Source organism: Nocardia sp. NPDC050799, from assembly GCF_040654015.1.
GTDB lineage: Bacteria > Actinomycetota > Actinomycetes > Mycobacteriales > Mycobacteriaceae > Nocardia.
Genome location: NZ_JBFAHF010000036.1, coordinates 1 through 55,588 on the forward strand (window position 1 = coordinate 1; position 55,588 = coordinate 55,588).

Here is a 55,588-nt window from a genome sequence, read left to right on the forward strand (position 1 = left end):
GGTCGGGGCCCTGTGACCCCGATTCTTCCCTCCTCCGCTCAGTCGCTGCGCTCCTTCGCTCCGTCGGTCCAGAATCGGGGGCGGGCCCCGACCACGGATATCGACCATCCGGAATAGACGGAAGGTGCATGCTGTCGTGCGCCTTGACCAGCTTGGGGAGGCTCACATCACTGCAAGTGCTCAATGGTCACCGTTCTCTGGACTGTCTGCTGCACGCGCTCAGTCGCTGCGCTCCGTCGCTCCGTCGCTCCAGAACCGGGGGCGGGCCCCGACCACGGATATCGACCATCCGGCGGGGCCGGAAGGACGGGTGGAGAGCATGTGCCTCGGCAAACCTGGCTGGGCTCATGTCACTGCAAGTGCTCGATGGTCGCCGATCGATGGCCGGCCGGCCGCACGTCGAGCCGTGCGACGATGAATATATGTCGCCGGACAGCCCGCCACGCCTACCCGATGTTCTGGCCGATCCGTCGTGGCGGCCCAGTCCGCGCGCGAAGGCACTGTGGACCGTGCAGATCGTGCTGTCGTGGCTCGGTGTATTCGCCGTATTGCTCGGGTGGGTCGTCTTCGACCCCGATCGCCGGACGTGGCAGGCGGCGGTGGCGGTGGTCGCGGTACTGACGGCCACGCTCACCGCGATCGTGGTGCCCCGATGGCGGTATCGGGTCCACCGCTGGGAGGTTACCGACGACGCCGTCTACTCCCGATCGGGCTGGCTGACCCAGGAGAGCCGGGTCGCGCCGATCTCCCGGGTGCAGACCGTGGACACCGAACGCGGCCCGTTGGAACGCATCCTCGATCTGTCGACGGTCACGGTGACCACGGCCTCGTCCGCGGGTGCGGTGCACATCAGCCTGCTGGACCGCGCGGTGGCCGAGCAGACGGTGACCCGGTTGACCGAGATCGCGGCGCGTCATCGCGGGGACGCCACATGACGGGACCGCGTCCGGCGGGCGGGCCCGGCCCGGCCGCCGAGCCGGAGGCCCTCGTTCCCGGCGACGACGAGCCGTGGCTACGCCTGGATCGCCGGATGCTGCTGGTCCATCCGATCCAGGAGATCGTGAAGTTCCTCCCCGCCGTGATCGGCGCGGTCGTCCTGGGCGTCAGTTCCGGTAATCCGCTCTACAGTCTGCTGGGCCTGGTATTCGTGGTCCCGTACGCGCTCACCCTGTGGTTCACCACCACCTACCGGGTCGGACCGACCCATGTCGAACTGCGTACCGGTTTGATCCGGCGGAAACGACTGGCGGTGCCGCGGGCGCGAATCCGGTCGGTGGATATCGAGGCCGACCCGCTGCACCGGATCCTCGGCCTGGCCGTGGTGGTGATCGGCACCGGCCAGGAAGCCGAGGCCGGCGACCGATTCGAACTGGACGCACTCGCCACCGGACACGTCCGGCCGCTGCGCGCCGAACTGCTGGCCCATACCCGTACCCTGCCTACCGCTGCCGGCGATCCCGCTCCGGCCGGGCTCCCCTCCGGCCCGGGCACCGGGCCGGAGGTCCTCGCGGCCGAGCGGGGTGCAGAGATCGGCCACTGGCAGCCGGGCTGGGTCCGGTACGCGCCGCTGTCGCTGACCGGTTTCGCGATCGCCGCCTCGGCCCTCGGCCTGGCCGCCCAGTTCGGATTCGGTGCCGCCGAGCTCAGCATCGGCCACGACACCGTCGACACCGTGCGCGGTTTCGGGGTCCTGTCGCTGCTACTGGTCGGCCTCGCGACGCTGCTCGCCCTGGTGGTCGTCGTCAGCGTGGCGGCGTGCGCGCACTACCTCGCTACGTACTACGGACTCCGCGTCACCGATCACGGCAACACCTTGCAGATCCGCCGCGGACTGTTCACACTGCGCCGGATCACCCTCGATACCGCACGATTACGCGGCGCCACCCTCCGCGAACCGCTCTTGCTGCGTCTCGCCGGAGCCGCGCAACTGGAAGCCGTGATGACCGGGGAGAACCCGCGCCAGAAGATCCTGCCGCAATCCCCCCGCGCGGCGGTAGAACGAACCCTGGCCCGGCTGCTGAGTCCACACCGGAACGCGAACCCCTCCGCGACAGCGCCACGACCGGCCGCTCTCGCCGATATCCCGTTGACCCGGCACGGTCCGGCCGCCCGGCGCCGCCGATACGTCCGCGCCTGCTGGCCTGTTCCGCTCACCGCGGGGGTCCTGCTCCTCGTGACCGCGGCGGACTGGCAGGTCCCGGTGTGGTGGTGGCTGCTGCCGGCCGGTTTGGCGCCGGTCTGCGCACTGCTCGCCGAGGACCGCTACCGCGGCCTAGGGCACGCGGTCGTCCCCGCCACGGCCGGCTCCCCCACCTGGCTGGTCGTCCGTTCCGGCTCCCTCGACCGCGAACGCACCTGCCTCGAAGCACCCGGCATCATCGGCTGGAATGTGCGGCAGACCTTCTGGCAACGCCGAGCCGGCCTGGCCACGGTCGGCGCCGCCACGGCAGCGGGTAAGAAGCTGTATCTCGTCCAGGACATCCCGCAGGATCGCGCCTGGGCGGTATTGGATCGCGTCGCCGCCGGCGTCGCGGGACGAGGCCCGGCCACGGACGCCCACCATCCGGAATAGGCGGACGGTGGGCAGGGAACCGTAGTACGCCGATGTCAGGTCTGGCAGTGGCAGGTGGCGGACTCCCGCAGATCGGGTTCGTCGGCTACCACGCGCAGGCCGGGACGGGTGTCCGGACTGGCGTGATCGCCCATCCACGACAGCAGGGACCACCGGGACAGGCCGGACAGGGCCGAGCCGAGACTCAGGAAGGACCCGCTGGAGATCACCGAGCCGAACGATCCGATGGACCCGATCGACAGCACCGACCCCACGCTTCCGATGGACAGAATCGAATACGCGGAGCCGATGGACAGGATCGACCCTTCGGAGCGGATCGACAGAATCGACCGTGACGAGCGCCGGCTCCGAAGGCCGGACTCGCGCGAACTCTCGACAGTCGCCATCAACCCGGTCTACCACAGCCGGGCGCCGGGCGCGGCACCCACGAGCCGACGCTCCGGCGCCGGCCGCATCCTCGGAAGAAGACGTGGGTTAACCCACTGTTCGCGCTTGCGCTATGCGGTCGGCCGTCCATGGGTCGGCGACCGCGATCCCGATCCGGGCCGACCGACGGGAGGGAGGGCTCTCGGGGTTTCGAGTGCCGCCCACCCGCCGGAGGCGGGGCCGCTGGTCAGCCGACGGTGAAGAATCCGATGGTCGGCATGAAAGTGCAGCTGCGGGCCTCGGTTTCGGTGGCCTGAGTGGTGAGTCCACCGCCGATCACCGCGACGATACGGCCGGTGCCGGTGTTCGCGATGGCCGACAGGGTGGCCGGGCCGTCCGGGTTGATCTTGGCCGCATCGGTCAGCGGCTGCGAGCCCGCCTCACCGGTGTCCAGGTTCCGCCACTGCACCGTCATCGGCTGCGCCTGTTCGGCCGTCGGGCGTTCGGTGCCCAGCGCGGTGAACACGAAACCGGTCTGGCCGGCGGCAGGACCGGGCGGCGGCAGCTGCGCCGGACCGGGCACCGCGAGAGCCGTACCGACCGAATCGCCGGACGGGGCGATGCAACCCTGACCGATGGTCGGGTAGAGGAACTGAGCGATCGCCGGCCCGGATTCGGGGATCTCGGGGCCACCGCCGCCACTGCCGTCGAGGAACGTGATGACCCGTTCCAGCGTGGATTTGATCTGCGGGGGCAGATTCACCGCGGCCAGCAGCGCGCGGGCCTGGGACAGGATGGCCTCCTGCGGGCTGCCCGGCGCGGCGATGTCCTTGGCCGCCGGGGCCGGTGCGTTGATGATGGCCGGGGCCAGGGCGGCGAGAACGTCGACGGGAACCCCTTCGGGGACCATCGGGACGCTGCTCACCGACGCCTCGGTGGCCGGAGCCGCGACGGCCGTCGCGGGCGCCACGAGGGAGGCGCCCGCCGCCATGGCGAGCGCGGACATTGCGATCCGCGATCCTCGGGTGCGAAGCACTGGTCTAGCCGTCCTTACCTCGGGTACATCTGGGCGACGCTGAAAAGCCGTCGTTTCGGGGTCACTCTAAGGACACTGACGCGCGTTGTACAGCACCGGGGTAGGGATTGCGAGCCCCATTTGGCTGTGCTACTGAACAGTAGCGGGTAACGGGAGTGACCGGTGTGAAAAATGAGGCGGATGTGCACTCGTGACTCATCGGTTGCTCGATGGTTACCGGACCCCGTGCGCACTGTTTGCCGCCCACCGCGCAGAGCGCGCGCAAGGCTCGCGTCCGCCCGGAAACCGGTGGGGTTAATGTATTCCGGGCCGGAAAACCGGCGACGCGCCCAACAGCACCGGGTCCGGCCGCCGGCCCGGACCGACTCGAAAGCTCGTGTATTGACTCAGCCCAGCGGCGCCCGGACCGACATTCGGGGGTTCGTACCGTTTCGCCTGGCCCTGGTGGCGCTCGGGATCACCGTACTGGCGCGGCTGCTGTGGATGCTGCTGACCCCGAACGGGATGAATCTGGTCGACCTGCACGTCTACGTCGACGGGTCGGCGGCCCTGCTCACCGACCATCTCTACGATTTCACCTACGCCGAGAAGACACCGGATTTCCCGCTGCCCTTCACGTACCCGCCGTTCGCCGCGGTGGTGTTCTTCCCGCTGCACTTCCTGCCCTTCACCGTGGTCGCGATGCTGTGGCTGTTCGCCATCGTCGCGGCGTTGTACTGGGTGGTGCGGATCGCGTTCGAGCTGATGCTGGGACGGGACGCCCTGCGCGAAGCGCGGTGGCGTACCGCGATGGTGGCATGGACGGCGGTGGGCCTCTGGTTCGAGCCGGTACGCACCACGATCGATTACGGCCAGGTCAATGTCTTCCTGATGCTCGGTGTGATGATCGCGATCCGCAGTTCCCGGTGGTGGCTGTCGGGAACCCTGGTGGGCGCGGTCGCGGGGATCAAACTGACGCCCGCGATCAGCGGCCTCTATTTCGTGGCGCGGCGCCGCTGGGCCGCCGCCGCCTGGTCGGCGGTGGTGTTCGGCCTGACCGTGGCGGCCAGTTTCCTGATCAATCCGGAGGAGACCCGGCGCTATTTCGGCACCCTGCTCGGCGACGCCGACCGGATCGGGCCGGTGGGCTCGGTGTGGAACCAGTCACTGCGCGGCGCGCTGAGCCGGCTGCTGGGCAGCGATGTGGGGACCGGGCCGTGGTGGATTGCCGGGGTCGCGGTGGCGGCGGCGCTGGGGTGGTGGGCGTGGCGGGCGCTGCGCCGCGACGATCTGCTGGGCACCGTGCTGATCGTGCAGTTGTTCGGGCTGCTGGTTTCGCCCATCTCCTGGTCGCACCATTGGGGCTGGCTGCTGCCGACCGTCCTCTGGTTGCTCTACGGGCCGTACCGGGCCGTGCCCGGCGCGAAGATACTGGCCGGATATTGGCTGGTGGCGACGCTGATCGGCGCGCCGTGGGTGCTCTCGTTCCTGCAGGATTCGATCTGGACCATCTCCCGCTGGGGGGTGTGGTCCTGGCTCGGCACGGTGTACGTGGCCGGTGCGCTGGTCTGCTACGGCTGGATCGCCTGGGCGGGCCGGAGCGCCTCCCGGACCGCTACGGCGCCAGCCGATCTATCTCCCGGGCCAGCGCCACGTCCCGTGCCGTGAGCCCGCCCGCGGAATGTGTGGACAGGGTGAAGGTGACCTTGCGCCACCGGATATCCATATCGGGATGGTGATTCGCCGATTCGGCGATATCGGCCACCTGCCGGACGAGCTCTATTCCGGCGGGAAAGGTGGCCGCCTCGACGGTGCGGGTCAGCGCGTCACCGGCCCGGTTCCACTCCGGCAGGGTTTCCAGGGCCGCCGTGATCTCGGATTCGGAGAGCAGTGTTGTGGTCATACCGCGGACATACCCCGCCACCACATTTCCACAACCGCGCTCCCTCAGGCGGCGCGCGCCTTCTTCAGGCCCTTCTTCAGTTCTTTACCGGAGGCGCCCGTGGCCTCCAGGCGCTTCATCCGCATGATGACCACAGGGCATTTCACACAGCGCGTCTTCTTACGACAGCACTTCTTCTTCGGCTTGAGGCTCGAAACCTCGCTCGCCTTGACCTTGCCCATGCGGGTTAGCATACCCTTACCTCTGGGCGGCGCCAGCAGGCCATCGAGTTCCCGGTAGGGTGTAACCGGCCCAGATGCCCGGCGAGTTCGAACCTCCCTCTGGCAGGGTCCGGCCGCAAGCAACAGTTAACAGCAGGAGGAACCGGCGTGTCGTCTGCACGCGATTTTCGCAACGTCGCCATCGTGGCCCACGTCGACCACGGTAAGACGACGCTCGTCGACGCCATGCTGCGGCAGTCCGGCGCATTCGCCGAACGGGCCGAACCGGTCGACCGGGTGATGGATTCCGGCGATCTGGAGCGCGAGAAGGGCATCACCATTCTCGCCAAGAACACCGCCGTGCACCGGCACCATCCGGACGGCGGCGTCACCGTCATCAATGTCATCGACACGCCGGGTCACGCCGACTTCGGTGGGGAGGTGGAACGCGGCCTGTCCATGGTCGACGGTGTGGTGCTGCTGGTCGACGCCTCGGAGGGCCCGCTCCCGCAGACCCGGTTCGTGCTGCGCAAGGCGCTGGCGTCCTGCCTGCCGGTGATCCTGGTGGTCAACAAGACCGACCGGCCCGACGCGCGGATCGCCGAGGTGGTCGAGGAGAGCCACGATCTGCTGCTGGACCTGGCGTCCGATCTGGACGACGACGCCGCGGAAGCGGCCGAACTCGCCCTCGACCTGCCGGTGCTCTACGCCTCCGGTCGCGCGGGCAAGGCGTCCAAGGAACAGCCGCAGAACGGCGAGGTACCGAACGCGGAGAACCTGGACGCGCTGTTCGACGTCCTGCTGGAGAACATTCCCGCCCCCAAGGGCGACGCGTCCGCGCCGCTGCAGGCCCATGTGACCAACCTCGACGCCTCGGCCTTCCTCGGCCGGCTCGCGCTGGTGCGTATCCACAACGGTGAGCTCCGCAAGGGGCAGAACGTGGCATGGATGCACGCCGACGGCGTGAAGAGCGTCAAGATCACCGAACTGCTGCAGACGATCGGCGTCGAACGGCAGCCGGGTGAGGTCGCGGTGGCCGGCGATATCGTCGCCGTTGCCGGTATCCCCGACATCATGATCGGCGACACCCTCGCCGACCCGGACGAGCCCGTCGCGCTGCCGCGCATCACGGTGGACGAACCGGCCATCTCGGTGGTGATCGGTACCAACACCTCACCGCTGGTCGGCCGGGTCCAGGGACACAAGCTCACCGCCCGCATGGTGAAGTCGCGGCTCGACCAGGAACTGGTGGGCAATGTCTCACTGCGGGTGCTCGATATCGGCCGCCCGGACGCCTGGGAGGTCCAGGGCCGCGGCGAGCTCGCGCTGGCGATCCTGGTCGAGCAGATGCGACGTGAGGGTTTCGAGCTGACCGTCGGCAAACCGCAGGTGGTGACCCGGCAGGTCGACGGCAAGGTGCACGAGCCCTACGAAGAGCTCACCATCGACTGCCCCGACGAGTACCTCGGCGCCATCACTCAGCTGCTGGCCGCGCGCAAGGGCAAGATGGTGCAGATGAACAACCACGCCGCCGGCTGGGTGCGGATGGAGTTCATCGTGCCCTCGCGCGGTCTGATCGGTTTCCGTACCGACTTCCTGACCGAGACCCGGGGCACCGGTATCGCCAACGCCGTCTCCCACGGGTACGCGCCGTGGGCCGGTGAGATCCGGGCCCGGCACACCGGTTCGCTGGTGTCCGACCGCTCCGGGTCGGTCACCCCCTTCGCCATGATCCAGCTCGCCGACCGCGGGCAGTTCTTCGTCGAGCCGGGCGCGGAAACCTACGAGGGCATGGTCGTCGGGATCAATCCGCGCGCCGAGGATCTCGATATCAACGTGACCAAGGAGAAGAAGCTCACCAATATGCGCTCCTCCACCGCCGATGTGATGGAGACGCTGGCCAAGCCGCTGCAGCTCGATCTGGAAATGGCCATGGAATTCTGCGCCGCCGATGAATGCGTCGAGGTGACGCCGGAGTTCGTGCGGGTACGCAAAGTCACCCTGGCCGCCAACGAGCGGGCCCGGGAGCTGTCGCGCCGCAAGGCGCGCGACCGGGCCGCGCTGTAAGCGGTTTCGCCCCGGACGGGCCGGCACGGGTTTGGGTAGAGTGCCGAACGTGATTTCGGGGAGGCGCGCGGTGTGGCGCGGGCTGCTGGTGCTCATGGCGGTGCTCGTTCCGGTGCTGGCCGGATGCACTGCCGACCCGCCGCCGCCCATCGCCAGTACGGACAGCCCGAAGACCGAACCGGCGCAGCCGACCAAGAACACGGTGGTGGTCGCCATCGACGACATCGGGATCGGTTTCAACCCGCATCTGCGGTCGAACCAGTCCCCGGCGACCGCCGCGGTGGCGGCCATGGTGCTGCCGAGTCCGTTCCGGCCCACGCCCGACCCGGCTCTGCCCGGTGGCACGCTGTGGGTTCCGGATACGGCGCTGGTCGATTCGGCGACGGTGACCGCCGCGGCTCCGTTCACCGTCACCTATACGCTGAAGGACCAGGCGAACTGGTCCGACGGCGCCCCCATCGCGGCCGAGGATTTCCACTACCTGTGGCAGCAGATGATCACGCAGCCGGGTGTGATCGACCCGGCCGGGTACCGTCTCATCTCCGACGTCCGTTCCTCGGGCGGCGGTAAAGCGGTTTCCGTGGTGTTCGACAAGCCCTATCCGGCCTGGCCGCAATTGTTCGCGAACCTGTTGCCGTCGCATCTGATGAAGGATTCGCCGGGCGGTTTCCAGCGGACGCTGGTCGAGCAGATACCGGTCTCCGGCGGGAACTTCACCATCGAATCCGCCGATCCCGGTCGCGACGAGATCCTGCTGGAACGCAACGACCGCTACTGGGGCACCCCGGCCCGCCCCGACCAGATCCTGCTGCGCCGCGGCGGCACCCCCGCCCAGCTGGCGGATTCACTGCGCACCGGCGACACCCAGATGGCACTGGTGCACGGCGGAGTCGCCACCCAGGCCCAGCTGGCCGCGATCCCGTCGGTACGCACCGCGATCATGCCGCAATCCCGGCAACTCCGGCTCACCCTCAACGGACGCGAAGGGGTGCTCGGCGACCACCGGGTCCGGACCGCGGTCCTCGCGCTGCTCGATCCCGCGCTGCTGGCCACGGTCGGCGCGCAGACCGGTAACTGGGTGGAACCGGTGCGCGCGCAGGTGCTCTCCCCCTCCGATCCCGGCTACACGCCGACCGAACCACCGCGCCTCGACCCCGACCAGGCGTTCGGCCTGCTGGCCGAGGCCGGATTCGGCCGCGCCCCGGAGCCGCCCCCGGTCTCGGCGACCTCCCCGGCCCCGCGGCCCCGCTCGCTGGCGCGCAACGGCGAACCGCTGGTGCTGCGGATCGGCGCGGTGACCGGCGACGATACCGCTCTGGCGGTGGCCAATACCGCGGCCGACCAGCTGCGCAGCGCCGGAATCGACGCGTCGGTGCTCAATCTGGCGGCCGACGAACTGTACGGCAAAGGCCTGGTGGAGAATTCCATCGACGCGGTGGTGGGCTGGGAGGCGACCGGCGGTGATCCCGCTACCGCGCTGGCCTCTCGCTACGGCTGTCCACCCGTGGCGCCCGTCACACCCACGACCGATGGTGAACAGACCGAGGTTCCGGCCGCCGTGGAGGCGGCGCGCCGGGCGCCGAGCAATCTGTCCGGTATCTGCGATCCGCAGTTCCAGCCGTCCATCGACGGCGCGCTGCACGGCGTGGAAGTACCGCGCACTCTCGGCGAAGCCGAACCCCGGCTGTGGGGTGCGTCCACGGTACTGCCGATCGTGCAGGACAACGTGGTGGCCGCGGCCGGTCCCTCGGTGGACGGGGCGTCGCTGAGCGGAGCGATCCAGGCCGGGATATTCGGCGACGCGGCGATGTGGCGGCGCGTCCCGTGACCGGTCCCGGGGACGGCCGTACGGGCGGGTTGCTACTGGTCCACGCCCACCCCGACGACGAAACCATCACCACCGGGGGCACGATCGCCCACTACCGGCGTCTCGGTGTCCCGGTGACGGTGGTGACCTGCACTCTCGGCGAAGAGGGCGAGGTGATGGGCGACCGATGGGCCGGCCTGACCGCCGACCGCGCGGATCAACTGGGCGGGTACCGGATCGGTGAACTCACTCGCGCCCTGGCCGAACTCGGTGCCGGACCGCCGTACTTCCTGGGCGGCGCCGGCCGCTGGCGCGATTCCGGTATGGCCGGGACTCCGGCGGCGCGGCATCCACGTGCCTTCATCGAGTCCGGTCCGGCGGCGGTCCGGGCGCTCACCGAGGTGATCCTCGACCTGCGGCCCCGGGTGGTGGTGACCTACGACCCGCGCGGCGGCTACGGTCACCCGGACCATATCCGTGCCCACCGGGTGACCACCGAAGCCGTCGAGGCCGCGGCCGGCCAGGGCTGGGACACGCCCAAGTTCTACTGGACCGTGACCGACGCCGACATCCTGCGCGACCATCTGCGGGCGCTGGCCCGCCGCACGGTGGACGGCCTGCCCGGCGCGCTCCCCCCCGGCTGGCGGCTGCCGGCCGAGGACGAGTTGGCGTGCGTACCGAGTAATTCGGTGACCACGGCAATCGATGTCACCGAATCGCTGCCCCGGAAACGCGCCGCGCTGCGCGCCCACGCCACCCAGCTCACGGTCGCGCCGTCGGGCCGGGAATTCGCGTTGACCAATATGATCGCCCAGCCGGTCCTGCCGGAGGAGCACTACATTCTGGTCCGCGGTCGGGCCTGGGCGGGCGGGCCGGATGGCCGGGAAGACGATCTCTTCGCCGGTTCGCTGTAACCGAGCGGCGCCCCCGCGCCAATAGACTCGTCACTATGCAGCACTCGGAATCGGAGAGCGGGACCGGCCGCACAGCGACCGCCCGACGGTCTTCGGCGACCCGGTCGCACGGATGACCGCCGCCGTGGACGATCGGGCCGGTGCGGATTCCCGCGCCCGCGGGACCGCACTGGCGACCGCGGCACTCGGCCCGGTGCTGATCGCGGTCCTGATCGTGGACGCGGTGATCACCTTGGCGTTGGAGGTGCTCTACCTGCCCTTTTATCTCGGCAGCGTCGCCGTACCGGTGGCCGCACTGATCGCCGCGCCGGTGAATGTGGCCCTGGTGTGGGCGGCCGCCACGGTGACCACCCGGCCGACCGTGCTGTTCCTGCCGATCGCCGCCTGGCTGGGTGCCTTCCTGATCGCGGCGAGCCGGGGCCCCGGCGGGGATGTCCCGCTGCGCAGCGATCTGCCGACGCTGGTGCTGTTCCTCTGCGGGGCGGTGGCGCCGCTGGTCTACCTGTACATGGCCGCCAACCGGACGAAACGCCCGGCGGGCTGACCGGTCCGCCGGGCGGCGGTGGTCACCAGGCTCCGTACTCCGCGGCGAGGATATCGTTCACGTCCACGCCCACCCCGTCGACCGTGCGGTCGTCGATCTCGAACTGGTGCAGATGCGCGGCCGGATGGACGTACCCCGGCGCGGTCCCCCAATCGTGCTGCCAGAACCACCCACCCACCCCCGCCGTCCGGGCCAGATCGATGGTGGGCGCATTGGCGTAGACGCCGGTGTTCTCCCGGCCGATCACCGCCTGCCAGCCGAGCAGATACGGCAGGATCATGGTGACGAATTCCACGGGATCGGGGTTGTCGTCGATGGAGGCATAGATCGGCCGGTTGTCCGGTCCCCCGGCGGCGCGGTGCAGCGCCAGCCCGCGCTCGGCGTGCCGACGACCCGCGTCGTATCCGCCGCGCCAGTCGGCGGTGGGCCCTTTGCCGAACTGGTAGCAGGACACGATGGCCAGTCCGGCGGCCCGCAGATCCTCGACTTCCCCGGCGAGCAGCGGTTTCCCGGCCATCCATTCCGCTCCCGGCCGACGATCGGACACATACCGGATGACCCCGGTGTGCCCGGCCGCCTTGATGGCCGCCGCGGACGGCACCCCTCCCGCGTAATCGAGCAGGGTCCCGAGTGAAGCCGCACCGGCGCGGGGAGTTCCGAAGGCCGACCCCACCGCGCCCGCGGCGACGGCGGCGGCCGTGTATCCGAGCAGAGCCCGGCGAGACAGTGCAGAAACCATCGAGACTCCTTCGCACACCCCGGGTGGACAGCAACGGCGTGCCCGGCGCACCTTTCCTATCAGCACTGCGTGCGCCGGGAGCCTCGAACGTGGGGTCATTCCACCACATGCACACCCGAATCACCACGACCACCGACCGCACGCGCCGCCGAAGGCGGCGCCGAATCAGAGCAGCCGGTCTATGCGTTCGCCTACATCGAGGGTTCGCATGGCCGGGTCGGCGAGTTCGGTGCGTACGACCCTGACCACCTGCGCGACGATCTGCTTCTTGATGCCCGCCAGGACGCCGAGGACGGCGGCGCGCATGCCCTGGGCCGCGTATTCGAGGCGGACGTTCTCCCGTTCCGGCGGGTCGACCTCCACCACGATGAGCAGGGGGTCGGCGGCGTGCGCGGTGAGTTGCAGGGGGATCTCCACGTCGGCGCGGTAGTGGTTGTCCTTGAGCACGCTGACCGTGATGTCGAGGGTGACCGGGACGGTCAGGTCGAAGCGGACCAGCGCCGGATCGTCGTCGGCCGTGGCGGTCTCGGGTACCCGGTCGGTCAATGCAGGACGGCCCACCTCGCCGCGCACAGTGACCTCGGCCGCCGCCCGGGGGCCGGCGCGCAGCGGGCCGATCTCGATCTGCCGGTCGGCGAGCTGGGTGACGAATTGCTCGAGCCGGCCCCGGGTGACGATGCGCGGGAAGAACCGCCGCCCGAATTCGGCGTAGTCGATCCAGTCGAAGCGGGTGCGGGTGCGGTGCGGGGAGCGTTCGCGGGCGACGATGGCCTCGATATCGTAGATCCGGCTGCGCATCACGCCCGGATCGCGCAACATACCGTTCACCCGATTCGCGACCTCGCGTTGCAGCAGCCCGGCGATCGGGTCGAGTAGCCATTCGGCCACCGAGTCGGCGGCGGACAGGCGGAGCAGCACACTCACATCCGCGGGCTCGACCCGCGGGATATCGATCACGACGAGCAGCGGGTCGGCGGTGCGGGCGTGGAAGGTGAGACCGATGGATACCACCGTCTCCGACCGCAGGGGTTTGCCGGCGAGCAGGATCTTGGCCCGCAGGGATACCGGGATCCGCACGTCGAAGGCGACTTCGGAGCCGCGGCGCACCACCACGGGACGGTCGATCCGGCCCTCGGCGAGGAACCCGGCGAGTCCGGCGGGCACCAGATTGACCGGGCCGATGGTCAGCCCGCGCCCGGTGATGCCGGCGACCGCCTTCTCGATCCGCCGCTCGGTCACCGCGTGGGTGACGAACCGCCTGCCGAACTCGGCGTAGTCGATCCACCCCGGGTCGCCTACCTCGATCGGTTCCATGAGTCGTTCACACCACCTCTACCTCCACCGATTAACTCTTCTCCACGGCTGAATCCGGGAGATTTCCAGCTCGGACCGCACCACGGACCGCCCCGGCGGGAGGCCGATGATGTCTTACGTCGTCAACACCGACACGGTCGAGTTCTACCGTGGCCGCCAGGATCACATAGGCGGCGTTGCGGTCTCGGTCTGCGGTGTGACCACAAGCCTCACACCGGAAGACACGCACATCCAACGCGAGCCACTGCTCGGCTCTCGCACCACAGCTCGCGCAGGTCATCGTCGTATAGGCGGGCGGAACCAACACCACCTTCCGCCCCGCCCGCATGGCACGTCCGATCAGCTCGCGCTTCGCCGCACCGATCGCGGCGTCCGCCGCTTTCCGCGCCATACTGCTGCGGGCCAGGAACCTGGGTTCGAAATCCTCGACCGCGATCGTCTGATGATCGGCGACCACACGCCGAGCCCACACGCGCGCAGCGTGAGTGTTCTGCCGGGTCGCTTTCTTGTGCAGGCGGGCGGCTTCACGCCGCGCCCGCTGGTAACCATTGCTCGGGGTGTGACCTCGCGGGCGTCGGCGACGGGCCATCTTGCGTTGCGCCCGGGCGAGTTCGGCGGCACAACGACGTCGGTATCCCGAGTATGATTCGAGTGCGCGCACCGCTTGGGCGCCTGGGCGCAGCCGGTAGGTGTAGCGCACGATCTCATGCACGCCGACCATTATGCAGCAGCAGGCATTTTTGTCGTTCTCCTGGGCGAGACGAGGTCGAGCAACAACGTCGTCTATCACTGCACCTACCACGTTGTGTGGTACCCGAAGTCCACCGGAAGGTCATCAGCGGCGCAGCGATGAACGCCTGCACCGAACGAGGCCCCCGCTTATCGAGCTGGAAACAATGCCCGACCGTGCACCCGCTCGTCTCATGCGATCTGCAGTTCGGAATCTATCAGCTGGGCGAGCGGATCAAAGCCCGATCCTCCCGGGTACTGCGCACCGAGTTCCCCTCACTCGAATCCCGCTTGCCCACCCTATGGACCGACTCATACTTCGGCGCCACAGTCGGCGGCGCGACACTGGAAGTTGTGAAACCCTTTGTCGAAGACCAGAAGAAGGCTTGACCCCGATTCCTCCTGAAGGCGAGGCTTTCCTCAGGGCTCATCCGATGAAGGGGTCGATCCGGCACGCCCGTCACCACCCGGGCGACAGCCGCCCGTAACCGACGATATGGATATCGGGGACGGCGGCGGGGTCCCAGCGTTCGATACCGACCGCGTCGTCCTCGTTACCGCCGATCGTGGTGAGGGTGCCGTGGTCCGCGGCCAGCACGATGTTGGTGTGCTGGCCGAATCTGCTCTCCGGGCTGTAGAGGATCACATCACCGGTGACCGGCCGGTATCCCGACCCGGCGGCTGCGAAGCGGCCCGAAGTCTCGTAATACTCCTGCAGGGTGTAGACGCCGGGGATCCGCCACGATCCCGAGTTCGGGTTGGCCAGCGGCAGCCCGGCCGCACGCATCACCCAGCTCACGAAGTTGGCGCACCACGGTTCGGTATTGCCCTCGGAGTAGCCCGCTCCCTCGCGAGGATCGGCGAATTCGGTCGCCGCGGCGTCGACGACCCGCGCCTGGGCGGCGGTGAGTGTGGCCCGGTCGATCACCGGGAAGGAGGTCAGCTGCTCGCCGACGAGTCCCTCGGAGGAACCGGAGAAGAACGAACAGCCACACAGACACAGCGCGGCGGCCACCAGCAGGAGCGCGATGCCGCGCACCGGCTTTCTCCGCGCGCGTACCTGTTCCGAAGATTCGACCATTCCACACCCGTGCCTCGGCAGAACTTTCCGGTGATCGACCGGCGCCGTCCAGCATGCCCGTTCGCGCGGGCGATGCCGAACGATTTTCGGCGGTGGGGTCACCGGGGGTCGGCGGCTGCCGTTCGCATGGGGATGAGGGCGGTGAGCGCGATGGCGACGCAGGCGGCGGTGGTCGAGATGAGGAAGGCGGTGTGGAAGGCGTCTCGTGCGGACAACTGCCGGTCGCCCAGGGTGATGGTCATATCGGCCAGGACCGCGCTCAGTGGTGTCCAGGAGGGTGGGCAGGCTCGGGATGAGCGGAACGACCAGAGTCTGCATGAGTGAGACGACGATGCCGATGGTGCTCAGGGTGGCCACCAGCACTGTCGGCGAGGTCCGGGGCCGATCGCGTTCGCCGGATCTGGAAGGGTCGTCGGCCACGGCAGTCACGCATATGTACGTTACATAGCCTGTGTATGGTGCACAATTTTGTATTCGGGCGAAACAGACGACATAGTGTCCGAATGTCCGATTCGGCTGCACCGCTCGCCGCCTCCGCGGCGGACCGCCGGGACCCCGCCGTCCTGGCGCGGCTCGTCCTGGAACTGAACCTGCTGTCCCGGCAGTATCCGGCCGCCCGCCGGAATTCGCCGTTCCAGCTGGACAGATCCGCGTACCTGATCCTCACCCGGCTGCGTCTCGGCGATCCGCTGTCCCTGCGCGAACTGGCCGAAGCGTTCGGTCTCGATGTGTCCACGGTGAACCGCCAGGTGGCCGCCATGCTCGACCAGGAGCTGGTGGAGCGGGTACCGGACCCGGAAGGCGGCGTCGCCCGTAAGGTCCGGCCCAGCGAGAAAGGGCTCCGGCTGTTCGAAGCCGATCTGGCCCTGCAACGCCGCGGGGTCGGCTCCGTGCTCACCGATTGGCCCGACGAGGAGGTCGAGCAATTGGCCCGGCTCCTGGAGCGGTTCAACGAAGGGGTCGAAGAGCTGGCCCGCCATCCCTGGCCGCGCCCCCACCGGACCACCGGTTCCCCGGTCCACTGACCGAGAACCCGGTGGTCACCCGGTGCTCTCCGGCAGCCGGTACCGTTGAGCCATGATCACGCTCAAAAAGGAAGACGGCGCAGCGGATCTTGCGGGGATCGCCAAGCTGAGTGTCGGTGTCAGCTGGGACCCGTCCGCGGGCGCCAGCGGTGGCGCGCTGGGCTGGGCGCGCCGCAAGAAAGGTGTCGACCTCGACCTGATCGCCATCCTCATGCAGGGCAGCGAACCCGTCCGTTTCGCCGGACTGGATTCGCTGGACCCGCTGGGCAACGGCTCGGTCCAGCACTCCGGCGACGAACAGACCGGTTCGGCCGCCGGTGACGACGAAACCGTCCATGTCACTTTCGCCGAGGTCCCCGGCGGTATCGACGCCATCGTCTTCGTCGCGGCGGCCTTCAAGAAGGGCTCCTCGTTCGAGAAGGCGAACAACATCTCGTTCAAGGTCTACGACGCCACCGGCGGCAGCAGCCAGCAGGTGGCCGATATCTGGCCGTCGCTGCTGGGCAGCGACAATGCCAACGCGGTGGCCCGCGCCTTCCGCAACGGTGACGTCTGGCAGCTCGAGGTGCTCAACCGCAAAGGCAAGATCAAGCAGGGTGACAAGCAGGCGCTGCTGCGGTTCGCTCTGGGCGGCGGCGGTTCCTGACCCTGCCGGACGTGATCAGCCCGCCGCCCAGCCGGACCAGCGCGCGATATCGAGCGCGATGACCGGTCCGGGCGGCGGCTCCGTCACATAGACGGGATAACGGGCGGTCAGGTGGGTCAGGCCCTGCCGCGCCTCGTCGCCCGTCACGATGCGCGCCCTCCCGTCGGCGCGCACCCACCACAGGCGGGTCCAGTCCTCGTCGTAGAAATCGGCCAGTACGGCGATCTCCGGGTTCGCCTCGATATTGGCCAGCCGGCGCAGGGCGGTGGTCGACTTCGGTTTGGCATCGACCGCGGTGTACACGATCTCGCCGACCAGCGCGAACACGATCGGGACGAGATGCGGTGCCCCCGCGGTGGTCACCGTCGCGAGCCGGGCGACCCGGGCTTCGGCGAAGCGCGTCCGCGCCCGGTCACGGTCCAGTCGCATATCTACGCCTCGCTCCCGGTCCGGTGTCCGGCACTCAGCGCCGGCCGCGCAGATAATCGCTGACCACCGCGGCGCCGAGGCCGTCCAGGTCGGGCGCCACCACCCGGCCGCCGCTACGCCGGGCCACCAGATCCACGAACGCGGCCAGCCGCGGTTCCTCACCCAGCATGAACACCGAGATCGAGGCGCCCAGCCGGGCCAGCGAATCCACCTGGGTCATGGTGACGGCCAGGGTGCGCCGGTCCGGCGGCCAATTGAAGTAGGAGGTGCCGTCCGGCTCCAGGTGCGCGGTCGGCTCCCCGTCGGTCACCACCAGGACCACCGGTACCGCGTCGGGATGCCGGCGCAGATGGCGATCGGCCAGCAGCAGTGCGTGGTGCAGGTTCGTGCCCTGCTCCCAGACCGGCTCCAGCCCGGTCAGTTCCGCGATGTCCACGGTGCCGGCATGGCGGCCGAAGGTGATCAGTTCCAAAGCGTCGGACCGGAACCGGGTGCTGATCAAATGCTGCAGGGCCAGCGCCGTGCGCTTCATCGGCACCCAGCGCCCGTCCTGCACCATCGACCACGAGGTGTCGACGCACAGCGCGACCGCCGCCCGGGAGCGCTGTTCGGTCTCGGCGATCTCCACATCCGCCACATCCAGGGACACCGTCCGGCTTCCGGTGGACGCCGAGCGCAGTACCGCGTTGCGCACTGTACGCGAGACATCCCACGGCTCGGTATCGCCGAACTGCCACGGCCGGCTCGCGCCGGTCGGTTCCCCGACCGCCCCGGCGAGCGCGGTGTCCCGCTGCCCCTTGCGGCTGCGCAATCTACCGACGATATCCCGCAGCGCGACCTCGCCGAGCCGCCGCAGCGCCTTCGGGGTCAACCGCAGTGAGCCGTCGGGGGCCCGTTCGAACAGGCCCTGGCGGCGCAGTTCGCGTTCCAGCTCGGCCAGCCGGGCCGCGTCCACCCGGGCCTCGGCGCCGAGCTGACGCTCCAGCATCTCCAGGTCGATATCCTCCAGCCGCGCCCCGGGATAGGACTGGGCGAGCTGGGCGGCGAGTTCGTCGAGTTCGCCCAGATCCTGCATGGCCGCCACGGCCTCGCCCATCCCCAGCGGGTCCTGGCCGCGGAAACGCCGCGCCGACTCCCAGTCCTGGCCGGGACGTAGCGTGCGCAGATTCGCGTCCAGGTCGGCGATCTGCTGCGCTATCCGCGGATCCCCGAAGGCCTGCCCGATCAACTCGTTCAGTTCCGTCCGCTGCTGAGCCGACATCGAATTCATCATCCGCTGCGCCGCGGCGGCCCGCGCGGCCAGCGCGTCGATCAATTCCTCGGTATCCCGCGGATTCTCCGGGAAGAACTCGCCGTGTTCGTCCATGAACTCGGCGAACCGCTCGGTGGTGTCCTCGCCGCGGGCGTGGGCCGCGAGCAGATCGTTGAGGTCCGCCATCATCTGCCGGACCCGCTCCACATCCTGCGGGGTCGCGTCCTGTAGCGCCTGTTTCATGCCCTGGAAACGGGATTCCAGCAGTTCCTCGCCGAGCAGATCACGGATCTTCTGATAGTTCTCCCGGCCGGCTTCCGAACGCCAGGAGTACTCGCTCAGTTCGTGCACCGCTTTCGCGGTGCTGGACGGGAGGGCTTCCAACTGCATTTCGGCGAACCGCGCGTCGTCGGAGGGGTCCGGGAACAGTGCGCGCCGTTCGGCCTCCAAGGCCCGGTCCAGCAGTTCCCGCACCTGCTGCAGGGTGCCGTCCAGGCGGTGGGACCGCGAGATCTCGGCCCGCCGCTCCCACAGGCGGCGCGTGAGTTCTTCGAGTCCGGGCATACCGGACGTCCCCCGCCGCAACAGCTCCTCGAGCGCCGAACGCGGCGAGGAACCCTCCATCACCTCACGCCCGATCTCCGACAGCGCCTCGCGCAGATCCAGCGGAGGCGCCAGCGGATCGGGCCCCTCATGGTAGGGCCCGTAGGCATACCGGTCCGCCGCGGTCATCCGCCGTACACCGCGCTGCCCTCGTCGTCGGAGTCCTTGGCCACCTGGCGCGCCAGATAGAGGGACTCCAGGGCGAATTCGACGGCCGCGGCGATCCGCTGCGGTGGATCGCCCGCCGCGACATCGAGCCGCAGCGCCACCTCGTGCAGGACCGGAAGCTCCGGTAGCGCGGACAAAACTTGCGCGCCGGGCACCCGCTCACCCGTGGTCACCAGATGTCCCTCGTCCACCGCGTCGGCCAGCGGCCGAAGATCCAATCCGCCGAGCCGCTCCCGCGCGGTATCGGCGAAGGCCCGCCGCAGCAGATGGGTGAGGTGTTCCTGTTCGCGGCCTTCCTCGCCGGATTCGAACTCCAGTTTCCCGCGCAGGACGGCCGGTACCGATGCCAGATCGACGGGCCGGGCCACCGCGGGATTCTCCCCGGTGAGCGCGGAACGCCGCAGTGCCGCCGCGGCCACGGTTTCCGCGGCCGCCACCGCGAACCGGGCCGAAACCCCGGAGCGCTGATCGATGGCCGGGGATTCGCGCAACCGCCGCACGAACCGGGCCAGCACCTCGATCAGCGGGTCCCCCACCTCGGCGACCAGTTCGGCTTCCTGGCGCACCAGCGCCATCTCGGCCTCGACGGTCAGCGGATAGTGCGTCCGGATCTCGGCGCCGAAGCGGTCCTTCAGCGGGGTGATGATCCGGCCGCGATTGGTATAGTCCTCGGGGTTGGCCGTCGCCACCAGCAGCACATCCAGCGGTAGCCGCAGCGTATAGCCGCGCACCTGGATATCGCGCTCCTCCATGACGTTCAGCAGCGCGACCTGGATACGTTCGGCGAGATCGGGCAGCTCGTTGACGGCCACGATGCCCCGGTGCGCCCGCGGCACCAGGCCGAAGTGGATGGTCTCCGGATCACCGAGGCTGCGTCCTTCGGCGACCTTCACCGGATCGACATCGCCGATCAGGTCGCCCACCGAGGTGTCGGGGGTCGCGAGCTTCTCGGCGTAACGCTCGCCGCGATGCCGCCACGTCACGGGCAGGTCGTCGCCGAGTTCGGCCGCCAGCCGCCGGCCCTGCGGGCTGATCGGTTCCAGCGGATGTTCGCCCAGTTCGACGCCCGCGATCACCGGCGTCCATTCGTCGAGCAGTTCGACAACGGTCCGCAGCAGCCTGGTCTTGCCCTGCCCCCGCTCGCCGAGCAGCACCACATCGTGACCCGCCAGCAGCGCGCGCTCCAATTGCGGCAGCACGGTCCGCTCGAAGCCGACGATCCCGGGCCACGGATCCTCTCCCGAGCCCAGCCGGGCCAGCAGATTGTCCCGGATCTCGGCTTTCACACTCCGCGGCGCGTACCCGGCCGCCCGCAACGCGCCCGCGGTGGCGGGCAGCTCTGTTGGCACAGTCACCTCATCGACGCTACGGCGATTTCCGCCATCGGTCGACAGGTGGCGCGCCGTATCCGCCGCTCGGCGTGGGTTCGCCGGCGCTGCGGCCGCCTCAGGCGACCCCGGATCCCAGCCGCTGCCGGAGTGTGTCGAGACCGTCTCCGTGCAGGTCGCCGACCGCGACACCGCGCGCCGAGGCGATCAGCAGCAGCGACAGCAGGGGACCGCGCACCTGCGGCCCCGAGCCCGCGGTGAACTCGGCGTCGTCGGCCACCAGCGTGAGCCCGGCGACGAGTTCCTTCCCGCCCCCGAACCCGGCCGTGGTGCGGATCTGCAGCCGCAGGGCGTCGGCGACGGCATCGGGCGGGTACTCCCGGGTGATCCCCAGCGGCCGCCGGATGTCCTCTCCGTGCACGATAATCTCGACCAGTCTGCTGTCGAGCGGGGCGGGCGGGGTGATCGTCCGGTCCAGGGCCGCGCGCAACCGGTCCAGCGTTTCGGCGGGGGTGCCCGGGCGCTCCCGTTCGACACCGTTCGCGGTGAACCGGTCGAAATCGAAACGGGCCCGGGCGAACTGCCGGACGAAACCGAGCCGGGATGTTTTCGCGGTCGCCACGATATGCGCGAGCACATCGTGCACCGTCCACCCGGAACACAGCGAAGGCGTCGCCCACTGCTCGGCGGTGAGCGCGTCGAGATCCGCGATGAGCGCCAGTCTCTCGGACCGGACCGTCGGCCACACGTCTTGCACGATTCCTCCAGATCGGCTCGACCCCCGGCCGGGGGTGACGAACCGCACACTACGGATCGGCACCGACATATCGTCCGACCCGGACCATCCCCGAAGCTCTGGTACGGCATGCCGGCCTATGCCAAGGACACCGTCGGCGAACTCACCTGCCGGATCCGCGGCGACGGCCGGCGCCAACCGGGTCTTGCCGATACCACCGGGCCCCAGCGGGCTGGTCGGGCAGGTGTCGGGATGCCACCGCCGACGGCGGTTCGCCGGTGGCGGTCGATCGCCGGGCCACTGTCGATCCTCGGCTGCGGACGACCTTTCGACTGTCAGCGGTCAGTCGTGTGCCGCGCCCGACACCAGTGCCTCGTCCCAGAGCCGCCGCAGGATCGTCCCCGCCGGGTCCGGCACCGCCTTCCGGAACCCCGTCCCCGCCCAGAGCGCCATATCGTCGGCGCCGTCCCGCTCCGCCGCGGCCGCCCGGATGGGACTGGTGAGGTGGTGGATCTGCGGGTACGCGGCGGGTGCCGTGCCGTACTCGGCGATGAAACCGTTGGCCAGCCCGCGGGCGGGACGCCCGGAGAACACGCGCGTCACGACCGTCCGGTCGAACCGCGGATCGGCGAGCGCGCTCTTGTGCGCTGCTTTCGCTCCGGATTCGGCGCTGCGCAGGAACGCCGTACCCAGTTGTACCGCGACCGCCCCATGCGCGAGCACCTCCACCATCCGCGCCCCGTCGGAGATGCCGCCCGCCGCGACCACCGGCAGCGGGCACCACGCGGTGATCTCGTCGAGCAGGTCGAGCAGCGAGGTCGTACCCGGCTCGTCCTCCACCCGGAAGGTGCCCCGATGGCCCCCGCCCTCGGGCCCCTGGAGGCAGAGTGCGTCGACGCCCACCTCCACCGCGGCCCGGGCCTCGTCCGGACCGGTCACCGTCGCGACCACCGTGGATCCCGCGTCCCGCAGCCGCCGCACGACGTCCGCCGGCGGCAGGCCGAAGGTCAGCGAGACCACCGGCACCCGCTGTTCGACGACCAGATCCACCTTCTCGTCGAACCGGTCGTCGTCGAATTCCCGGACGGCGGGTACCTCGAGCCCGTACTGCCGCGCCGTCCCCCGCAGCCTGTCCCGGTACTGCTCCACCGCCGCGACATCGTAGGAGGTGCGCTGCGGCACGAAGAGGTTCACCCCGAACGCCGCGTCCGTACCGGCCCGCACCTGCCGGATCTGCTCGGCCACCGCGTCGGGGGTTTTGTACCCGGCCGCCAGAAAACCGAGTCCGCCCGCTTCCCCGACGCTCACCACCAACTCCGGCGTCGACGGCCCACCCGCCATCGGGGCCGCCACGATCGGCACAGCGAGATCTCCGAATCCGAACACCATCCACCTCCACGGTCGATACCGAATCGGTACTCAGCCTCCTCACCTGCCGGCGCCCTACGACGACCGGGTGGCGTCTCTGTTCCCTGGCTCACGGACGAGCACCGCCGCACCCGGCCGAACCGTACCCGCCGGCCTGCACTTTGCGGCGCATCCGCAGCGTCCACTGCGGGCCGATACCGGTGCAGTCGAGTCGTTGACTCGGCAGCAATGAACGGCCGGAAGCACCCGCGCGGGATTCGCCCGAAACGGGTGAACCGTGGCAGCCGCACGCCCCTGTGTGATCGATGCATAATTCCGGTGACCGTGGCGCATTCTCGTGACGTCGCGCCTCCCTTCCCGCAGGAGAAGAGGGTATGCCCGATTCGAGCACGTACCTCGTCGAACGCGCGACCAAAATCGCCGCGCCCGAGCCCCGGATCCGCGCCCTCATCGACGACTTCCACCACTGGCGTGATTGGTCGCCCTGGGAGGACGCCGATCCCGATCTGCGGCGCACCTACTCCGGTCCGGGGTCGGGCGTGGGCGCCCGCTACGACTGGGAGGGGAACCGGAAGGCGGGCGCCGGGACGATGACGATCACCGCCTCGGAGCCCGGGCGGGTCGGGATCGACCTGGCGTTCCGCAAACCGTTCGAGAGCCGGAACGAGGTGACGTTCCTACTGGTGACCTCCGGTGAAACCACCGAGGTGACCTGGCGGATGACCGGCCGCAAGAATCTGTTCTTCAAAGTGGTCGGCTTCCTGTTCCCCATGGACCGCTTCATCGGCCCGGACTTCGAGAAAGGCCTCGTGCGGTTGAAGGGACGGGCCGAGGCAGGGATCTGAACCCGGCGCGTCCGGGCCTGGGCAGGAGCGGAAGCGAGGAACAGCAGCGCGGTCGCGTCGGAGTCCTCGCGACCGCGCTGCCGGATCGGCGTGTCCCGCCGATTCGGTTCGCCGGGCCCTCGGCCGCGTCGGGTTTCGACGGGTCCGGCCGATTCGGCCACCGCGCCGATCAGCCGGCGTTGGATTTCGACGGGTCCGGCATGGAGAACCCGGTGACCCGTTCGGGTGTCACGCGGACGATGAACCGGTGAATACTGTCGGGTTCCGGGGCCGGCTGCTCGCCGAGGTACTTCCGGGACAGTCGCAACGGCAGCGATTTATGCGGATCCTCGATCAGTTCGGCGGTGCCCTGGATATCCACCGAGTGGTAGGGGTTCGTGGCATCGAGAACGGTGAGCGCGACCCGCGGATCGCGCGCCAGATTGCGCACCTTGCGGCGGGTGGTCGTCGAACTGAACAGGATCGTGTCGCCCTCCCGGTCCATCCAGACCACCGAGGTCTGGGGGCGGCCGTCCGGCTCGATGGTCGCCACGGTGGCGAAATTCTTTCCGTCCAGCAGGCGGCGGGCCGCTGCGGGCAATTCGATCGTCATATCGGTTCCTTCGTGTTGTTTCGGTTCGGTGGGATGTCGATGCGGGAGCCGCGACCTGGGTCAGGCGGGACGAGCCGCGGCGGGCGGGGTGGCCGGGAGGACCGTGGCTGCGGGGCGCAGCACGGTGACCGTCGCCGCCAGTGCGGCCACCAGCAGGCCGGCGGCGACGGCGAAGGCGGTTCGGTAGCCGCCGGTCAGCGCCTCGGCATCGGAGGCGCCGGCGGCCGCCAAGGCGCCGGTGCGGGACGCGGCGAGGGTGGTCAGCACAGCGACGCCGAGCGCCATACCGATCTGCTGGGTGGTGTTGAACAGTCCGGAGATCAGCCCCGCGTCGTCGGCCGCGGCACCGGACATACCGAGCGCGGTGAGCGCCGGAAGTACCAGCCCGAATCCGGCGAGTAGCGCCATCACCGGCAGCACGTCGACCGGGTAGGAGGCGTGCACCGGCACGCTCGCGAGCCGGACCATGGCGGCCAGCAGGAGCAGTAGCCCCGTGATCAGCACGGCGCGCTCACCGAAGCGGAGGGTGAGGCGGGCCGAGACGAACAGCGACACTCCGCCGATCGCTACGGCCGCCGGCAGCATGGCCAGCCCGGTCTCCAGGGCCACGTAGCCGAGGACACGCTGCAGGTACAGCGCGAGCAACACCTGGAATGCGAACATGGCCGAAACCGTGAGCATCTGCACGAGATTCGCCCCGGAGACAGCACGCGAACGGAAGACCCGCAGCGGAAGCAGCGGGTCCGCGACCCGGGACTGCCGGATGACGAACGCGGCCAGCAGGAGCAGGGATACGGCCGCGAGACCGAGCGTGCGCGACGAGGTCCAGCCGTGGCTCTCGATCCCGACCACCGTGTAGATACCCAGCATCAGCCCGGCGGTGACCAGCGTGGCGCCGATCAGATCCGCCCGGCGTACACCACCACCGGCCCGGTCCGCCGGCAGCACCGCGACCGCCAGGGCCACCGTGGCCAGCCCGATCGGCACATTGATCAGGAAGATCCAGTGCCAGCCGAAGGCGTCGGTCAGCACCCCGCCCAGCACCTGCCCGATCGCGGCACCGGCGGCGCCGGTGAAACCGAAGACCCCGATGGCCACTTTGCGCTGCCGGTTGTCGGTGAACAGGGTGACCAGGATGCCCAGCGCGACGGCGGAGGCGAAGGCGCTGCCCACGCCCTGGAGGAAGCGGGCGCCGATCAGCAGCGCGGGAGTGGTGGCCGCGCCGGCGACCAGGGAGGCCGCGGTGAACACCGCGTTCCCGATCAGGAATACCGTCTTGCGGCCGAACAGGTCGCCGAGGCGTCCGCCCAGCAGCAGGAGCCCGCCGAAGGCGATCAGGTAGGCGTTGACCGTCCAGCTCAATTCGGCCGAGCCGAATCCCAGATCACGCTGGATCTCCGGGAGCGCCACGGTGACGATGCTGCCGTCCAGGACGGTCATCAGGGTGGCGGCCGACAGCACGGCGAGGGCGAGACGTGCGTGGGTGTTCATGGTGTTCTCCTGTCCGGAACCCGACAGGAGAGACTGTAGTAGATAGTTTCGTTGCAGACAATCTATTGGAGATCTATTGCCGGGCACGGCGCGCCGCCGACGGCGCCTCCACCGCCTCCGCCAGATGGCCCGCGGTCAGATTCCGCAGCGCACGCACCAGAACCTCCCGCTCTCCCGCCGGCAGCGAGCCGAGCGCCGCACTGTGCACGCCGTCGACAATCCGCTGACTGCGCTCGGCGACCTCCCGTCCTTTGTCGGTGACGGCGATGACGCGAGCCCGCCGGTCCGCCGCGGAAGGCCGCCGTTCGGCGAGCCCGGCCCGCTCCAGCGCGTCGACGGTGACCACCATGGTGGTCTTGTCCATATCCCCGAGCACCGCGAGTTGCGCCTGGGTCCGCTCCTCCTCCAGAGCGTGGACGAGGACGCAGTGCATCCGGGCCGTGAGCCCGATCTCCGCGAGCGCCGCCGCCATCCGGGTGCGCAAGACGTGACTGGTGCGGTCGAGCAGAAACGACAGGTCCGCTTCGGCGCGGACGGGAGCCATTGCGGTCATACGCCCATGATAGTTCCGTTGCGGATCTTCTACGGCGAACCGTCCGACCGTAAGCGGCCGCGACGACCCCCGGGCCCCACCCTGCCCTAGAATTGCCCTACAACTCGAAGCGCTCACCCGTTCTTCCTGCGATGCGCACCGTCACCGTGTGGTGCGCGGACGAGTGCGGCCGCCCGCGCGGCGGCTTCGCACCGAAACTCCGATCCGAGGCGGCGCTCATGACAGACGTCGACTATTGCGTGGTAGGTGGGGGATTTGCCGGACTGACCGCCGCCCGGCGGTTGAAACGGGCAGGCCGCACAGTGGCCGTGCTGGAAGCCCGCGACCGGCTCGGCGGCCGCACGTTCACCGAAACCCGGCCCGACGGGTCGTGGATCGATCGCGGCGGCGCCTGGATCGGCCCCGGCCAGGACCGGATCCGCGCCCTGATGCAGGACTACGGGGTGGCGAGCTACAAGCAGTACACCGACGGTGAGGCGATGATGCTCGTCGAGGGCAAGCAGTATCGCTACACCGGCACGATCCCGTGGTCGATGAGCCCGTGGGTGGCGATGAACCTCGGCGCCGCGCTCCTCGACCTGGGTCATCTGTGCAAGTCCATACCGCTCGACGCACCGTGGACGGCCGACCAGGCCGACCGCTGGGATCGCCTCACCCTGGCGCATTGGCTGAACACCCACGTCGTATCCAAGGCCGCGCACGAACTGCTCGAAACCGCGATCGCCGGGGCCTACACGTCCGCGGCGTCCGAGGTGTCGCTGCTGTTCGCCCTGTATCAGATGGCCTCCGGCGGCGGGCCCGGTTTCGTCCTGGGTATCGAGGACGGCGCCCAGGATTCCCGGCCGGTGGGCGGGATGGGCGCCGTCTACGGCCCGCTGGCGACCGAACTCGGCGACGCGGTCCTGCTCGCCCAGCCCGTCCGCCGCATCCAGCAGGACGCCGACGGCGTCACGGTGTTCTCCGGCAAGACGACGATGCGCGCCCGCCGGGTGATCGTGACGGTTCCACTGGCGATCGCGAGCCAGATCCGCTACGAACCGATACTGCCGGTCGACCGGTCGCTACTGCACCAGCGGATGCCGAGCGGCGCCATCATCAAGATCTCCCTCGTGTACGACGAACCGTTCTGGCGCGCCGACGGGTTGTCGGGGCAGTCGGCGGCGCCGGGCTCGCCGGCCACCATCACCATCGACGCCTGTACCGATACCGGCCGTCCCGGCGTCCTGTGCGTCATCGTGGAGGGGCCCATCGCACGGCAGATCGGCCGGCTCGACCCTGCCGAGCGGCGGCACACGATCCTCGACGCCCTCGCCGAGCGTTTCGGCGACAAGGCCCGCACCCCGGCCGACTACATCGAACAGAACTGGAGCGCCGAACGCTATTCCGGTGGCGGGATGCTCAGTCACGCGCCGACCGGCGTCCTCACCCAGTTCGGCCCCGCCCTGCGCGCACCGTGCGGACGCATCCACTGGGCCGGCACCGAGAGTTCCGCGGTGATGTGCGGGTGGGTCGACGGAGCCGTGCGCTCGGGTGAGCGGGCGGCGGAGGAGGTATTGGAACACGAGATGGTGACCGCGGCCCGCGCCCCCGGCCCGCCGGGTGATGACACGTCCCGATGAGCGAAACCCGGACCGGGTGAGGACGGGCCGCCGGTGCACCACGGGCCGTGACCACCGCGGTCCTCGACGACACCCGCGGCAACCTCATCCAAATCACCGAGCACAAGGACTGATTCCCCGGCGCCGGCGCGCACGAGTCCTCGGCGCGAGTCCGTGCGCGGACCCGCGGGATCCGCGCACGGACTCGCACACCGCGTCACCTCCGGCGGTCCTCCATCAGCAGGTGCGCCGGGCAACTCATCGCCCGAACCGAAGCCGCGGCGCCGTCCAGGAGCCGCCGCCCACTCGGCCGCCACCGCGTCCAGCCGCTCAGAACCGGTCTTTGTGCTCACGCAACCAGTCGGCGAATGTGCGCGCGGGCCGGCCGAGAATCCGGTCCACGGTGCCGTCCGGGATCCGTGCCTCCGGCGGCGGGTCGGCGTGCCAGCCCACCACGTACTCGGCGTCGGGCCGCGAGACCCCTTCGCGCAGCATTCTTTCGATGGCCCGTTCGCGGCCGATCTGCTCGAAGGCGATATCGCGGCCGAGCGCACCGGCGAGCAGCGCCACCCGCTCTCCGGTGGTCAGCGCCTCGGGTCCGTTCAGGTTGTACGCACGACCCGCATGCCCTTCCTCGATGTGCGCGATCGCCGCCACGGCACCGAGGTCGCCCTCGTGGACCACCGCGCTCGGCAGATCGAACGGTTCCCGCACCACGCCCTCTGTGCGAACAGAGTCCGCCCAGGTGAGCGCATTGGCCATGAACTCCTGCGGTTCCAGCCGCGTCCACGCGACCCCGGACCGCTCCACCGCCGACTCGGCCGGGCCGACGTAACCACCCCAGAGGATGGTGATCCGCTCGACCCCGGCGGCGACCGCGCGCCGGACCAGTTCGGGTCCGGTCTCGGCTACCCCGGCTGTCACGGTGATATGCAGCCCGGTGACGCCGTCCAGTGCCGCGTCCAGCGCCGCGGGCTCGGTGTGCGTGCCCGCCACCAGTTCCGCGTCCGCGGGCAGCAGCGTCGCGGCCCGTCGCGGATCACGGGTCAACGCCCGCACCTTCCTTCCTCTGCGCAGCAACTCCGACACCACGTGCTTGCCGGTGTTCCCGGTTGCGCCCGTTACCAATACCGTCACGTCGACTCCCTTCCGAACACGAACGCTATGACCTCAACAAAAGTTGAGGTCAACTCCCGCCGAATTCGGAAGCTCCACGGCGCGCACCACCACCACGGCCGGCTATGCGTCGTACCCGTATTCGGCCGAGATCCGCAGCCGGGCGACCTCCGCGGCCAGGGCCGCCCGCAGTTCCTCGTGCCGCCTCCCGAGCGCGGTCGCCGGGTCGTGCCAGCGTCCGTCCGGATAGAGCCATACCGGATTGCCGACGATCTCCTCCGGCTCCCAGCCGTACCTGGGCCAGATATGGGCGTGCAGGAAATGATGCGTGTTGCCCAGGATCTCGACATTGGTGCGCCGGTATCGCGGGTCACGCGCCGCACACACCGCTTCGACCGCGGTGGCGACGAGATCGACATCGGCCAGGAATCGCACCCGTTCGGCCCGGGGAAGGTCGGTGAGCCGGTCGACGCCCGGCACCTTGGTCAGGGCGAGCGAGTAGCCGGGTAGGAACTGCACGTCGCCGATCACCGCGAACGCCGCGCCGAGCTCGGCGAAGACGGTCGGATTCCGGCCCTCGATCGCGGATCGCACGCGATCGTCCCTCCAGTCGCTCATCCGGCCGAGCTACCCACGGCGCCCCGGATTCGGGGCCGTGGCACCGAGGCCCGCTCGGAGACGCCCGCGGTGGCGCAGATCAGGACTTGCGACCGATCGCGGCGTAACCGGGCACCTTCGCGTCCATCGACTTCGCCGGTTCGATCGGCGGCCGCCACCGGTGGATGGGCACCACACCGGGTTCCGAGATCTCCATCCCGTCGAAGAACGCGGCGATCTCCGCTCGATTCCGCGGATGGCAATACATGCCGCGCTCCTCGTACACCTTCACCGTGGCCGCGATTCCTTCCGGGTCGAAGTCGGCGGTCAGGTGGGTCATCACCAGATACGAACCCGGAACCACCGCGGCCATGAGGGTTTCGGTGATCTCGTAGGCACTGGGCACGAAGTTCAGCAGGGCGATCAGCGACAGCGCGATCGGCTCGTCGAAATCCAGGGTGCGGCGCGCGGCCGCCAGGATCTCCTCCGGCCGGGTCGCGTCGGCCTGGATGTAATCTGTGCGTCCCTCCGCGGTGCCGACCATCAGGGCGCGGGCGTGCGCGAGCACTATCGGATCGTTGTCCACATAGACGACCCGCGATTCCGGCGCCTCCTCCTGGGCCACCTGGTGCAGGTTCGGCACGGTCGGGATTCCCGTACCGATATCGAGGAACTGGGTCACCCCGGCCTCCCGGGCGAGATACCGGGTCGCGCGGTGGATGAACCCCCGATTCGCCTGCGCGGCCAGCCGCACCTCGGGCAGTGCCTGCAGCACCTTCTCCGCGGCCTCCGCATCGGCCGGGTAATGGTCTTTACCACCGAGGTAGTAGTCGTACATGCGGGCAATATGCGGCTCGTGCGGGTTCAGGCCGGACCGATCCATACCGGTCAAGATACAAGACCGGCAACCGTTTTCGTACACCCGAGGCCGTGCGACCGGATGGTGACGGTGAGCGCACCGGAGTCGGTGATTCCGAGGATCTGCCAGGATGACCACATGAGGACCATGACCCGCCCCGGGCCGATCTCCGCCGGGACTCTGGTTCTGCTGTCCGCCCTGTATTTCGCCCAGGGACTGCCGTACGGGTTCTTCACCCAGGCGCTGCCGGTGGTGCTGCGCGAATCCGGTTTCTCGCTGATCGAGATCAGCGCCACCGGAATTCTGTTCGCGCCGTGGGCCCTGAAGTTCCTGTGGGCGCCCTACGTCGACCACTACGGCACCCGCCGACAGTGGCTGCTGACCCTGCAACTCACCGCGTCGGCGGTGACACTGGGGCTCGCCTGCCTGGACCTGTCGGCGTCACTGCGCCTGCTGCTGGTGGGCATCGCCGTGGTCAACGCGATATCGGCGACCCAGGATGTCGCCACCGACGGGCTCGCCGTCCAACTCCTCGGAGCTGGGCAACGTGGCCTGGGCAACGGGATCCAGGTCGGCGCGTACCGGATCGGCATGATCGTGGGCGGCGGCGCGCTGCTGTGGCTCTTCGCGCTCGCGGGGTGGCGCGTCCTGTTCGTCGCGATGTCGATTCTGTTGCTGCTCACGGCGATTCCGGTGTGGTGGTCACCGCGTACCACGATCCGCAGCACCTCGGAGAAGGCGTCGTCGAGCCCGAGCCGGTTGACCGTCGGGTGGTGGCAGCGGCTGCGCCGGCCTGGGATGCTCGCGTTCATCCTGCTCATCGGGGGCTTCAAATTCGGTGATTCGATGGGCTCGGCGATGGTCGGGCCGTTCATGTCCGACACCGGACTCACCCTCGGGCAGATCGCCCTGGTCAAAGGGGTCCTGTCCTCTGCCGGCGCGCTGACGGGCGCGGCCCTGGGCGGCTGGCTGTGCTACCGGCACGGCCGACGGCGGGCCCTGCTGATCGGCGGTGTCACGCAGACGCTCAGCCTGGCTCTCTACCTGCTCGCCGCGCTGGGCGTCGGCGGTTTCGAGTTGATCGTCACCGCGAGCCTGGCCGAACACATCCTCGGCGGTGCCGCGACCGTGGCGGTGTTCACCCTCATGATGGACGCCGCCGACCCCGACCATGCCGGCAGCGACTACACGCTGCTGGCCTGCGCGATCGTGGTCGTGCAGGGCATCGCGGGGTTCGCGGCGGGGACGATCGGTGAGCTGCTCGGGTATCCGGCGTTGTTCGGATCGAGCCTGGTGCTGTCGGGAATCGGTTGCGTGGCATTGATCGTCGCGACGGATCGGGGCGCGGGGCCGGCCGGGGTGCACGCCGTGTGGGCGGCCCCCGGGCCGGCGCCGCACCGATCCGCCACCTGATCCGGACGATCTCAGTCCGGCGCCAGCACACCCGCGAGGACTCGGCGTAGCAGGAGTTCGAAAAGTTCCGCCGGGCCCGCGTCGCGGTTCGGGGTGCCGAGCGCGTCGGCCACCGAACACTATTTATGGGAGGTGCCGGATGTCAGCACACGCGGCCCGGGGACCACGACGATAGGCGCGGAACGGCGCGGTACGCCTCGCGTTCGACCGTTACCTACCGGAGCGAAGCGGTGAACCGCTGCTGATCGCCACCGGGCTGGGCGCCAACCGGCACTGGCTCCCCGACGGGTTCTGCGAGCAACTGACCGAACACGGTTTCGCCGTGGCACGCTACGACCAACGCGACGGCGGCGAATCCACCCACCTGCCGCCGACAGCCGTGCGGAACCCGATCACCGCACTACTCACCCGGCGCGGTGCGGACTACACCGCCGAAGATGTGGCGGACGATGCGGTCGCGGTACTCGACGAACTGGGCTGGCACTCGGCACATGTGCTCGGGGTATCCCTCGGCGGCGCGGTCGTTCAGCGCCTGACCCTCCGGCATCCCCACCGGGTCCGGACCCTCACCTCGGTCGATGCCGTCCCTGGCGACGTCACCGGATTGCGCACACTCCGCTACATCCGGTTGCGCACGCTCGCGAAGTTCGCCCGGGTGGAATTCCCCGACACGCGGGATGGTGCGATCGAGGCAGGCGTCATGGTAGCGAAACTGCTCGCCTCACCGCGTCACGAATTCGACGAAGCCGCGGTGCGAGCGCGGTTGGAAGCCGAGCCGGACAGCGGGATCCACGACGCACGGGCCCAGAGCCGGCAGATCGGGGCCCGGTGGAGCGGCCCCGCGATCACCGAAATCTCCCGGCCCCCTGGTCGTGCACGGCGCGGACGACCCCCTGATCGATTCCGGCGCCGCGCGCACCATCGCGTCCCGCATACCCGGCTCTCGCCTGCTCATACTTCCCGCAATAGGGCACGACCTGCCCGAACACGCGTGGAAGCCGCTCGCTACCGCAATCCGCGAGCCGGCGGACGGCAGCCCACGATGAACTCGGCCGAATTCCGGCGCGCAATGCTAAGGACCCGGGACGAGATGCCCGCCGTCGCCGCGCTTCCGCTCGCCGACGTGAGGAAGACCCGCACCGACCGCGCTCTCGTGCTGGAACCGTCGGCCGGGCATGGGGCGGGCACACGGTGCGTTGGCGTCCGGGCAGCCCGGCAGTGCGTTATCGTCGGCACCCCGATGGACATACCGGCTGCCCGAACGACAGCGCACCCTGACGTTCGGTACCGACCCGAAGTGCGGTAGCAGGGAGGCATTGTGGACATTACCCAGCTGATCCTCGACGACCATCACGAGCAGCGGCGGCTGTTCGCGATCCTCGAACAGATCGATCGCCGGGAGACCGGCGTGCTCTCCGCGATCTGGGACAGACTGGCGGCCTTCCTCGAACTGCACGCGCAGGCGGAGGAGGAGATCTTCTATCCCGCGCTGCTCCAGGTGGGTATCGCGGCCCGGCGCGCGGCCGGGGTGGAGGCGGAAACCATCGACGCTGTCCACGACCACAACGAGATCAGGGACGCGGTCGCCGACGTGGCACGTCATCGGGTCGGCAGCGATGACTGGTACACGGCCGTAACGGCAGCGAACACGGCCAACAGCGATCACATGGCCGAGGAAGAGCGCGAGGGCCTGACCGATTTCCGCCGTTTGGCGGGGTTGTCGCACCGCCATCGGCTGGCCGTCGCCTTCGCCGCGTACGAGGCGCGGAACTACGCCGGTGTCCGCCCGGTCGACAAGGATCCCGTCGGCTACGTCCGCACAGCGGAGAAAGAGCTGCGGACCACCGCGAGTGGATCGCTGAGTGTCGGCACCCTGAAGCGGGCTCGGCCCGGCGGGCCGGCCTCTACTGCCGGCTGAGCCGGCTGTTCCGGCGGCGACGGATAGTCGTCGGCAGTCATGCAGTTGTGGACGCGTGCCCTCTCGGTGGCGAGGCGGAGGAAGGTTCGACCGGCCCCGCAGCGGCGCGCGGAATCATCGACTGCTCATATACTCGGGGAGGTGTTCTGGGAGATAACACGACCACCGCGGACACCTGTGTTGCCCGGAGTGGATATGGCCGGATTCCGCATCCGCGGAGACAGCCCCGCTCGGTTGCGTGTCATACCCCATCCGGCCGTCATGGTAGGTGTCGATATCGGTGAGCACTGCTTCGACGTCCGCGACTCGACCGGCCGAACCCACTCGGGCAGTGCGGCATTGGGACTGATCGATTATGCGGCCCCAGTGCGCGTCCGCGCGGTCGAGTGTGTACAGATTCGCCTGTCCCCGGTCGTCGCACCCGCCGTTCTCGGCGTCCCGCTCGCCGAATTGACCGGCAACATAGTCGGCCTCGACGATCTGTGGGGCCAGGACGCGGCGCGCCTTCGGGAGCGCCTGCACGAAACACCCCGCTGGCCGGACCGTTTCGCGCTGATCGAGACGGCGTTGTCGGCCCGGTTTCGCGACGACCGTCGAGCGGACCCGGAGATCGCCTGGGCCTGGCATCAGCTCCGCGCCGGCCGCGGCCGGTTCCGGGTCGAGCACCTGGCGACAGGGATCGGGTGGAGCCGCCAACGGCTGTGGTCGCGCTTCCGTACGCAGATCGGCCTGACGCCCAAGCGCGCCGCCATGCTGGTGCGCTTCGACCACGCCGTGCACCAGTTGGTGCAAGGGCGGCCACCCGCCCAGGTGGCGGCCGACAGCGGTTACGCCGACCAGTCCCACCTCCACCGAGACGTCCGCGAATTCACCGGCGCCCCGCCCGCCACGGCGGCCGGCGAACCGTGGCTCGCCGTGGACGACCGGGCCTGGCCGTCGGCGCCGGGCACAACCCGATAACCCACTGCATCGATCTCACTCCTCCAAGGCCATATGCAGCAGCGGATACGGCCTTCCCGCTTCGTCGTGATCGCTCCGTCCCACGACGACGAACCCGCGCCGCGCGTAGAAACGCACCGCCTGCTCGTTCTGTTCGTTCACGTCCACCCGCCGCACCCCCTGCTCGCGGACCGCGTGCGCGAGCAGCTCGCTCCCGGCACCGCGACCCCGGGCGCCGGCCGCGACGAACAGCATTTCGAGGCTGTCCCCGGCCGTCCCCGAAAAGGCGATCACCTCTCCGCCGACGTCCATGACCGTGAGCCGGACCTGGGGAAAGTAGGCATCGATCAACCGACTCTCGATTTCCACGCGGTCGGCTTCCGCCAGAAAGTGATGGGTCGCCTTCACCGCGCTGCGCCACACATCGACCAGGCGGCCGTATTCGGCTGCCCCGAGGCAGTCACGCAGGTGTGATCGCGGCGACGGGCTCGCCTCCGCCCGCAGACTTTCATCCATACCGGAACTCCATCACGTCGCTGCCGGCCGGTCCAACGCCCCCACGTCACCATCGGCCACGTCGTGCTCCTTCCCTCCATCCGACCTTGCCTGCCTACTTCGCCGCGGCCATGGGCACCGCCTCGAACTCGGGCCCTCATCGGCCTCGACGGACCCGCGCCCGAAGCCTTCGTCGACCGAGCGATACTCGCAGGCGGCACAGGGCGCATCAAGGCTTACCAGCGATCCGGGAGTTAACGTGATGAACGGTTCGAGTAACAAGCGCGATTCCTGTGCGATGTGTTCATACAACATCAAATCAGGAGGTTCGAAATGTTCTCTGCGAAGCGGCTTGCCGCCGGCGCCGTCGTTGCCGGCGCGACTGCGGCCACTGTGCTCGCCGGTGGTGGCGTGGCCCAGGCCGATGTACCGGTGGGGCAGGCCAACTGTCACGTCTACAACGTCTTCAATACCGGCGGGATGGCCAATTGCGAGCTGCCGACCTGGCATCAGGTGAAACTCACCTGCGTCGCGTTCCCCGTCCCGTTCACCTACTGGAAGTACGGCCCGGTGCAGTACGGGCAGAACCAGTCCTGGGCCAGTTGCGACTCGTTCAACGCCATGACGAGGATCGAGGTGATCCAGGCCTGAACGTAGGCCGGTCTGCGGTACCCACTTTCCCGAACGCATCGACTCCCGCCGGCGCAGCGGACACTCCGAACCTACGACCGTTCCCCGCCGAGTCTCTCGATGGGGATCAGTAGCGGCGCCGGCTACGGGCACCCGCTCAGCAAATTCTCGTGCAGGCGAGGGGAGGCCGACCCGATCCGCGCTACCCGCCCGGGTATTCCGCGTGGATATCGCCACCGAACAATCTCCAGTAGAAGGCGTTCATCCGCGCGGCGGCAGGGGCGTGGCGGGTCAGGATCGAGGCCACGACCGGCGATACGTCGTCCGGGATGTGACCGGCGGCGCACCGGAGTACGTACTCGTTGCGGGCGACCGGGCCGGCGCCGATCGGCGCCGGTATTCCACAGACGTCGGTCACCAGCCAGTTGACCAGTCGCATGGCGGCATAGCAGGCGTCGTGCGAGGTATGGCGTTCGGCGAAGCCGCGTTCGGCCGGCGAAAGGTCGAAACGCGGCGAGGTAGCGAGCCCGAAGTCGGTGAGATAGATCCGCCGCCCGTCGGTGCGGATGTTGCCGAAGTGGCCGTCCATATGCAGCAGGTGCCGATCACCCAGAAATGTCACGATCTCCGAAAACTGTTGTTCGACCGCGGCGGCCTTGCCTGCCGGGTGCTCGCGCAGCCAGTCCGGCAACGCGCGCGGGATGTATTCGCAAAAAAGCACGAGGCTCGACGGTGCGGCGACCAGTGCCTCGAGACGCGCACGCACAGCCGGGCACCCGCCATATGCGGCGACCACAGCGTCGATGTCCGCGTTTTCGGCGGCGACCGGCGAGCGGCCGGGGAGAACCCGCCAGTGGTAGAGCATCGGGAACGATTGTGTCTCGCCGGCCAGCACACCGTCGGTGACGAGGATGTTCGCCGCCAGCTCGCGCCATGCGTTGAAGCTCGGGCCACCGATGCCGTATTGGCAGAACACCGGCAGGTCGAAGAGATTCGCGGTGGCGCCCTGGTGCGCTAGTTCCCGATCGGTCAGCGGAATTCGCTTGGCGAACACCGGCACGCCGTCGACGTCGCAGACTGCCGAACCGCCGCCCACTCCCACGGCGTTCGGCCGACCCTTGTCGACGAGCTCGGCGAGTTCGATGTCACTGCGGGAGGCCAGGAAAGCCGAGAGTTCCCGATGACGGTCGCCCCTGGCAGTTGTCATCACACAATCATGCCACCGGCTGGTGGTTGCAATCGGGGTGATCGACGTGCAGCCGAACCGATGAATTTCGGACGGATCCCCGGTCGATACCTCTGAGCGAACCGATGGCGGTGGGCCTGTGCCGAGAGCGGCCCCGCGTGGGAAGAACACATGGAGGCATTGGGATGCGGAAGTCGATTCCGGGCCATTACGTCTCGCTCGACGACGGAAGCGCTCGGGCGGACCACGGGGTCCGGGACACCCGGATGAGCATCGAGGGCTCCGATCAGGAGCAGACGATCCGGACGGGTGAGCAGGTGGCGCAGTGAGCGATACCAGGGTTCTGGTGGCAGGGGCGAGTATCGCGGGGCCCGCGCTGGCCCACTGGCTGTACCGGCGGGGGGCCGAGGTGACCGTGGTGGAGCGGGCACCCGAGCTGCGTCCCGGTGGGCAGGCGGTGGACGCGCGCGGGATCGCCAAGGAGGTCATCGCGCGGATGGGGTTGGACGTGGCGGTGCGCGCGGCCCGTACCGAGACCGCCGGCGCGTACACCGTGGACGCCGATGGGAACGTGCTGGAGACCTACCGCTCGGACGACGACGGCGGCGACGGATACATAGCGGAGATCGAGATCCTGCGTGGTGACCTGTCCCGGGTGCTCCACGAGGACACCCGGGACAGGGTCGAGTACGTCTTCGGCGACCGGATCGCCGAGCTCACCCAGGACGCCGACGGCGTCGACGTGGCCTTCGAGGGCGGCGACCGGCGCCGCTTCGACCTGGTGATCGGGGCGGACGGGCTGCACTCGGCGCTGCGCGCGATGGTCTTCGGGCCGCACGAGCGGTTCATCCGCCACCTCGGGCATGTGCTGGCCTTCTACAGTGTGCCCAACGAGTTCGGGCTGGACCGCTGGCTGATCGACTACCAAAAGTCCGGGCGCTCCGCCGGCCTGCGGCCCCTCCCGGACGCCACCCGGGCGATGGCCATGCTCTCTTTCCCCGCGGCCGACCTCGACGTCGACCACCGCGACGTCGCCGCCCAGAAACGCCTGCTGCGCGAGCGGATGGCCGGGCTGGGCTGGTTGACCCCGCGCATCCTCGCGCACCTAGACGACACCCCGGATTTCTACCTCGACCAGGTCGCCCAGGTGGTAATGGACCGCTGGTCGATCGGACGGGTGGGGCTGCACGGGGACGCGGCGTTCAGCTCGTCGCCGATGTCCGGGGCGGGCACCGGGCCGGCCTTGGTCGGCGCCTACCTTTTGGCCGGTGAGCTGGCCGCCGCCGGGTGGGACCCGGACACCGGATTCGCCGGCTACGAGCGGCGGATGCGCTCGTTTGTCGAGGCCAACCAGGAGATCGGCCGGTTGCACGTACACACCCGCGACGTCCCAGAGCCGAGCATCGATTTCGGCAGCGAATGGTTCACCCAACTGGTCGAGCGCGCGATCAACGGCGTCGAACTGCCCGACTACGCAGGGATACCGGATTCCGGGGCCCCGGCCGGACCGCCGATCACCTCGTCGGCGGGGTCGTAGATATCACATAACGTGTCGAAAGGGACGACGCTTCGGCAGAGCACTGTGCGATTCGGCACCCGGGCAGCGACCTCCGCGAACACCGGCACCGCCCCACTCACGACAGTCGGGCGGCACCGGCTCACCGCTGCGAGATCACTTACTTGTCGTCGATCACCCGCCCGAGTTCTGGATCGATATCGAAAACAGCCCAGGGCCCGGCGGCGCGCGGAATTCACAGCGTGTAGGTCAGGGTCAGGACCTCCTGCTGCGCCTCGGTCGCCTGACCTGCGATATGGGCGAGTTCTCCGGTACCCGACCCTGGAACAATAGTTCCGTAGGTGCTCTGGGTATCTCCCTGAGTCACACCACCGTGCTGGATGACGAAGGATCCGCGATGTCCTTCAAGGACGCCATCGATCCGCTCCGAAGCAACGAATCCAGCACCGGATTCTCCCTGAGCGGTAAGCACTTCCACAACACCCGAGCCTTCGATCGCGCCGTGATAGCTTTTGCGTATCTGCACGCGCGTCAGCTTCGGCCCCACCTTGGGCTGGTCATAGACCGTCTCGTCGAAGTCTGTGATCTGGAAATGTGCTTCGACGGTGCGGGCCCTGTGCTGGTCGGTGATGCCTTCGAGCTTATTGAGTCGGATGTCCGGAGAGGGCGAAGGGTCGCAATCTCGCGCCGTGTCAGCACCGCGGCGGAGTCGCATGGGGGTCGCAGCGAAAACATCTGGCCGAGTCCCCGGACCTCGTCGACAACCTCATCGACGAGCTCCGCGAGATCCACCTCGGCAGTCCGCGCCACGCCCCCGAACGCCCCCTCGCGTCCGAACGACTGCAGCACGCGTTTAAGGCCGCCGCAGAGCGGGCGGGGGCACGGTCCAGTGACAACGACGCGCCCGAACCGGCGACCTCGAACGCCGACATCCGAACGTTCGGGCGTCCCGAACCTTCGTGAGAAGGCCCTGAGGCAAGCACGGTCGTATCGTTCACGATGGCGTAGCCGACGACGCGAACCCGGATCGAGCGCGCCGATCGGTCGATGCCGCTCAGTCCGCAGTGCCGGGTTCGACGACCCACTCGGCTTGCAACCCGCTCACCGAGGAGATCAGGTCGAAGTCGCCGTCGTAGTGCAGAACCGTGGCCCGGTGCCGCTCGGCCGTTGCCGCGATAAGGACGTCGGCCAGTGACAGTGCCCGATGAAAACCGGCGTTCAGTGCCAGCCCCTGGATCTCGAGCGCCCGCTCGAATTCCTCATCATTGCAGGGCAGGTAGTCGAAACCGCGGAGCAGGGTACGCAGGCGCAGCGCCTCGGGCTTGCCGCGGGCCGAGTACAGCACCTCATACTCGGTCGGGGCACACACCGCGAGGAGCCCCGCGTGGTCCAGCGCATCCAGTCGCTGCCGCACTGCGGGCGTGCTCCGGCGGGCCAGCGCGGACTTGTCGATCAGGTAGCGTCCCTTCACGCCACCGAGGCTCCGTTTCCACCTTCGAGGGAGCCATCCGGCTTCCGTGGCCCGGTCTGTGACCGGATCTCCGCGAACACGTTCTCGAACTCACCCTCGTCGATGGCATCGAAGAGCTCCCGGCGTAGCCGCAGCTTCACTCCCTCCTCCATCGCCGCCCGTACTGCCGCCGCCTTCGTCTTCGCCCCGTATACCCGCATCGCCTGCTCGACGATCTCCTCGTCCAGATCGATGACAGTCCTGGCCATTGGTCATTCCTCCCTAAGCTCACCCGCTCATCCACGATATCAATTCGACCCACAAAATGACATCGCGGCTGAACCAGTACTTACTGTCGTCGACGCGGTTCAAGTATTGCCGGAAACGTCACCGGCCGCCGCGCAGCGAGTCCCCGCGCGACAAGTCGCGGGAAGACCCTGTCCGACACCGGGCGAGTCGAAGTTTGTGCGCGCCCAGGCTACGACTACACCAGCCACAAGCCGGTGAACAAGGCTTGTCGGCCGAGGTGACGGCATCACCTGTGTGGTTTGACCGGCATGGCCATCAGCCGGGCCGAAGCCTTCTGGTATCCCGTTTGGTACGCGACCGATTACGTCCGGGCCGCGATCTGCCTGCACGTAAGCCTGGGTCAAACCGCGGCGACGCCTCTGCGTGAACCGTGACGTTGCCCGAGGCACCATCACTGAAATCCCCGACGTCGGCACCGCCACACCTCGAGCGCTCGACGTCACCGCTTTGGTCAGGTCGACCCGTCCCGGCACCATCATCGGCAGGTCGGTCCTCGAGTCGATCTTTCGCTTGGCGGCGCGGACGACCCGGCTGCCGCATGTTCTCATGCTCCTCGAGAGCTTCAGCACCAGGCTCCGGCCACAAAATGGTCAGGACCAACACCGCGACCGGCAGGCCGACCGCCACCGCGAACCCCAGCATGATCACGGCTGCCGCCCGAACGCCGAGGAGAACACCGACCACAGCGGATACTCATGCCCTCTGGTATATAGGCCCGCCACCTCGGTCACGACCCACCACGGGGAGCCGGACTCCAACGCGTCGAGGTGCGGAATCACGACCACGTCGGCCGTATGCTCTAGCGCGTGCTGGACCGCGATCAACGCGGCAAGTACGGCAGGGGCATCGGTATGGACGGTGTAGACAACCCGCAGCCCGTGCTGCCGCACCAGTGCTTTGTATACCTCTGGATCATGGCCACTGTGCAGCAGAGCCACGGCCTTCTCGTCCCCCTGTTGCCCCGTCACTACTTGGCCTCATGAGTTCGAATGCCTCGTTTCCGGGCATGCCATCTCGTCTCGACCCCCAAGCCTGACGATCCAACATCTCGCACATCGAGATCGATCGCTGTCGACGACGTACTCGACATTGGGTCGCATGACCACTTCCTGAGCGCCTCAGCGAACGCGGTGAGCGTCGACAACGGCAATGACTTCGCGGACCCCTGCGGGATATCGTCATACTGCGGAACCCTCTGTACCAGCGTGCTCATCGTGCACTCCCAAGGACTCGGTCTTTCGAATGCCTCAATGCTGACGGCGGTGAACAACGGAATCCACGGCACAAAAGATGGACATATGATGTTCCCATGCGACGTCAGAGACTCATCGAGGCCCGCAAAGCCATCGGTAAAACTCAAGAAGAGGTGGCCGAGGCTGTAGGCGTGGACCGCACGACCTTGGGAAAGTGGGAACGCGACGAGTCGACCCCGCAACCGGGTCAACGATCGCGCTATGCCGAGGCCCTCGGAATCACACTCGATGAACTAGCCGCGATGCTGTCGAGCGTTCCGTCTATCGAGGCGGAGACACCCGATTGGGTCTCGACGTACCTGGGGATGGAACAGTCGGCCACCTCGATCAGAGCCCACGAGCCCCGGGGTGTCTACGGCCTGCTCCAAACACCCCGCTACACAGCGGCACTCATCTCACGTGTAGGCATCACCGGGGTATCGGACACCTACATCCAGCGATCCATCGAACAAAGACTCTACCGGCAGAAACGCGTCCGATCCGGCGACTTGGAGATCGACCTCGTGCAACCCGAGTCAGCACTTCACCTCGTCGTCGGAACCCCCGAGGTCATGGCGGAGCAAATGGCGAGCTGCCTCGAACTCGCCGAGCTCCCCACGGTCACCCTACGGGTTTCTCCTTACAGCGCCGGCAACCATGAAGCTCTCAGGCTCGGGAACTTCGCACTCATGACACATCCGTGGGGAACCCCTCGTGTGCACCTGGAGGGCTACGGTGGCGGCCGGTTCATCACAAATGCCGATGAAGTAAGCTATTTCTCGGCCGTGTTCGACCAAGCGAAGAGCATGGCCCTGACTCCGGTGGAGTCGAAGAAGTTCGTACAGCGGCTAGAAAAAGCGTGGAGTAAGAAATGCTGAAATGGCGGAAGTCCAGTTTCACCAATCCTGAAACATGCGTAGAGGTTGCGAAAACACCAGCTGGAAGCTTTCTCATCAGAAACTCAAATTCACGGGATGCCGGCACGGCAGAATTCACCGATTCGGAATGGCAGGCTTTCATCAAGGGCGTAAAAAACGGAGAGTTCGACCCGGATAAACTCTGAGCTACCGACAGACCAAATAATGTACTGTTCGCAATATTCGGCCACATCCGGGACATATATTAATGCTACCCCGGTAGGAACCATTACTGCCGCCTCTACTCCTGATCCATAGGAATCGCGAGGTGAGCCCCGGTCGATGCAGCATTCCGGACATCGTCTGTGAATATTTCCAAGAGCTCCATGGTGCTCGTACGCAGAACCTGAAATTCATCGAGTCCCAGTTCCAAGTACTGGCCATGAGCTATTGTGTTCCGTCGGTGCACGAGCTCCTGATCGATCATCTGGGCGCGCAGCAAATATTGCGCACGTCTCTCTAGCCCGAGCCGATGAATGATGTCGAGGAAAATACTTGAGGACAGGTTGCTTTCGGTTCGGACGAGGCTCTCGGATAGCGAGGCCCGGCCTGTAAGGCCAGTCCGGATAAACAGAGCGAACTCGTTATGCACCAGAGGAACACTTGCTTCACCAATAGCATTCATCCGCGTCTTCAAAGCGTTTCCTAGGAACGCCTCGCTGAGCTTGTCATAGGAATAGCGCTGCGTGTTTACGTACCTGATGTACAGCTGGGCCACGCCTTTCACCCATCCTTCCCAGTGGGCATAAAGGATGAGAACCCCGGATCTGATATTTGCTTTCCGCGCGTTCCCGCTCGACTGTCGGATTATCTGCAGCGCGGTGGTTAGCTCCTGTTTCCGCCATGCAATCTCTGCCGAGATCGCGTCATCCAGCACTTCGACAGAATGAATCTTTGCCATCAGGCGCTGATAATCTTTCGCCCCGCAGGAACCATCATGCCCAATCTGGCTTCGGTGGACTTTCCAGTGGCGAAGCGTGCGGTCATCTCTGGCAGGTTCCAAAATTCGATGGCAGATTCACGAAGGTTACTGCGAATGTCAGCTCCCTGTCGAACAAGGTAGCCCAGGCTGATCGCGAGTGCTTCGAAGGAAGAGTTCAGAAACCCACCCTTGAAGTCCTGCTTCGCGCTATCCCAGCGCCCAAAGATTTTCTCGTCTGCGTCGCCGAGACGGTCGAAGGTCTCCTTGAACACCTTTTCTGCTTGCATCTTGTAGTCGTCATTGAAGTTCAGCGCAAGGTCAATCGCAAACTCCTGCAGGCCGTCCTGGAAATTGCGGATTCCAACGATCTGCTCGTCTGACATCTCGTGTAGGTAGAGGAACCGAAGCACGAGCTCCTCGTCGTACTTTTTCTTCATTTCACTATCAGGGAGTCGCAGCAGAGTAACGAACGATTCATGCGTCGCTAGCTTGCTCAGCCATTCGACAAAATCGGGGTTGACGCCGACGAGTTGAGCGTTTCGAATTTCCTGGTTCGACAGCTTGGAACCGAAAGAGTTGAGTCGCTGAAAAAGGTCGAACTTCGTCTTCGGGTCAGATTCCCGCTGCACGATCTTGAGATCGATCTTGGCACGCTTCAGGTCCCGCCGTTGTGCGGGGGTTAGTGCCGGCTGTTCGTCTTCTTTATTATCCCAGACCAAGCCCTCAAGAGAAGGAAGGTACTTGGTGGCTCGCAGCGTTAGCGCGGGGAAAGCCTCCTGGTCAAGTAAGCCCTGGAGCTGGAGCAAAGTACTGATCCGCTGGAGTCCATCGACCAACTCCCAACGGCCATCCTCATCCTGAGCAACGAAAATCGACGGAAGCGGGATCCCGATGAGGATACTTTCGACGAGTCGCGACTTTTGATCCTCGTCCCAGCGGAAGAGCCTCTGGAACGGTGGGCGGATAATGAGATCACCTTCGGTATACATGTTGGTGAGCTCACCCACGCTCATCGGATAGCTGTCCGTGGAAATGGTTCTTCTCGCCGCGTCGAGCTCCGACTCAAGACTACTCACGGTGTACCACCGACCTTTACTTATGAAAGGGCATAGCTTGCCTCATGCTCCTAGCAGATATCAGGCATGCACACGCCGACCAAAAGTAGTCTAGAGGAGCCTGAGATTGACCGCTACCGATCTGAGAAGCGCTACGCCACACCTCGATTTTTGAAAGGTCATGACGCGCTTGGCCATCCCGCGCACTAAGTCGATGCCGGTCTCGCCTCAGGGGAACGCAAACTATTCGCTTCTAGACGTTGAAGCGGAACTCGACCACGTCGCCGTCGGCCATGACGTAGTCTTTGCCCTCCATCCGGACCTTGCCCGCCGCTTTCGCGGCGGCCATCGACCCCGCCTCGACCAGGTCGTCGAAGGCGACCACTTCGGCCTTGATGAAACCGCGTTCGAAGTCGGTGTGGATGACCCCCGCTGCCTTCGGCGCGGTGTCACCCTGGTGGATTGTCCACGCCCGGGACTCTTTCGGGCCGGCGGTGAGGTAGGTCTGCAATCCGAGGGTGTGGAAACCGGCGCGGGCCAGAGCATGCAGGCCGGGTTCGGCCTGGCCGATGGATTCCAGCAGTTCCGTGGCGGATTCCTCGTCGAGTTCGAGGAGTTCGGACTCGACCTTGGCGTCCAGGAACACCGAATCCGCCGGGGCCACGGAAGCCTTCAGTTCGGCGACCTTGGCTTCGTCGCTGAGCACCGACTCGTCCGCGTTGAAGACGTACAGGAAAGGCTTGGTGGTGAGCAGGGACAGCTCTTTGAGCAGGTCGCCGTCGATCTCCTTCGCGGCGTGGAACAAGGTCCGGCCGCTGTTGAGGATTTCCTGGGCCTGTTTGGCGGCGTCGGCGTAGGGCTTGCGGTCCTTTTTGACCTTGGCTTCCTTCTCGAGGCGGACGACGGCCTTTTCGAGGGTCTGCAGGTCGGCGAGGATCAGTTCGGTTTCGATGACCTCTATATCGGAGGCCGGGTTCACCTGGCCGTCCACGTGCACCACATCGTCGTCGGCGAAGACGCGGACGACCTGGCAGATGGCGTCGGCCTCGCGGATGTTGGCGAGGAATTTGTTGCCGAGGCCGGCGCCCTCGGAGGCGCCCTTCACGATGCCGGCGATATCGACGAAGGAGACCGTCGCGGGGACCGTGCGGGCGGAGTCGAAGATCTCGGCGAGCTTGTCCAGGCGGGGGTCGGGCAGCGGAACCACGCCGACATTGGGCTCGATGGTCGCGAACGGGTAGTTCGCGGCGAGCACGTCGTTGCGGGTCAGCGCGTTGAACAGCGTCGATTTTCCGACGTTGGGCAGGCCGACGATTCCGAGGGTGAGACTCACGAGGACAGCAGTCTACGCGGGTGGGTGCCGAGGGCGACGATCGGCCGGGGCGTGTGTGCGAGCGCCCGCGCGAAGGGTGTCGGCGTAGCGTGACCCTATGGAGCCGACCTCCGAGGTAGTGACGGCCTACCCGGCGCCCACACTGGCCGCCTTCATCGACCGGTACATCGGATACCGCATGACCGGATACGAGGCGGGTCTGCATCGTGGGCTGCCCTCGCGGCATATGACGTTCATCGTCGCCATCGGACCCGCCATCGAGGTGATCGGCCAGACCGACGTCCGCCAGTCGCCGGACGACTACCGCTGCGTGCTCAGCGGACTCCAGGACCGTCCGGCGATGATCGCGCACGACGGCACCCAGGAAGGGGTGGCCATCAAGCTCACCCCGCTGGGCAGCCGGGCCCTGTTCGGGCTGCCCGCGGCGGAGTTGTGGAGCACCTCGATCGAGTTCGCCGACCTCATCGGCGCGCCGGGACGGCAACTGTGGGAGGAACTGCAGGAGCGGCCGGGATGGCCGCAGCGGTTCGCGGCGTGCGACCGGATGCTCACCCGGCTGCTGGTACCCGAGCGGTCGGTCGGACCGGAGCTGACCTGGGCGTGGCGGGCGGTGACGGGGTCACACGGGACAATGGGAGTCGAACCCCTCGCCGAACGTATCGGCTGGAGCCGCCAGTACCTCACCAAACGTTTCACGAGCGAGTTCGGGTTGAGCCCGAAGGTGGCAGGACGGGTCGCGCGGTTCGAGCGGGCCAAACACATGCTGCTGCACACACCGGCGTTCGTCTCGATCGCCCAGGTCGCCGCCACCTGCGGCTACTACGACCAGCCGCATCTCAACCGGGAGTTCGCCCGGCTGGCCGGATGCAGCCCCACCCAGTGGCTGGCCGAGGAGATTCCATCCGTCCAAGACCCGGAGATGGCCGGCGGCCCAGGCTGAAACCATGACCGCAACCGAGAACACCACCACGACCACCGCCCCCGCACCGGCCGTCTGGCCGTGCCTGGCCTTCACCGACGCCCGCGGCACCGCGGACTTCCTGGTCCGGGCGTTCGGCTTCGAACTGACGGCCATGTACGCCCGCGAAGGCGACCCGTCGATCATCGAACACGCCGAAATGCGCTGGCCGGAAGGCGGCGGAATCATGTTCGGCACCGCGAACAAGGGCGGTGGGCTGCCGGAGCGGCGCACACCGGGCACCGAATCGATCTATGTGGTCTGCGCCGACCCGGACGCGCTGTACGAGCGAGCCACCGCAGCCGGCGCGGAAACCGTCGCCGGACTGAAGGACGAGGACTACGGGTCGCGCGGATTCACGGTCGCCGATCCGGAGGGCAACTACTGGAGCTTCGGGACCTATCGAGGGCAGTGAACCGCGTCGCTGCGCCGGATCGGAGCCGGTACATGGTTCGCTGTTCCCGGTGGCCGCGGCGGTGTCGAGCCCTGCCGCGGCGCCTTTCCGAAGCGGGCCGTGCCGTCGTGGCTTGACCTTCAGGTTGCTCGAAGCCCGATGATGGGCGCGTGCCCGAATCCGACCTGATCACCATCGGCGCGTTCGCCCGCTCGTGCGGTATCACGCCCAGTGCGCTGCGCTTCTACGACGACTCCGGCCTGCTGTCACCGGCCGGGGTCGACGCGGCCACCGGATACCGCTACTACGCACCCGCCCAGGTCGAGCGCGCGGTGACGATCCGCCGCCTCCGCGCCATCGATATGCCGCTCGACCAGATCACCCGTGTGCTCGCAAGCGACCCGCACACCGCGGCCGGGCTCATCGACGACCATGTGGCCGGGTTGCTCCAGCGGTCCCGGCAGGCACGGCGGACCGGCGAAATGGTCAAGGCCGCGCTCGGCGAACCCTCCGGCTGGTGGGTGGCGACGGTACGGGGGCCGGTGCTGGCGGCGGCGGTCGAGCAGATACTCGCCGCCACCGGCACCGACCCCGACCTGCCGGTGCTGGCCGGGGTGCGGCTCGAGGCGACGCCCGCATCGCTCACCCTCACCGCCACCGACCGCTACCGGCTCTCCACCCGCACGCTGGTTCCCGAACAGCCCGGATCCGTCGAGTGGGCCGCCACGGTCGACGGCGCCGACCTGAGCGCGGCGCTGCCGGAGATCCGCGGCGCCCACGCCATCGATATCGAAGCCGGTGAGCACAGCGTCCGGTTCCGATCCGCCGATGGCGCCGTACGCACCTGCCGGACGCTGGCCGAACCGTTCCCCGACCACCGCGGGCTGCTGGCCGCGCTGCCGGCGGGGCCCACCCACGCCGTGGTCGCCAAACACGACCTGCTGCGCGCGCTGGAACAGCAGCGCGACCGCTACCTGCGGGTGACGACCGCGGCGGACACCCTCACCGTCTCGGGCATCGGAGGCGAGCCGCCGACCGAACTGTCCGCCCGGGTCACCGGCCCCGACAGCGAACTCGTCTTCGGGTTCACCATCCTGCACCCGGCCGTCGCCACCGCCATCGGACCCGATGTGCGGCTGGATATCGGCGGCCGCACCGATCCGATGGTCGTCCGGTCCGCGGACAACGGCGACCTCACCACCCTGGCCATGCCGGCCGACCCCGCAGTCGTCGACGAGAACGGATCCCCCCGATGACCTCCACCGAACAGCGCTCCCCCGACAGCACCATGGACGCGATCACCGCGGCCGTCACGCTCGGCCGATCCGGGGACACCGCCGCCGGCCGCGAACGTCTCCTCGAGATCTGGCGCGGTATCGGCGTCGCCGGTGACCCCTTCCACCGCTGCACCCTCGCGCACTACCTCGCCGATCTCCACGACGATCCCGCCCAGGCGCTGGCCTGGGATATCCGCGCCCTCGACGCGGCCGACGCCCTCACCGACGACCGGGTTCAGCGGCACCACGCGAGCCTGCAGGTCGCGGGGTTCTATCCGTCGCTGCACCTGAACCTGGCCGACAACTATCGGCGCCTGGGATCGTGGGAGGCCGCCGCGGAACAGCTCGCTGCCGCGCGAAAGCGGCTGGACGCCCTCTCCGACGACGCCTACGGCGCGATGATCCGCACCGCACTGGACGAGGTGGCCGACACGGTCACCCGGCGGTCCACCGAGCGGCGGCCGAGCGCACCGGGCCCGCGTTCGTGACACCGCTCCCCTCGGCTACCGCGCTGCCCCGGCCGGCACCGATCGACCGGGGCGGCGATCACTGCGCGATGAGCTCGGCGAAATCGGGCGCGTAGACGGTCGTCCAGTGCGGGCGCAGACGGAAGAACACCACATCGTTGTCCCAGTCGAATGCGTCGTCGCCGTAGAAGTCCTGGAAGTAGGCGAGCAGTTCCGGCCACTCGGCATCCGGTGCACCACCGGCCGGGTTCAAGGTTTCGGCGGTGCCGTGCGTGAACACACCCAATCCCTCACCGCGCATATGCGCGACACTCGCGGCCGGGCGGGCGGCGAGGTGGCGGGCCTTGGCGGCGGTGCGCGCGGTACCGAAATACCACCGGCCGTGCAGAAAATGCCCGTCGACACCGCTCACCCGCGGCTCGCCCTTGGCGGTCACGGTGGACAGGGTGAGCAGGCACATACCGGTGAGTACCGAGGTGAGCTGCGCGGCGGTGAGGGTGCGGTCGGTGGCGATGATCGAGCGGAGATGTCCCGTGGCACCCGCGAGAGAGGTGTCGAGCAGGGTCTGCAGTGCGGCCAGTTCTTCGGGGGTTTCGCGCATTGCCCCACCGTATGCGCGCCGGGCCGGAATACGGTTGACCGAAATTGCTCAATACAGTGGCCCGGGATCGAACGGAAGGCATTCCGCTCGGCGCATCACAGCGACCGTTCACCGCAACCGTCGAAGCGCCGAACGGCCATCGGTTACGTTCGTGTGGCCGGCACGTTCCAGCTCGCTGTACAGGAGTTGCCCGATGGGGACTATCGAATATCTCAAGACCGACCCCGACCTACCACCCGTGGGTGTGGTCGACCGGTCCCCGATCACGCCCGCGAAGAAGGCGATCTTCGCCGCCATCGCGCTGCTCGGCGCCGTGGCCTGGACGATCCTCGCGATCGCGCGGGGCGAATCCGTGAACGCGGTGTGGATTGTGATCGCGGCGGTGTGTACCTACATCGTGGCCTACCGGTTCTACGCGCGGCTCATCGAATACAAGGTCGTCAAACCCCGTGACGACCTGGCGACTCCGGCGGAGATCCTGGACAACGGCAAAGACTTCATGCCGATGGACCGGCGGGTGCTGTTCGGGCATCATTTCGCGGCCATCGCGGGGGCCGGCCCGCTGGTCGGGCCGGTGCTGGCCGCGCAGATGGGGTACCTGCCGGGCACCATCTGGATCATCGTCGGCGTCGTGTTCGCCGGCGCGGTGCAGGACTACCTGGTGCTGTGGGTGTCGATGAAACGGCGCGGGCGCAGTCTCGGGCAGATGGCACGCGACGAACTCGGGGTTGTCGGCGGTGTGGCCGCCATCATCGGCGTCCTGGTGATCATGATGATCCTGCTGGCCGTGCTGGCGCTGGTGGTGGTGAACGCGCTGGCGCACAGCCCGTGGGGTGTCTTCTCCATCGCGATGACCATCCCGATCGCCCTCTTCATGGGCGTGTACCTGCGGTATCTGCGACCGGGCCGGGTCGGTGAGATCTCGGCGATCGGTTTCGTCCTGCTGATCCTGGCGATCATCGCGGGCGGCTGGGTCTCGCACAACGACACCTGGGCCGGATGGTTCACCTTCCACCCCGTCACCATCTCGTGGATGCTGATCGGCTACGGCTTCGTCGCCTCGGTACTGCCGGTGTGGCTGCTGCTGGCCCCGCGCGACTATCTGTCGACCTTCATGAAGATCGGCACCATCGGCCTGCTCGCGGTAGGCATCCTGGTGACCCTGCCGGTGCTGAAAGCGCCCGCGGTCTCGGAGTTCGCCACCTCGGGCACCGGCCCCGCCTTCGCGGGCAGCCTGTTCCCGTTCCTCTTCATCACCATCGCCTGCGGTGCGCTGTCCGGATTCCACGCGCTGGTGTCGTCGGGTACGACACCGAAACTGCTGGAGAAGGAATCGCATGCCAAGGTGATCGGCTACGGCGGCATGCTGATGGAGTCGTTCGTGGCGGTGATGGCGATCATCACGGCGTCGATCATCGATCAGCACCTGTACTTCGCCATGAACGCGCCGGCCGGCGCGACCGGGGGCACCGCGGAAACCGCGGCGGCCTATACGAACGGCTTGGGCTTGTCCGGTCCGCCGACGACCGGCGCCGAACTGAGCCAGGCCGCGACCGATGTGGGTGAGGAATCGGTGATCTCCCGCACCGGCGGCGCCCCGACGCTGGCCATCGGTATCTCCGAAGTGTTCGCCGGATTCCTCGGCGGCGCCGGGATGAAGTCGTTCTGGTACCACTTCGCGATCATGTTCGAGGCGCTGTTCATCCTGACCACCATCGACGCGGGCACCCGCGTGGCACGGTTCATGCTGTCCGATTCGCTGGGTAACCTGCGCGGTCCGGCGCGTAAGTTCGCCGATCCGTCGTGGCGAGTGGGCGCATGGCTGTGCTCGGCGGTCGTGGTGGCGGCCTGGGGATCGATCCTGCTGATGGGTGTGACGGATCCGCTGGGCGGGATCAACGCGCTGTTCCCGCTGTTCGGTATCGCCAACCAGTTGCTGGCCGCGATCGCGCTGGTGGTGGTGCTGACGATCCTGGTGAAGAAGGGCCTGACGAAATGGGCCTGGATCCCCGGTATCGCCCTGGCCTGGGATCTCATCGTCACCATGACCGCGTCCTGGCAGAAGATCTTTTCGGCCGATCCGAAGGTGGGCTACTGGAAACAGAACAGCATCTGCCGGGCCGCCCGGGACGCCGGCGAGCTGTGCCTGACAGCGAAAACACCGGAGGACGTGGACGCGGTCATTCGCAATACGTTCATCCAGGGTGCGCTGTCCATCGTTTTCGCGGTGCTGGTACTGATCGTGGTGCTGGCCGCGGTATGGGTCTGTTACCGCACCGTGAAATCGGGCGATACCTCGACCACCGAATCGCCGGAGGAGCCGTCGAAGATCTTCGCGCCCAGTGGTTTCCTGATCACCTCGGCGGAGAAGGATGTCCAGCGGCAATGGGACGAGCGGATCGCGCAGGGCGAGGTAGCGGTGCCGGGGGCGGCACCCGCGGAGGTGCGGAGTTGACCGGGCGGCTCGCGGCGCCGGGCATGCGCGCCGGGGCCGTGGACGCCGAGCGGGCCGGTCCGCGCGGGACGCCGGCCCGCGGGGTGCGGGCGCTCGTGCGCGGGGCGCGGTCGGTGTTCCGTTACCTGGACTCCGTCGTCGGCGGGCAGGACTACCAGCGCTACCTCGCGCATATGCGCAGGGTGCACCCCGGTCGCCCGGTGGCGAGTGAGCGGGACTACTGGCGGGAGCGGTACGCCGACGCGGAACGCAACCCGGGCGCGCGCTGCTGCTGAGCAGGACCGCGAGAGTTACGGCGGGGCCGGTGCGACCGGCCCCGCCGTCGCATTTTCGTGGCCGCCCCGCGCCGCCTTTCCGCTGGCTACGGTGCCGATCGTCCCGCGTGTCTTCGCCGTGTTTCCGCAGCCGCTCGGCGTCGGCCGTCCTAGTGTTCGCGCGGTCACCTCATATCAGCGGACCGACGCGCTTCCACAGCCTCTCTATCGCCCCCGAGCGACCGACCCGAACAGCGGGCCTGCGTAGACCCCGCGACCGCCCGCGGCGACATCCGGCGCCGATGTCTGTTTTCCGCTAGCTCGAGGTCCCTCGAGCTGACATCGTGTGTTGGGTGAGCATCACGGCCCTGGAATTCGAACGCTGCTATCGCGCGGTCTCGGCCCGCGACTCCCGTTTCGACGGGCAGTTCTACACCGCCGTGCGCACCACCGGAATCTATTGCCGGCCGTCCTGCCCGGCGATCACTCCGAAGCGCACCAATGTGACCTTCCTGCCGACCGCGGCCGCGGCCCAGCAGGCGGGCTACCGCGCCTGCCGCCGCTGCCTGCCCGATGCCGCACCCGGGTCGCCCCTGTGGAACACCCGCGCGGACCTGGCCGCCCGGGCCATGCGGCTCATCGGGGACGGTGTGGTGGAACGCGGCGGGGTCCCCGCGCTGGCCTCGGCGCTCGGCTATTCGCAACGTCAGCTCACCCGGGTGCTCACCACCGAACTCGGCGCGGGCCCGCTGGCGCTGGCGCGCGCCCACCGGGCACATACCGCGCGACTACTGATCCAGACCACCGCCATACCCATGTCGGATATCGCCTTCGCCGCCGGTTTCGCCAGTATCCGGCAGTTCAACGACACCGTGCGGGAGGTCTTCGCGGTCAGTCCCAGCACCATGCGCACCGAGGCGCAGCGCACCCGCGACCGCACCGTCCCGGCCGCCAACGGCACCCTGTCCCTGCGCCTGCCCTACCGGGCGCCGCTGGACCGCGACTGGCTGAACTGGTTCCTGTCCGCCCATGTGGCACCGGGTCTGGAGCTCTGGCAGACCACATCGGGCGGGGAGAACCACTACCTGCGCACCATCCGCACGCCGCACGGTTACGCCGGAGTCCGGCTCGCGGTCCTGCCCGGGCACGTCCAGGCCGAACTGACCTTGCGCGATATGCGCGATCTCGCGCCCACAGTGGCCCGGGTCCGGCATCTGCTCGACCTCGACGCCGACCCGGTGGCCATCGACGAGGCACTCGCCCGGGCCCACGAGAGCACCGGCGCACCACACGAACCGAACGCTCGTTTCGCTCCCGGGATCCGGGTGCCGGGATGCGTGGACGGACCGGAGCTGCTGCTGCGCACCATGATCGGTCAGCAGATCTCGGTGGCGGCGGCCAATACGCATACGGCCCGGCTGGTCGCCGCCCTCGGCGAACCGGTGGATGGGCCGGTCGGCCGGTTGTTCCCGGCACCGGAGGTGATCGCCGAACGCGGCGCCGAAGTACTGACCGGCCCCGCCCAGCGGACCCGCTCCATCACCGCCGCCGCGGCGGCGCTCGCTTCCGGCGACCTGACCCTGCACCAGGGCCGTACGGCCGCCGACCTGCGACGCGATCTGCTCGCACTCGACGGAGTCGGCCCGTGGACCGCCGACTACGTCACCATGCGGCTACTCGCCGACCCCGACATCATGCTGCACACCGACCTCGTCATCCGCCGCGGCGCCACCCGCCGCGGTATCGACCTGACCGATACGACCCGCTGGTCGCCCTGGCGTTCCTATCTCTGTATGCACCTGTGGCGCACCGAACTGCGTACCCGGGCCGAATCCCGGAAGGCCGCCGCGCCCACCACCGAAACCGACTCGAAAGTGAGTACCGACTGATGTCCACCGCCACCCTGCCCGCCTCGGCCACCACCGCGACCGGCACCGCCGACGTCGCCACCGTGGACACCCCGCTCGGCCCCTTCACCACGATCGTGGCCGCCGACGGCGCGGTCCTGGCGTCCGGGTGGACCGCCGCACCCGAAGAACTCCGCACACTGGTCCACCCCGGCCTGCGCCCGGCGGAACTGCGCGCCCGCCGTGAACTGGGTGCGGTGACCGACGCCGTTACGGCCTACCATCGCGGCGACACGGCCGTGATCGATTCCGTCCCGGTCCGTCAGCGCTCGGGCGAATTCCTGCAGCACGCGTGGGAAGTACTGCGCACAGTGCCCGCGGGGCAGCCGATCACCTACACCGCGTTCGCCGCCCGCTCCGGCCGGCCGGCGGCCACCCGCGCCGCGGCGAGCGCCTGTGCCCGCAATGCGGCCGCACTGTTCGTGCCCTGCCATCGGATCGTGCGCACCGACGGCACGCTCGGCGGGTTCCGCTGGGGTCTGGACATCAAGCGGCGGCTGCTCGATCTCGAGGGGTGAATCCGCGCGGTCAGGCGATGGTGGCGTGTAACCGGGAACCGTTGCGGCCGCGCACCACGTGCAGGCGGCTGGGTATGCGCTGACGCATCTCGTCGACGTGACTGACCAGCCCCACCACCCGGCCGCCGGCGCGGAGTTCGTCGAGGACGCCCATCACCGCGTCGAGGGTGTCGGCGTCCAGGCTGCCGAAGCCTTCGTCGATGAACAGGGTGTCGAGGATGATCCCGCCCGCTTCGGCCGCGACGGTATCGGCCAGGCCCAGCGCGAGCGCCAGTGAAGCCATGAAGGTTTCCCCACCGGAGAGCGTGCGAGCGGGCCGGACGGCGCCGGTGTAGTCGTCACGGATGTCCAGCCCCAGACCGCCGCGCCGGCCGTGCGTCCCGGCCCGGTCGGTGTGCACGAATTCGTAGCGGCCCCCGGACATCCGGCGCAGCCGGGCCGACCCGGCCACCGCGACCTCCTCCAGCCGGGCCGCGAGCACATAGGAGCGCAGCGACATCCGCCGGTTGTTCGCGCCGCGCCCCGCGACCACCTCCGCCAGCTCGGCCAGTTCCTGGTGGGCCCGCTGCGCAGGGGCGATCAAATCCACTGCTGCCCACAACTGCCCGCACAGGGTTTCCAGCCGGGTGACCCGGTGCACGGCGGCGGAATGGGCCGCGACGGCCTCGTCCAGCGCGGCCCGGGCGGTCCGCACCGCCGCCTCGAGCGCTTCCGGATCGCCGGACGCGGTGGCGGCGGCGGCCCGGATCTCCGGTTCGTCCAATACGGCCCGAGCGGCTGCGCGTACCTCGTCCGCCGCGGCCAGGGCAGCGCTCAGCGCGTCCTGCCGCTGCGGGCTCCGGGTCGCGGCACCGACCAGCGGTGAATAGATCCGCAGCGTCGCCAGCATCTCCCCCGAGCCGGCTCCGGGATCCTGGCCCGCGTCGCCCGAACCACCGGCCACGGAATCCGGCGCGGTGCCGACGGCACTCGTGGGCGGGACCAG

The 55,588-nt window shown here is 68.3% G+C and carries 59 protein-coding genes and 1 pseudogene (1 of these 60 cut by a window edge); 29 read left to right on the top strand and 31 right to left on the bottom strand.

The genetic code is table 11. The features are described from left to right. The first annotated feature begins 422 nt into the window (after positions 1-422). A complete protein-coding gene (locus tag AB0H42_RS28730) occupies positions 423-935 on the top strand; it encodes a PH domain-containing protein (RefSeq protein WP_356991675.1) in 513 nt (170 codons plus the stop codon). Beyond that, positions 932-2,572: a PH domain-containing protein gene (locus tag AB0H42_RS28735; RefSeq protein WP_357061661.1), complete on the top strand. Its 1,641-nt coding sequence runs from the start codon at positions 932-934 to the stop codon at positions 2,570-2,572. Before AB0H42_RS28730 ends, AB0H42_RS28735 begins: the two co-directional genes overlap by 4 nt. 35 nt (positions 2,573-2,607) lie before the next feature. Here the strand turns inward: AB0H42_RS28735 and AB0H42_RS28740 are convergent, their stop codons facing one another. Both AB0H42_RS28740 and AB0H42_RS28745 read right to left on the bottom strand, forming a co-directional pair. Then, entirely contained in the window at positions 2,608-2,958 is a 351-nt protein-coding gene (locus AB0H42_RS28740; protein ID WP_357061664.1) for a hypothetical protein, read from the bottom strand. A gap of 227 nt (positions 2,959-3,185) precedes the next feature. Beyond that, entirely contained in the window at positions 3,186-3,944 is a 759-nt protein-coding gene (locus tag AB0H42_RS28745) for a hypothetical protein (RefSeq protein WP_357061666.1), read from the bottom strand. Positions 3,945-4,457: 513 nt separating this feature from the next. On the opposite strand from AB0H42_RS28745, the gene AB0H42_RS28750 reads away from it, so the two are divergent. Next, entirely contained in the window at positions 4,458-5,621 is a 1,164-nt protein-coding gene (locus AB0H42_RS28750; protein ID WP_357061838.1) for a mannosyltransferase, read from the top strand. On the opposite strand, the gene AB0H42_RS28755 is transcribed toward AB0H42_RS28750, so the two are convergent. Further along, positions 5,569-5,856: a 4a-hydroxytetrahydrobiopterin dehydratase gene (locus AB0H42_RS28755; protein WP_357061669.1), complete on the bottom strand. Its 288-nt coding sequence runs from the start codon at positions 5,854-5,856 to the stop codon at positions 5,569-5,571. The two genes, AB0H42_RS28750 and AB0H42_RS28755, sit on opposite strands and share 53 nt — an antisense overlap. A 44-nt stretch (positions 5,857-5,900) precedes the next feature. Next, positions 5,901-6,077 (bottom strand): hypothetical protein, encoded by a 177-nt coding sequence (locus tag AB0H42_RS28760; protein ID WP_168165626.1) that lies wholly within the window; start codon positions 6,075-6,077, stop codon positions 5,901-5,903. A 147-nt stretch (positions 6,078-6,224) separates the two neighbouring features. Between AB0H42_RS28760 and typA the strand changes: the two genes are divergently transcribed. The 4 genes from typA (at position 6,225) to AB0H42_RS28780 (ending at position 11,388) form a co-directional block, all read left to right on the top strand. Next, a complete protein-coding gene (gene typA, locus AB0H42_RS28765; protein ID WP_357061671.1) occupies positions 6,225-8,123 on the top strand; it encodes a translational GTPase TypA in 1,899 nt (632 codons plus the stop codon). Between the two features lie 94 nt (positions 8,124-8,217). Next, positions 8,218-9,951: an ABC transporter family substrate-binding protein gene (locus AB0H42_RS28770; protein WP_357061841.1), complete on the top strand. Its 1,734-nt coding sequence runs from the start codon at positions 8,218-8,220 to the stop codon at positions 9,949-9,951. Next, positions 9,948-10,844 (top strand): N-acetyl-1-D-myo-inositol-2-amino-2-deoxy-alpha-D-glucopyranoside deacetylase, encoded by an 897-nt coding sequence (gene mshB, locus AB0H42_RS28775; protein WP_357061673.1) that lies wholly within the window; start codon positions 9,948-9,950, stop codon positions 10,842-10,844. Before AB0H42_RS28770 ends, mshB begins: the two co-directional genes overlap by 4 nt. A 112-nt stretch (positions 10,845-10,956) precedes the next feature. Further along, positions 10,957-11,388, top strand: coding sequence for a hypothetical protein (locus AB0H42_RS28780; protein WP_357061675.1), 432 nt, complete (start codon positions 10,957-10,959; stop codon positions 11,386-11,388). Between the two features lie 22 nt (positions 11,389-11,410). On the opposite strand, the gene AB0H42_RS28785 is transcribed toward AB0H42_RS28780, so the two are convergent. From AB0H42_RS28785 to AB0H42_RS28795, 3 genes are all read right to left on the bottom strand, one after another. Then, positions 11,411-12,127: a DUF1906 domain-containing protein gene (locus AB0H42_RS28785; RefSeq protein WP_357061677.1), complete on the bottom strand. Its 717-nt coding sequence runs from the start codon at positions 12,125-12,127 to the stop codon at positions 11,411-11,413. A 165-nt stretch (positions 12,128-12,292) separates the two neighbouring features. Then, positions 12,293-13,441 (bottom strand): hypothetical protein, encoded by a 1,149-nt coding sequence (locus tag AB0H42_RS28790; RefSeq protein ID WP_357061680.1) that lies wholly within the window; start codon positions 13,439-13,441, stop codon positions 12,293-12,295. Between the two features lie 31 nt (positions 13,442-13,472). Continuing rightward, complete coding sequence (locus AB0H42_RS28795) at positions 13,473-14,162, bottom strand: transposase (RefSeq protein WP_357061682.1); 690 nt, start codon at positions 14,160-14,162, stop codon at positions 13,473-13,475. Between AB0H42_RS28795 and tnpA the strand changes: the two are divergent. Further along, a pseudogene (tnpA, locus tag AB0H42_RS28800) lies at positions 14,148-14,560 on the top strand (IS200/IS605 family transposase). The gene AB0H42_RS28795 and the pseudogene tnpA overlap by 15 nt on opposite strands. A 70-nt stretch (positions 14,561-14,630) precedes the next feature. On the opposite strand, the gene AB0H42_RS28805 reads toward tnpA, so the two are convergent. Both AB0H42_RS28805 and AB0H42_RS28810 read right to left on the bottom strand, forming a co-directional pair. Then, entirely contained in the window at positions 14,631-15,251 is a 621-nt protein-coding gene (locus AB0H42_RS28805) for a CHAP domain-containing protein (RefSeq protein ID WP_357061685.1), read from the bottom strand. Positions 15,252-15,349: 98 nt separating this feature from the next. Then, positions 15,350-15,493, bottom strand: coding sequence for a hypothetical protein (locus tag AB0H42_RS28810; protein ID WP_357061688.1), 144 nt, complete (start codon positions 15,491-15,493; stop codon positions 15,350-15,352). Positions 15,494-15,754: 261 nt separating this feature from the next. Between AB0H42_RS28810 and AB0H42_RS28815 the strand changes: the two genes are divergently transcribed. Together AB0H42_RS28815 and AB0H42_RS28820 are read left to right on the top strand one after the other, a co-directional pair. Then, complete coding sequence (locus tag AB0H42_RS28815; RefSeq protein WP_357061691.1) at positions 15,755-16,276, top strand: MarR family winged helix-turn-helix transcriptional regulator; 522 nt, start codon at positions 15,755-15,757, stop codon at positions 16,274-16,276. 52 nt (positions 16,277-16,328) lie between these two features. Continuing rightward, positions 16,329-16,922: a TerD family protein gene (locus tag AB0H42_RS28820; RefSeq protein WP_357061694.1), complete on the top strand. Its 594-nt coding sequence runs from the start codon at positions 16,329-16,331 to the stop codon at positions 16,920-16,922. A gap of 15 nt (positions 16,923-16,937) precedes the next feature. On the opposite strand, the gene AB0H42_RS28825 is transcribed toward AB0H42_RS28820, so the two are convergent. The 5 genes from AB0H42_RS28825 to AB0H42_RS28845 form a co-directional block, all read right to left on the bottom strand. Beyond that, positions 16,938-17,351 (bottom strand): TIGR03668 family PPOX class F420-dependent oxidoreductase, encoded by a 414-nt coding sequence (locus AB0H42_RS28825; protein WP_357061697.1) that lies wholly within the window; start codon positions 17,349-17,351, stop codon positions 16,938-16,940. Between the two features lie 34 nt (positions 17,352-17,385). Then, complete coding sequence (locus AB0H42_RS28830) at positions 17,386-19,335, bottom strand: VWA domain-containing protein (protein ID WP_357061699.1); 1,950 nt, start codon at positions 19,333-19,335, stop codon at positions 17,386-17,388. Then, entirely contained in the window at positions 19,332-20,729 is a 1,398-nt protein-coding gene (locus tag AB0H42_RS28835) for an ATP-binding protein (RefSeq protein WP_357061701.1), read from the bottom strand. Before AB0H42_RS28835 ends, AB0H42_RS28830 begins: the two co-directional genes overlap by 4 nt. 91 nt (positions 20,730-20,820) lie before the next feature. After that, complete coding sequence (locus tag AB0H42_RS28840) at positions 20,821-21,459, bottom strand: maleylpyruvate isomerase family mycothiol-dependent enzyme (RefSeq protein WP_357061704.1); 639 nt, start codon at positions 21,457-21,459, stop codon at positions 20,821-20,823. Positions 21,460-21,780: 321 nt separating this feature from the next. Next, positions 21,781-22,827 (bottom strand): nitronate monooxygenase, encoded by a 1,047-nt coding sequence (locus AB0H42_RS28845; RefSeq protein ID WP_357061707.1) that lies wholly within the window; start codon positions 22,825-22,827, stop codon positions 21,781-21,783. A gap of 353 nt (positions 22,828-23,180) precedes the next feature. On the opposite strand from AB0H42_RS28845, the gene AB0H42_RS28850 reads away from it, so the two are divergent. After that, entirely contained in the window at positions 23,181-23,651 is a 471-nt protein-coding gene (locus AB0H42_RS28850; protein WP_357061709.1) for an SRPBCC family protein, read from the top strand. Positions 23,652-23,820: 169 nt separating this feature from the next. Here the strand turns inward: AB0H42_RS28850 and AB0H42_RS28855 are convergent, their stop codons facing one another. The 3 genes from AB0H42_RS28855 to AB0H42_RS28865 all read right to left on the bottom strand — a co-directional run bounded on the left by AB0H42_RS28855 (position 23,821) and on the right by AB0H42_RS28865 (position 26,287). Continuing rightward, entirely contained in the window at positions 23,821-24,243 is a 423-nt protein-coding gene (locus AB0H42_RS28855) for a PPOX class F420-dependent oxidoreductase (RefSeq protein ID WP_357061711.1), read from the bottom strand. Between the two features lie 60 nt (positions 24,244-24,303). Next, positions 24,304-25,734 carry a DHA2 family efflux MFS transporter permease subunit gene (locus AB0H42_RS28860; RefSeq protein WP_357061713.1) on the bottom strand — a complete coding sequence of 477 codons (1,431 nt, stop codon included), beginning with the start codon at positions 25,732-25,734 and terminating at the stop codon, positions 24,304-24,306. 73 nt (positions 25,735-25,807) lie between these two features. Then, positions 25,808-26,287, bottom strand: a complete 480-nt coding sequence (locus tag AB0H42_RS28865) for a MarR family winged helix-turn-helix transcriptional regulator (protein ID WP_357061716.1) — start codon at positions 26,285-26,287, stop codon at positions 25,808-25,810. Between the two features lie 218 nt (positions 26,288-26,505). On the opposite strand from AB0H42_RS28865, the gene AB0H42_RS28870 reads away from it, so the two are divergent. After that, positions 26,506-27,906: an FAD-dependent oxidoreductase gene (locus AB0H42_RS28870; RefSeq protein WP_357061718.1), complete on the top strand. Its 1,401-nt coding sequence runs from the start codon at positions 26,506-26,508 to the stop codon at positions 27,904-27,906. A 309-nt stretch (positions 27,907-28,215) separates the two neighbouring features. Here the strand turns inward: AB0H42_RS28870 and AB0H42_RS28875 are convergent, their stop codons facing one another. From AB0H42_RS28875 to AB0H42_RS28885, 3 genes are all read right to left on the bottom strand, one after another. Further along, complete coding sequence (locus AB0H42_RS28875) at positions 28,216-29,022, bottom strand: NmrA family NAD(P)-binding protein (protein WP_357061720.1); 807 nt, start codon at positions 29,020-29,022, stop codon at positions 28,216-28,218. Positions 29,023-29,124: 102 nt separating this feature from the next. After that, positions 29,125-29,619: an HIT domain-containing protein gene (locus AB0H42_RS28880; RefSeq protein WP_357061723.1), complete on the bottom strand. Its 495-nt coding sequence runs from the start codon at positions 29,617-29,619 to the stop codon at positions 29,125-29,127. Positions 29,620-29,698: 79 nt separating this feature from the next. Next, positions 29,699-30,481 (bottom strand): SAM-dependent methyltransferase, encoded by a 783-nt coding sequence (locus AB0H42_RS28885; RefSeq protein ID WP_357061726.1) that lies wholly within the window; start codon positions 30,479-30,481, stop codon positions 29,699-29,701. A 114-nt stretch (positions 30,482-30,595) separates the two neighbouring features. Between AB0H42_RS28885 and AB0H42_RS28890 the strand changes: the two genes are divergently transcribed. The 4 genes from AB0H42_RS28890 to AB0H42_RS28905 all read left to right on the top strand — a co-directional run bounded on the left by AB0H42_RS28890 (position 30,596) and on the right by AB0H42_RS28905 (position 34,748). Next, entirely contained in the window at positions 30,596-31,870 is a 1,275-nt protein-coding gene (locus tag AB0H42_RS28890; protein ID WP_357061729.1) for an MFS transporter, read from the top strand. A gap of 244 nt (positions 31,871-32,114) precedes the next feature. Then, positions 32,115-33,176 carry an alpha/beta fold hydrolase gene (locus AB0H42_RS28895; RefSeq protein WP_357061843.1) on the top strand — a complete coding sequence of 354 codons (1,062 nt, stop codon included), beginning with the start codon at positions 32,115-32,117 and terminating at the stop codon, positions 33,174-33,176. Positions 33,177-33,188: 12 nt separating this feature from the next. Continuing rightward, positions 33,189-33,788, top strand: coding sequence for a hemerythrin domain-containing protein (locus tag AB0H42_RS28900; protein ID WP_357061731.1), 600 nt, complete (start codon positions 33,189-33,191; stop codon positions 33,786-33,788). A 261-nt stretch (positions 33,789-34,049) separates the two neighbouring features. Beyond that, positions 34,050-34,748, top strand: a complete 699-nt coding sequence (locus AB0H42_RS28905) for a helix-turn-helix domain-containing protein (protein WP_357061734.1) — start codon at positions 34,050-34,052, stop codon at positions 34,746-34,748. 15 nt (positions 34,749-34,763) lie between these two features. Here the strand turns inward: AB0H42_RS28905 and AB0H42_RS28910 are convergent, their stop codons facing one another. After that, positions 34,764-35,243, bottom strand: a complete 480-nt coding sequence (locus tag AB0H42_RS28910; RefSeq protein WP_357061738.1) for a GNAT family N-acetyltransferase — start codon at positions 35,241-35,243, stop codon at positions 34,764-34,766. A gap of 312 nt (positions 35,244-35,555) precedes the next feature. Here AB0H42_RS28910 and AB0H42_RS28915 point away from each other — a divergent pair, with 312 nt between their 5' ends. Then, positions 35,556-35,873, top strand: a complete 318-nt coding sequence (locus AB0H42_RS28915; RefSeq protein WP_357061740.1) for a hypothetical protein — start codon at positions 35,556-35,558, stop codon at positions 35,871-35,873. Between the two features lie 181 nt (positions 35,874-36,054). Here the strand turns inward: AB0H42_RS28915 and AB0H42_RS28920 are convergent, their stop codons facing one another. Beyond that, positions 36,055-37,059 carry a serine/threonine protein phosphatase gene (locus tag AB0H42_RS28920; RefSeq protein ID WP_357061742.1) on the bottom strand — a complete coding sequence of 335 codons (1,005 nt, stop codon included), beginning with the start codon at positions 37,057-37,059 and terminating at the stop codon, positions 36,055-36,057. A 164-nt stretch (positions 37,060-37,223) separates the two neighbouring features. Here AB0H42_RS28920 and AB0H42_RS28925 point away from each other — a divergent pair, with 164 nt between their 5' ends. Further along, entirely contained in the window at positions 37,224-37,367 is a 144-nt protein-coding gene (locus AB0H42_RS28925) for a hypothetical protein (protein WP_357061744.1), read from the top strand. After that, a complete protein-coding gene (locus tag AB0H42_RS28930; RefSeq protein ID WP_357061747.1) occupies positions 37,364-38,575 on the top strand; it encodes an FAD-dependent monooxygenase in 1,212 nt (403 codons plus the stop codon). Before AB0H42_RS28925 ends, AB0H42_RS28930 begins: the two co-directional genes overlap by 4 nt. 214 nt (positions 38,576-38,789) lie before the next feature. Here the strand turns inward: AB0H42_RS28930 and AB0H42_RS28935 are convergent, their stop codons facing one another. From AB0H42_RS28935 to AB0H42_RS28950, 4 genes are all read right to left on the bottom strand, one after another. Next, the gene (locus AB0H42_RS28935; RefSeq protein ID WP_357061749.1) at positions 38,790-39,269 is read right to left on the bottom strand and encodes a DUF3224 domain-containing protein; all 480 of its coding nucleotides are present in this window, start codon (positions 39,267-39,269) and stop codon (positions 38,790-38,792) included. Positions 39,270-39,608: 339 nt separating this feature from the next. Next, complete coding sequence (locus AB0H42_RS28940) at positions 39,609-40,025, bottom strand: PIN domain nuclease (protein ID WP_357061752.1); 417 nt, start codon at positions 40,023-40,025, stop codon at positions 39,609-39,611. Then, on the bottom strand, positions 40,022-40,273 hold the full coding sequence (locus AB0H42_RS28945) for a type II toxin-antitoxin system VapB family antitoxin (RefSeq protein WP_357061755.1): 252 nt from the start codon (positions 40,271-40,273) through the stop codon (positions 40,022-40,024). The genes AB0H42_RS28940 and AB0H42_RS28945 overlap by 4 nt, the downstream gene beginning before the upstream one ends. Before the next feature lie 684 nt (positions 40,274-40,957). After that, positions 40,958-41,281 (bottom strand): hypothetical protein, encoded by a 324-nt coding sequence (locus tag AB0H42_RS28950; protein WP_357061758.1) that lies wholly within the window; start codon positions 41,279-41,281, stop codon positions 40,958-40,960. Positions 41,282-41,622: 341 nt separating this feature from the next. On the opposite strand from AB0H42_RS28950, the gene AB0H42_RS28955 reads away from it, so the two are divergent. Next, entirely contained in the window at positions 41,623-42,423 is an 801-nt protein-coding gene (locus AB0H42_RS28955; protein ID WP_357061761.1) for a helix-turn-helix transcriptional regulator, read from the top strand. Further along, the gene (locus AB0H42_RS28960; RefSeq protein ID WP_357061762.1) at positions 42,417-42,608 is read left to right on the top strand and encodes a DUF397 domain-containing protein; all 192 of its coding nucleotides are present in this window, start codon (positions 42,417-42,419) and stop codon (positions 42,606-42,608) included. The genes AB0H42_RS28955 and AB0H42_RS28960 overlap by 7 nt, the downstream gene beginning before the upstream one ends. A gap of 95 nt (positions 42,609-42,703) precedes the next feature. Here the strand turns inward: AB0H42_RS28960 and AB0H42_RS28965 are convergent, their stop codons facing one another. The 3 genes from AB0H42_RS28965 to ychF form a co-directional block, all read right to left on the bottom strand. Further along, complete coding sequence (locus AB0H42_RS28965; RefSeq protein WP_357061765.1) at positions 42,704-43,363, bottom strand: MAE_28990/MAE_18760 family HEPN-like nuclease; 660 nt, start codon at positions 43,361-43,363, stop codon at positions 42,704-42,706. Beyond that, positions 43,363-44,460, bottom strand: coding sequence for a DUF262 domain-containing protein (locus tag AB0H42_RS28970; RefSeq protein WP_357061768.1), 1,098 nt, complete (start codon positions 44,458-44,460; stop codon positions 43,363-43,365). Before AB0H42_RS28970 ends, AB0H42_RS28965 begins: the two co-directional genes overlap by 1 nt. Before the next feature lie 232 nt (positions 44,461-44,692). After that, positions 44,693-45,772, bottom strand: a complete 1,080-nt coding sequence (gene ychF / locus AB0H42_RS28975; protein WP_357061770.1) for a redox-regulated ATPase YchF — start codon at positions 45,770-45,772, stop codon at positions 44,693-44,695. Positions 45,773-45,869: 97 nt separating this feature from the next. Here ychF and AB0H42_RS28980 point away from each other — a divergent pair, with 97 nt between their 5' ends. From AB0H42_RS28980 to AB0H42_RS28995, 4 genes are all read left to right on the top strand, one after another. After that, positions 45,870-46,712, top strand: coding sequence for a helix-turn-helix domain-containing protein (locus tag AB0H42_RS28980; RefSeq protein ID WP_357061774.1), 843 nt, complete (start codon positions 45,870-45,872; stop codon positions 46,710-46,712). A 4-nt stretch (positions 46,713-46,716) separates the two neighbouring features. Continuing rightward, positions 46,717-47,145, top strand: a complete 429-nt coding sequence (locus AB0H42_RS28985; RefSeq protein WP_357061777.1) for a VOC family protein — start codon at positions 46,717-46,719, stop codon at positions 47,143-47,145. A gap of 149 nt (positions 47,146-47,294) precedes the next feature. Beyond that, the gene (locus AB0H42_RS28990; RefSeq protein WP_357061780.1) at positions 47,295-48,380 is read left to right on the top strand and encodes a MerR family transcriptional regulator; all 1,086 of its coding nucleotides are present in this window, start codon (positions 47,295-47,297) and stop codon (positions 48,378-48,380) included. Continuing rightward, positions 48,377-48,889: a hypothetical protein gene (locus AB0H42_RS28995; RefSeq protein WP_357061782.1), complete on the top strand. Its 513-nt coding sequence runs from the start codon at positions 48,377-48,379 to the stop codon at positions 48,887-48,889. The genes AB0H42_RS28990 and AB0H42_RS28995 overlap by 4 nt, the downstream gene beginning before the upstream one ends. 58 nt (positions 48,890-48,947) lie before the next feature. On the opposite strand, the gene AB0H42_RS29000 is transcribed toward AB0H42_RS28995, so the two are convergent. Then, positions 48,948-49,469 (bottom strand): pyridoxamine 5'-phosphate oxidase family protein, encoded by a 522-nt coding sequence (locus AB0H42_RS29000; protein WP_357061784.1) that lies wholly within the window; start codon positions 49,467-49,469, stop codon positions 48,948-48,950. A 193-nt stretch (positions 49,470-49,662) separates the two neighbouring features. On the opposite strand from AB0H42_RS29000, the gene AB0H42_RS29005 reads away from it, so the two are divergent. The 4 genes from AB0H42_RS29005 (at position 49,663) to AB0H42_RS29020 (ending at position 54,603) form a co-directional block, all read left to right on the top strand. Further along, a complete protein-coding gene (locus AB0H42_RS29005) occupies positions 49,663-51,924 on the top strand; it encodes a carbon starvation CstA family protein (RefSeq protein ID WP_357061787.1) in 2,262 nt (753 codons plus the stop codon). Positions 51,925-52,019: 95 nt separating this feature from the next. Beyond that, a complete protein-coding gene (locus AB0H42_RS29010) occupies positions 52,020-52,199 on the top strand; it encodes a YbdD/YjiX family protein (RefSeq protein WP_357061845.1) in 180 nt (59 codons plus the stop codon). Positions 52,200-52,522: 323 nt separating this feature from the next. Further along, positions 52,523-54,067, top strand: a complete 1,545-nt coding sequence (locus AB0H42_RS29015; protein WP_357061790.1) for an Ada metal-binding domain-containing protein — start codon at positions 52,523-52,525, stop codon at positions 54,065-54,067. Then, entirely contained in the window at positions 54,067-54,603 is a 537-nt protein-coding gene (locus AB0H42_RS29020; protein WP_357061791.1) for a methylated-DNA--[protein]-cysteine S-methyltransferase, read from the top strand. The genes AB0H42_RS29015 and AB0H42_RS29020 overlap by 1 nt, the downstream gene beginning before the upstream one ends. Before the next feature lie 10 nt (positions 54,604-54,613). Here the strand turns inward: AB0H42_RS29020 and AB0H42_RS29025 are convergent, their stop codons facing one another. After that, positions 54,614-55,588: the final stretch of an SMC family ATPase gene (locus AB0H42_RS29025; RefSeq protein WP_357061794.1), read on the bottom strand. The gene runs 2,307 nt beyond the window's last position; 975 of the gene's 3,282 nt are visible here — the last part of the coding sequence; its start codon lies off the right edge, out of view; the stop codon is at positions 54,614-54,616.

Coding starts and splice junctions, on each gene's coding strand:
- AB0H42_RS28730 (WP_356991675.1), top strand. CDS start 423: ATGTCGCCGGACAGCCCGCCACGCCTACCCGATGTTCTGGCCGATCCG.
- AB0H42_RS28735 (WP_357061661.1), top strand. CDS start 932: ATGACGGGACCGCGTCCGGCGGGCGGGCCCGGCCCGGCCGCCGAGCCG.
- AB0H42_RS28740 (WP_357061664.1), bottom strand. CDS start 2,958: ATGGCGACTGTCGAGAGTTCGCGCGAGTCCGGCCTTCGGAGCCGGCGC.
- AB0H42_RS28745 (WP_357061666.1), bottom strand. CDS start 3,944: ATGTCCGCGCTCGCCATGGCGGCGGGCGCCTCCCTCGTGGCGCCCGCG.
- AB0H42_RS28750 (WP_357061838.1), top strand. CDS start 4,458: ATGCTGCTGACCCCGAACGGGATGAATCTGGTCGACCTGCACGTCTAC.
- AB0H42_RS28755 (WP_357061669.1), bottom strand. CDS start 5,856: ATGACCACAACACTGCTCTCCGAATCCGAGATCACGGCGGCCCTGGAA.
- AB0H42_RS28760 (WP_168165626.1), bottom strand. CDS start 6,077: ATGGGCAAGGTCAAGGCGAGCGAGGTTTCGAGCCTCAAGCCGAAGAAG.
- AB0H42_RS28770 (WP_357061841.1), top strand. CDS start 8,218: ATGGCGGTGCTCGTTCCGGTGCTGGCCGGATGCACTGCCGACCCGCCG.
- AB0H42_RS28780 (WP_357061675.1), top strand. CDS start 10,957: ATGACCGCCGCCGTGGACGATCGGGCCGGTGCGGATTCCCGCGCCCGC.
- AB0H42_RS28785 (WP_357061677.1), bottom strand. CDS start 12,127: ATGGTTTCTGCACTGTCTCGCCGGGCTCTGCTCGGATACACGGCCGCC.
- AB0H42_RS28790 (WP_357061680.1), bottom strand. CDS start 13,441: ATGGAACCGATCGAGGTAGGCGACCCGGGGTGGATCGACTACGCCGAG.
- AB0H42_RS28795 (WP_357061682.1), bottom strand. CDS start 14,162: ATGGTCGGCGTGCATGAGATCGTGCGCTACACCTACCGGCTGCGCCCA.
- AB0H42_RS28805 (WP_357061685.1), bottom strand. CDS start 15,251: ATGGTCGAATCTTCGGAACAGGTACGCGCGCGGAGAAAGCCGGTGCGC.
- AB0H42_RS28810 (WP_357061688.1), bottom strand. CDS start 15,493: ATGACCATCACCCTGGGCGACCGGCAGTTGTCCGCACGAGACGCCTTC.
- AB0H42_RS28815 (WP_357061691.1), top strand. CDS start 15,755: ATGTCCGATTCGGCTGCACCGCTCGCCGCCTCCGCGGCGGACCGCCGG.
- AB0H42_RS28820 (WP_357061694.1), top strand. CDS start 16,329: ATGATCACGCTCAAAAAGGAAGACGGCGCAGCGGATCTTGCGGGGATC.
- AB0H42_RS28825 (WP_357061697.1), bottom strand. CDS start 17,351: ATGCGACTGGACCGTGACCGGGCGCGGACGCGCTTCGCCGAAGCCCGG.
- AB0H42_RS28830 (WP_357061699.1), bottom strand. CDS start 19,335: ATGACCGCGGCGGACCGGTATGCCTACGGGCCCTACCATGAGGGGCCC.
- AB0H42_RS28845 (WP_357061707.1), bottom strand. CDS start 22,827: ATGGTGTTCGGATTCGGAGATCTCGCTGTGCCGATCGTGGCGGCCCCG.
- AB0H42_RS28850 (WP_357061709.1), top strand. CDS start 23,181: ATGCCCGATTCGAGCACGTACCTCGTCGAACGCGCGACCAAAATCGCC.
- AB0H42_RS28855 (WP_357061711.1), bottom strand. CDS start 24,243: ATGACGATCGAATTGCCCGCAGCGGCCCGCCGCCTGCTGGACGGAAAG.
- AB0H42_RS28860 (WP_357061713.1), bottom strand. CDS start 25,734: ATGAACACCCACGCACGTCTCGCCCTCGCCGTGCTGTCGGCCGCCACC.
- AB0H42_RS28865 (WP_357061716.1), bottom strand. CDS start 26,287: ATGACCGCAATGGCTCCCGTCCGCGCCGAAGCGGACCTGTCGTTTCTG.
- AB0H42_RS28870 (WP_357061718.1), top strand. CDS start 26,506: ATGACAGACGTCGACTATTGCGTGGTAGGTGGGGGATTTGCCGGACTG.
- AB0H42_RS28880 (WP_357061723.1), bottom strand. CDS start 29,619: ATGAGCGACTGGAGGGACGATCGCGTGCGATCCGCGATCGAGGGCCGG.
- AB0H42_RS28885 (WP_357061726.1), bottom strand. CDS start 30,481: ATGGATCGGTCCGGCCTGAACCCGCACGAGCCGCATATTGCCCGCATG.
- AB0H42_RS28890 (WP_357061729.1), top strand. CDS start 30,596: ATGAGGACCATGACCCGCCCCGGGCCGATCTCCGCCGGGACTCTGGTT.
- AB0H42_RS28905 (WP_357061734.1), top strand. CDS start 34,050: ATGGTAGGTGTCGATATCGGTGAGCACTGCTTCGACGTCCGCGACTCG.
- AB0H42_RS28910 (WP_357061738.1), bottom strand. CDS start 35,243: ATGGATGAAAGTCTGCGGGCGGAGGCGAGCCCGTCGCCGCGATCACAC.
- AB0H42_RS28915 (WP_357061740.1), top strand. CDS start 35,556: ATGTTCTCTGCGAAGCGGCTTGCCGCCGGCGCCGTCGTTGCCGGCGCG.
- AB0H42_RS28920 (WP_357061742.1), bottom strand. CDS start 37,059: ATGACAACTGCCAGGGGCGACCGTCATCGGGAACTCTCGGCTTTCCTG.
- AB0H42_RS28925 (WP_357061744.1), top strand. CDS start 37,224: ATGCGGAAGTCGATTCCGGGCCATTACGTCTCGCTCGACGACGGAAGC.
- AB0H42_RS28935 (WP_357061749.1), bottom strand. CDS start 39,269: ATGCGACTCCGCCGCGGTGCTGACACGGCGCGAGATTGCGACCCTTCG.
- AB0H42_RS28945 (WP_357061755.1), bottom strand. CDS start 40,273: ATGGCCAGGACTGTCATCGATCTGGACGAGGAGATCGTCGAGCAGGCG.
- AB0H42_RS28955 (WP_357061761.1), top strand. CDS start 41,623: ATGCGACGTCAGAGACTCATCGAGGCCCGCAAAGCCATCGGTAAAACT.
- AB0H42_RS28960 (WP_357061762.1), top strand. CDS start 42,417: ATGCTGAAATGGCGGAAGTCCAGTTTCACCAATCCTGAAACATGCGTA.
- AB0H42_RS28965 (WP_357061765.1), bottom strand. CDS start 43,363: ATGGCAAAGATTCATTCTGTCGAAGTGCTGGATGACGCGATCTCGGCA.
- AB0H42_RS28980 (WP_357061774.1), top strand. CDS start 45,870: ATGGAGCCGACCTCCGAGGTAGTGACGGCCTACCCGGCGCCCACACTG.
- AB0H42_RS28985 (WP_357061777.1), top strand. CDS start 46,717: ATGACCGCAACCGAGAACACCACCACGACCACCGCCCCCGCACCGGCC.
- AB0H42_RS28995 (WP_357061782.1), top strand. CDS start 48,377: ATGACCTCCACCGAACAGCGCTCCCCCGACAGCACCATGGACGCGATC.
- AB0H42_RS29000 (WP_357061784.1), bottom strand. CDS start 49,469: ATGCGCGAAACCCCCGAAGAACTGGCCGCACTGCAGACCCTGCTCGAC.
- AB0H42_RS29005 (WP_357061787.1), top strand. CDS start 49,663: ATGGGGACTATCGAATATCTCAAGACCGACCCCGACCTACCACCCGTG.
- AB0H42_RS29020 (WP_357061791.1), top strand. CDS start 54,067: ATGTCCACCGCCACCCTGCCCGCCTCGGCCACCACCGCGACCGGCACC.